The organism is Aminobacter sp. 01T433, from assembly GCF_056398585.1.
Window position 1 is genome coordinate 56,859 of sequence record NZ_JBFTPR010000018.1, and the last position, 57,224, is coordinate 114,082.

Annotated in this window: 50 protein-coding genes, 1 tRNA gene, 1 pseudogene and 1 riboswitch (2 of these 53 cut by a window edge); of the genes and pseudogenes, 21 read left to right on the top strand and 31 right to left on the bottom strand. The window is 62.1% G+C overall.

What is annotated here, in order from left to right:
* On the top strand, nt 1-748 hold the final stretch of the coding sequence (locus tag AC1DLV_RS24720) for a pilus assembly protein (RefSeq protein ID WP_476802692.1). 890 nt of this gene lie to the left of the window's left edge; only the last 748 of its 1,638 coding nucleotides appear in the window; its start codon lies off the left edge, out of view; its stop codon occupies nt 746-748.
* A gap of 188 nt (nt 749-936) precedes the next feature.
* Nucleotides 937-1,098, top strand: a pseudogene (locus AC1DLV_RS24725) (ABC transporter permease subunit); the annotation flags it as partial.
* Nucleotides 1,099-1,156: 58 nt separating this feature from the next.
* On the opposite strand, the gene AC1DLV_RS24730 reads toward AC1DLV_RS24725, so the two are convergent.
* Nucleotides 1,157-1,231, bottom strand: a tRNA-Val gene (locus tag AC1DLV_RS24730).
* A gap of 105 nt (nt 1,232-1,336) precedes the next feature.
* The gene (gene cpdR, locus AC1DLV_RS24735) at nt 1,337-1,699 is read right to left on the bottom strand and encodes a cell cycle two-component system response regulator CpdR (protein WP_018429348.1); all 363 of its coding nucleotides are present in this window, start codon (nt 1,697-1,699) and stop codon (nt 1,337-1,339) included.
* A 229-nt stretch (nt 1,700-1,928) separates the two neighbouring features.
* Here cpdR and AC1DLV_RS24740 point away from each other — a divergent pair, with 229 nt between their 5' ends.
* Complete coding sequence (locus tag AC1DLV_RS24740; protein WP_476802694.1) at nt 1,929-2,819, top strand: N-formylglutamate amidohydrolase; 891 nt, start codon at nt 1,929-1,931, stop codon at nt 2,817-2,819.
* A 229-nt stretch (nt 2,820-3,048) separates the two neighbouring features.
* Nucleotides 3,049-3,819 (top strand): histidinol-phosphatase, encoded by a 771-nt coding sequence (gene hisN / locus AC1DLV_RS24745; protein ID WP_476802695.1) that lies wholly within the window; start codon nt 3,049-3,051, stop codon nt 3,817-3,819.
* 7 nt (nt 3,820-3,826) lie between these two features.
* Here the strand turns inward: hisN and AC1DLV_RS24750 are convergent, their stop codons facing one another.
* Nucleotides 3,827-4,786, bottom strand: coding sequence for an alpha/beta fold hydrolase (locus AC1DLV_RS24750; protein WP_476802741.1), 960 nt, complete (start codon nt 4,784-4,786; stop codon nt 3,827-3,829).
* Nucleotides 4,787-5,230: 444 nt separating this feature from the next.
* Here AC1DLV_RS24750 and AC1DLV_RS24755 point away from each other — a divergent pair, with 444 nt between their 5' ends.
* Nucleotides 5,231-5,701 carry an Hsp20 family protein gene (locus tag AC1DLV_RS24755; protein ID WP_476802696.1) on the top strand — a complete coding sequence of 157 codons (471 nt, stop codon included), beginning with the start codon at nt 5,231-5,233 and terminating at the stop codon, nt 5,699-5,701.
* Between the two features lie 53 nt (nt 5,702-5,754).
* Here the strand turns inward: AC1DLV_RS24755 and AC1DLV_RS24760 are convergent, their stop codons facing one another.
* The gene (locus AC1DLV_RS24760) at nt 5,755-6,807 is read right to left on the bottom strand and encodes a threonine aldolase family protein (RefSeq protein WP_476802697.1); all 1,053 of its coding nucleotides are present in this window, start codon (nt 6,805-6,807) and stop codon (nt 5,755-5,757) included.
* 504 nt (nt 6,808-7,311) lie between these two features.
* Between AC1DLV_RS24760 and gltB the strand changes: the two genes are divergently transcribed.
* Together gltB and AC1DLV_RS24770 are read left to right on the top strand one after the other, a co-directional pair.
* Nucleotides 7,312-12,042, top strand: coding sequence for a glutamate synthase large subunit (gene gltB, locus AC1DLV_RS24765; RefSeq protein WP_476802698.1), 4,731 nt, complete (start codon nt 7,312-7,314; stop codon nt 12,040-12,042).
* A gap of 121 nt (nt 12,043-12,163) precedes the next feature.
* Nucleotides 12,164-13,618, top strand: a complete 1,455-nt coding sequence (locus AC1DLV_RS24770; protein WP_476802699.1) for a glutamate synthase subunit beta — start codon at nt 12,164-12,166, stop codon at nt 13,616-13,618.
* 67 nt (nt 13,619-13,685) lie between these two features.
* Here AC1DLV_RS24770 and AC1DLV_RS24775 read toward each other — a convergent pair whose 3' ends face one another.
* Together AC1DLV_RS24775 and AC1DLV_RS24780 are read right to left on the bottom strand one after the other, a co-directional pair.
* A complete protein-coding gene (locus AC1DLV_RS24775) occupies nt 13,686-14,927 on the bottom strand; it encodes an SGNH/GDSL hydrolase family protein (RefSeq protein WP_476802700.1) in 1,242 nt (413 codons plus the stop codon).
* Between the two features lie 16 nt (nt 14,928-14,943).
* Nucleotides 14,944-16,170: a lytic murein transglycosylase gene (locus AC1DLV_RS24780; RefSeq protein WP_476802701.1), complete on the bottom strand. Its 1,227-nt coding sequence runs from the start codon at nt 16,168-16,170 to the stop codon at nt 14,944-14,946.
* A 250-nt stretch (nt 16,171-16,420) separates the two neighbouring features.
* Between AC1DLV_RS24780 and galU the strand changes: the two genes are divergently transcribed.
* A complete protein-coding gene (gene galU / locus AC1DLV_RS24785) occupies nt 16,421-17,308 on the top strand; it encodes a UTP--glucose-1-phosphate uridylyltransferase GalU (protein ID WP_476802702.1) in 888 nt (295 codons plus the stop codon).
* A 68-nt stretch (nt 17,309-17,376) separates the two neighbouring features.
* A riboswitch (cobalamin riboswitch) is annotated at nt 17,377-17,561 on the top strand.
* Nucleotides 17,562-17,607: 46 nt separating this feature from the next.
* Nucleotides 17,608-18,330: a 5,6-dimethylbenzimidazole synthase gene (bluB, locus tag AC1DLV_RS24790; protein ID WP_476802703.1), complete on the top strand. Its 723-nt coding sequence runs from the start codon at nt 17,608-17,610 to the stop codon at nt 18,328-18,330.
* On the opposite strand, the gene AC1DLV_RS24795 is transcribed toward bluB, so the two are convergent.
* A complete protein-coding gene (locus AC1DLV_RS24795; protein WP_476802704.1) occupies nt 18,327-19,844 on the bottom strand; it encodes an outer membrane beta-barrel protein in 1,518 nt (505 codons plus the stop codon). The genes bluB and AC1DLV_RS24795 overlap by 4 nt on opposite strands.
* Nucleotides 19,845-20,144: 300 nt before the next feature.
* Here AC1DLV_RS24795 and AC1DLV_RS24800 point away from each other — a divergent pair, with 300 nt between their 5' ends.
* Nucleotides 20,145-21,143 carry a KpsF/GutQ family sugar-phosphate isomerase gene (locus AC1DLV_RS24800; protein ID WP_476802705.1) on the top strand — a complete coding sequence of 333 codons (999 nt, stop codon included), beginning with the start codon at nt 20,145-20,147 and terminating at the stop codon, nt 21,141-21,143.
* A gap of 107 nt (nt 21,144-21,250) precedes the next feature.
* On the opposite strand, the gene AC1DLV_RS24805 is transcribed toward AC1DLV_RS24800, so the two are convergent.
* From AC1DLV_RS24805 to AC1DLV_RS24855, 11 genes are all read right to left on the bottom strand, one after another.
* Nucleotides 21,251-21,715, bottom strand: coding sequence for an NfeD family protein (locus tag AC1DLV_RS24805; RefSeq protein ID WP_476802706.1), 465 nt, complete (start codon nt 21,713-21,715; stop codon nt 21,251-21,253).
* Between the two features lie 25 nt (nt 21,716-21,740).
* On the bottom strand, nt 21,741-22,691 hold the full coding sequence (locus AC1DLV_RS24810) for an SPFH domain-containing protein (RefSeq protein WP_476785357.1): 951 nt from the start codon (nt 22,689-22,691) through the stop codon (nt 21,741-21,743).
* Between the two features lie 117 nt (nt 22,692-22,808).
* Nucleotides 22,809-24,023 (bottom strand): NAD(P)/FAD-dependent oxidoreductase, encoded by a 1,215-nt coding sequence (locus AC1DLV_RS24815; protein WP_476802707.1) that lies wholly within the window; start codon nt 24,021-24,023, stop codon nt 22,809-22,811.
* Nucleotides 24,024-24,091: 68 nt separating this feature from the next.
* A complete protein-coding gene (gene hemH / locus AC1DLV_RS24820; RefSeq protein WP_476802708.1) occupies nt 24,092-25,156 on the bottom strand; it encodes a ferrochelatase in 1,065 nt (354 codons plus the stop codon).
* Between the two features lie 227 nt (nt 25,157-25,383).
* On the bottom strand, nt 25,384-27,285 hold the full coding sequence (locus tag AC1DLV_RS24825; protein ID WP_476802709.1) for a 5'-nucleotidase C-terminal domain-containing protein: 1,902 nt from the start codon (nt 27,283-27,285) through the stop codon (nt 25,384-25,386).
* 214 nt (nt 27,286-27,499) lie between these two features.
* Nucleotides 27,500-27,886 (bottom strand): outer membrane lipoprotein Omp10, encoded by a 387-nt coding sequence (gene omp10, locus AC1DLV_RS24830; RefSeq protein ID WP_476802710.1) that lies wholly within the window; start codon nt 27,884-27,886, stop codon nt 27,500-27,502.
* Nucleotides 27,887-28,041: 155 nt separating this feature from the next.
* On the bottom strand, nt 28,042-29,487 hold the full coding sequence (locus AC1DLV_RS24835) for a homospermidine synthase (protein WP_476802711.1): 1,446 nt from the start codon (nt 29,485-29,487) through the stop codon (nt 28,042-28,044).
* A 140-nt stretch (nt 29,488-29,627) separates the two neighbouring features.
* Nucleotides 29,628-30,551 carry a heme-dependent oxidative N-demethylase family protein gene (locus tag AC1DLV_RS24840; RefSeq protein ID WP_476802712.1) on the bottom strand — a complete coding sequence of 308 codons (924 nt, stop codon included), beginning with the start codon at nt 30,549-30,551 and terminating at the stop codon, nt 29,628-29,630.
* Between the two features lie 74 nt (nt 30,552-30,625).
* The gene (locus tag AC1DLV_RS24845) at nt 30,626-31,291 is read right to left on the bottom strand and encodes an aminotransferase class IV family protein (RefSeq protein WP_476802713.1); all 666 of its coding nucleotides are present in this window, start codon (nt 31,289-31,291) and stop codon (nt 30,626-30,628) included.
* The gene (locus tag AC1DLV_RS24850; protein ID WP_476802714.1) at nt 31,240-32,394 is read right to left on the bottom strand and encodes an aminodeoxychorismate synthase component I; all 1,155 of its coding nucleotides are present in this window, start codon (nt 32,392-32,394) and stop codon (nt 31,240-31,242) included. Before AC1DLV_RS24850 ends, AC1DLV_RS24845 begins: the two co-directional genes overlap by 52 nt.
* A 30-nt stretch (nt 32,395-32,424) precedes the next feature.
* Nucleotides 32,425-34,260, bottom strand: a complete 1,836-nt coding sequence (locus AC1DLV_RS24855) for a M3 family oligoendopeptidase (protein WP_476802715.1) — start codon at nt 34,258-34,260, stop codon at nt 32,425-32,427.
* Between the two features lie 142 nt (nt 34,261-34,402).
* On the opposite strand from AC1DLV_RS24855, the gene AC1DLV_RS24860 reads away from it, so the two are divergent.
* Entirely contained in the window at nt 34,403-35,911 is a 1,509-nt protein-coding gene (locus AC1DLV_RS24860) for a sigma-54-dependent transcriptional regulator (protein WP_476802716.1), read from the top strand.
* 291 nt (nt 35,912-36,202) lie between these two features.
* Nucleotides 36,203-37,987 (top strand): peptidoglycan L,D-endopeptidase MepK, encoded by a 1,785-nt coding sequence (gene mepK, locus AC1DLV_RS24865; protein WP_476802742.1) that lies wholly within the window; start codon nt 36,203-36,205, stop codon nt 37,985-37,987.
* A 105-nt stretch (nt 37,988-38,092) separates the two neighbouring features.
* Here mepK and AC1DLV_RS24870 read toward each other — a convergent pair whose 3' ends face one another.
* Both AC1DLV_RS24870 and AC1DLV_RS24875 read right to left on the bottom strand, forming a co-directional pair.
* Nucleotides 38,093-38,734: a 2-dehydro-3-deoxy-phosphogluconate aldolase gene (locus AC1DLV_RS24870; protein ID WP_476802717.1), complete on the bottom strand. Its 642-nt coding sequence runs from the start codon at nt 38,732-38,734 to the stop codon at nt 38,093-38,095.
* Nucleotides 38,735-38,848: 114 nt separating this feature from the next.
* Complete coding sequence (locus AC1DLV_RS24875) at nt 38,849-39,715, bottom strand: N-acetylmuramidase domain-containing protein (protein WP_476802718.1); 867 nt, start codon at nt 39,713-39,715, stop codon at nt 38,849-38,851.
* 174 nt (nt 39,716-39,889) lie between these two features.
* Here AC1DLV_RS24875 and trhO point away from each other — a divergent pair, with 174 nt between their 5' ends.
* The 3 genes from trhO to AC1DLV_RS24890 all read left to right on the top strand — a co-directional run bounded on the left by trhO (nt 39,890) and on the right by AC1DLV_RS24890 (nt 42,721).
* Nucleotides 39,890-40,819 carry an oxygen-dependent tRNA uridine(34) hydroxylase TrhO gene (trhO, locus tag AC1DLV_RS24880; RefSeq protein ID WP_476802719.1) on the top strand — a complete coding sequence of 310 codons (930 nt, stop codon included), beginning with the start codon at nt 39,890-39,892 and terminating at the stop codon, nt 40,817-40,819.
* 101 nt (nt 40,820-40,920) lie between these two features.
* Entirely contained in the window at nt 40,921-41,667 is a 747-nt protein-coding gene (locus AC1DLV_RS24885) for a tellurite resistance TerB family protein (protein ID WP_476802720.1), read from the top strand.
* Nucleotides 41,668-41,965: 298 nt separating this feature from the next.
* Nucleotides 41,966-42,721, top strand: a complete 756-nt coding sequence (locus tag AC1DLV_RS24890) for an SDR family oxidoreductase (RefSeq protein WP_476802721.1) — start codon at nt 41,966-41,968, stop codon at nt 42,719-42,721.
* Nucleotides 42,722-42,730: 9 nt separating this feature from the next.
* Here AC1DLV_RS24890 and AC1DLV_RS24895 read toward each other — a convergent pair whose 3' ends face one another.
* Entirely contained in the window at nt 42,731-43,915 is a 1,185-nt protein-coding gene (locus AC1DLV_RS24895; protein WP_476802722.1) for a pyridoxal phosphate-dependent aminotransferase, read from the bottom strand.
* Between the two features lie 83 nt (nt 43,916-43,998).
* On the opposite strand from AC1DLV_RS24895, the gene AC1DLV_RS24900 reads away from it, so the two are divergent.
* Both AC1DLV_RS24900 and AC1DLV_RS24905 read left to right on the top strand, forming a co-directional pair.
* Nucleotides 43,999-44,682: a GNAT family N-acetyltransferase gene (locus tag AC1DLV_RS24900; protein WP_476802723.1), complete on the top strand. Its 684-nt coding sequence runs from the start codon at nt 43,999-44,001 to the stop codon at nt 44,680-44,682.
* Nucleotides 44,683-44,827: 145 nt separating this feature from the next.
* On the top strand, nt 44,828-45,034 hold the full coding sequence (locus tag AC1DLV_RS24905) for a hypothetical protein (protein ID WP_476802724.1): 207 nt from the start codon (nt 44,828-44,830) through the stop codon (nt 45,032-45,034).
* Between the two features lie 2 nt (nt 45,035-45,036).
* Here AC1DLV_RS24905 and AC1DLV_RS24910 read toward each other — a convergent pair whose 3' ends face one another.
* Complete coding sequence (locus AC1DLV_RS24910) at nt 45,037-46,470, bottom strand: ATP-binding protein (protein ID WP_476802725.1); 1,434 nt, start codon at nt 46,468-46,470, stop codon at nt 45,037-45,039.
* Complete coding sequence (locus AC1DLV_RS24915) at nt 46,467-47,183, bottom strand: response regulator (protein WP_476802726.1); 717 nt, start codon at nt 47,181-47,183, stop codon at nt 46,467-46,469. The genes AC1DLV_RS24910 and AC1DLV_RS24915 overlap by 4 nt, the downstream gene beginning before the upstream one ends.
* Before the next feature lie 212 nt (nt 47,184-47,395).
* On the opposite strand from AC1DLV_RS24915, the gene AC1DLV_RS24920 reads away from it, so the two are divergent.
* The gene (locus AC1DLV_RS24920) at nt 47,396-47,689 is read left to right on the top strand and encodes a hypothetical protein (protein WP_476783191.1); all 294 of its coding nucleotides are present in this window, start codon (nt 47,396-47,398) and stop codon (nt 47,687-47,689) included.
* Nucleotides 47,690-47,732: 43 nt separating this feature from the next.
* Entirely contained in the window at nt 47,733-47,972 is a 240-nt protein-coding gene (locus tag AC1DLV_RS24925; protein ID WP_476802727.1) for a hypothetical protein, read from the top strand.
* A gap of 138 nt (nt 47,973-48,110) precedes the next feature.
* On the opposite strand, the gene AC1DLV_RS24930 is transcribed toward AC1DLV_RS24925, so the two are convergent.
* From AC1DLV_RS24930 to AC1DLV_RS24945, 4 genes are all read right to left on the bottom strand, one after another.
* A complete protein-coding gene (locus AC1DLV_RS24930; RefSeq protein ID WP_476802743.1) occupies nt 48,111-49,199 on the bottom strand; it encodes a nickel/cobalt transporter in 1,089 nt (362 codons plus the stop codon).
* 13 nt (nt 49,200-49,212) lie between these two features.
* Nucleotides 49,213-49,878, bottom strand: coding sequence for a DUF1007 family protein (locus AC1DLV_RS24935; RefSeq protein ID WP_476802728.1), 666 nt, complete (start codon nt 49,876-49,878; stop codon nt 49,213-49,215).
* A 75-nt stretch (nt 49,879-49,953) separates the two neighbouring features.
* Nucleotides 49,954-50,862: a LysR family transcriptional regulator gene (locus tag AC1DLV_RS24940; RefSeq protein ID WP_476802729.1), complete on the bottom strand. Its 909-nt coding sequence runs from the start codon at nt 50,860-50,862 to the stop codon at nt 49,954-49,956.
* Between the two features lie 215 nt (nt 50,863-51,077).
* A complete protein-coding gene (locus tag AC1DLV_RS24945) occupies nt 51,078-52,268 on the bottom strand; it encodes an amidase (RefSeq protein ID WP_476802730.1) in 1,191 nt (396 codons plus the stop codon).
* 548 nt (nt 52,269-52,816) lie between these two features.
* Here AC1DLV_RS24945 and odc2 point away from each other — a divergent pair.
* Complete coding sequence (odc2, locus tag AC1DLV_RS24950; protein ID WP_476802731.1) at nt 52,817-53,950, top strand: ornithine/lysine decarboxylase; 1,134 nt, start codon at nt 52,817-52,819, stop codon at nt 53,948-53,950.
* A 99-nt stretch (nt 53,951-54,049) separates the two neighbouring features.
* Nucleotides 54,050-54,619: a GNAT family N-acetyltransferase gene (locus tag AC1DLV_RS24955; RefSeq protein WP_476802732.1), complete on the top strand. Its 570-nt coding sequence runs from the start codon at nt 54,050-54,052 to the stop codon at nt 54,617-54,619.
* Between the two features lie 795 nt (nt 54,620-55,414).
* Here the strand turns inward: AC1DLV_RS24955 and AC1DLV_RS24960 are convergent.
* From AC1DLV_RS24960 to AC1DLV_RS24975, 4 genes are all read right to left on the bottom strand, one after another.
* The gene (locus AC1DLV_RS24960) at nt 55,415-55,753 is read right to left on the bottom strand and encodes an SCP2 sterol-binding domain-containing protein (protein ID WP_476802744.1); all 339 of its coding nucleotides are present in this window, start codon (nt 55,751-55,753) and stop codon (nt 55,415-55,417) included.
* Between the two features lie 122 nt (nt 55,754-55,875).
* Entirely contained in the window at nt 55,876-56,421 is a 546-nt protein-coding gene (locus tag AC1DLV_RS24965) for a hypothetical protein (protein ID WP_476802733.1), read from the bottom strand.
* Complete coding sequence (locus AC1DLV_RS24970) at nt 56,409-56,822, bottom strand: hypothetical protein (RefSeq protein ID WP_476802734.1); 414 nt, start codon at nt 56,820-56,822, stop codon at nt 56,409-56,411. The genes AC1DLV_RS24965 and AC1DLV_RS24970 overlap by 13 nt, the downstream gene beginning before the upstream one ends.
* Nucleotides 56,823-56,825: 3 nt before the next feature.
* Nucleotides 56,826-57,224 carry the 3' portion of a rod-binding protein gene (locus tag AC1DLV_RS24975; RefSeq protein WP_476802735.1) on the bottom strand. 156 nt of this gene lie beyond the right edge of the window, so only the last 399 of its 555 coding nucleotides appear in the window; its start codon lies beyond the right edge, outside the window; the stop codon is at nt 56,826-56,828.

The window sequence follows — 57,224 nt, forward strand, 5'->3', positions numbered from 1 at the left end:
GGCTGCCAATAGTGGGACCAACTACAACAATAGTTACCTAAATGATATCAACAAGGACCCGAGTGATCGTGTCCGACAGAAATCACTAGCGAAATACTCCGATCAGGGTGTCCGCGACAAAGCGATCATCAAAGATACGCCGAACTTGACGAGCGGTCCGAACTACGCCTGTCCGACACCGGTCGTTCCACTGACTGAAGATCTCATTTCACTGGTGGGCGAACCAGAAAAAAAACCTGCAGTCGTAGGCGAACTCGACAAGATGACATTCTGGAACGGCTCGGGAACCAATGTGTCGGAAGGCCTCGCCTGGGGTTATCGCGTGCTGTCGCCTGGCCAGCCCTTTAATCAGGGTGACCCCTTCAAGTCGCAGGACACTTCCAAGGTGGTGGTGGTCTTCACCGACGGCGAAAACAACGTCTTTGGTGCTCAGAGCGCAAAAATCAACAAGTCCGACTATGGTTCCTACGGCTTCCTGGATCAGGAACGGATGGAGTCGCAAAACCGTGCAACCGCTCTCACGAAGGTCAACTCCATGACGGAGGACGTATGCATACGGCTGAAGAATCAGGGGGTGATCATCTACACGGTGGTGTTGGACGCGAATATTTCCGTGGCCAACCGCAAGCTCTACAGTGAGTGCGCGACCACTCCGGCCAATTTTTTCCCGACCAAAAACACCGCCGAACTGAGGGCTGCGTTCCAAGCCATCGCGAACTCGATCTCGCCGCTGTACATAACCAACTGATCGAGGCCGTGTCGCGGCCGGCCCTGCGCTTCGGAGGTGTCGGCTGCCGATCTCGCTGGCGAGCCAGGCGCGCACGCTCGATCCGCCCATGCGCACGGCGTTGGGTTGCGCAGCATCGCTGGCAGGTATCGGCCAACGGCTGCTGAGGCCTCTTTGATTTTCGTCTGACACTAGACCGAGTTGATCGCGCCTGGATCAAGGTCGCCGTCTATATGATCTCAGCCCTCTCGGCGGACATCGCCGGCATCGCACAGACCTGCGGGCTCGGTGCCGTCACCCCCAATATCGAGTCAGGTATGGAACTTCAGGTGATAGCCGTCGCCGTCATCGGCGGCGCCATCGCGCTTGCGGTGCTGTTAGCAAAATCCGCATTTTTCGTCGCAGCGAGTAGGTAAGGTGGGGTTCGGATGGTGGGCGTGACAGGGATTGAACCTGTGACCCCTGCAATGTCAATGCAGTGCTCTCCCGCTGAGCTACACGCCCATCCGATGGAGGCGGATACACCATTTTTGATCCGGCGCGTCAATAGCGTGTTTGGCGGAAAATTGCGCCGGATCATCATTTCCCTTGGCGACGCAAGGGAAGCGCCTATGCGGCGTGCAGCATCTTTTCGACCTCGTTGACGAGATCGCGCAGATGGAAGGGCTTCGACAGCACTTTTGCGTCGCGTGGCGCCTTCGAATCAGGGTTCAGCGCCACCGCCGCGAAGCCGGTGATGAACATCACCTTGAGATCGGGATCGATCTCGGTGGCGCGGCGCGCCAGTTCGATGCCGTCCATTTCCGGCATGACGATGTCGGTCAAAAGCAGTGAGAAAGGTTCTTCGCGCAGCCGCTCGTAAGCGCTTGCGCCATTGTCGAAGTCGCTTACCTGGTAGCCGGCGCGCTCCAGCGCCTTGACCAGGAAGCGGCGCATATCGTCGTCGTCTTCTGCCAGAAGAATGCGTGCCATCAGTAATCCCGTCCGAATCAGCGGTCGAAGCCGCCCCCCAGCAGGGGCTTCGTTAACCATCTTGTATATGAGCGCCGGACGGTAAACATCAAGTGAATGCCGCGTCGGCGCAAAGACGCAAAGGCACGATCAGCGGCGGTTATCCACATTTCGAAGTGCTGGACACCGGCGGCGGCAGGTGGCACTTTCGAACGATGAGCAAGTGCATTTCGCAGGTCCATCAACAAAGATGACGCCAGCCGAAGATTTCTCGGTGTTGCCGCCGTTCGAAGTCCGGACGAGTGCCGAGCAGCGTGTGCCGTTCGTGTTCAATTCGCCGCATAGTGGGCGCTGCTATCCCGACCGATTCCTGGCGATGACCCGGCTCGATGCCACCTCGATCAGGCGCTCGGAGGATTGTTACGTCGATGAGCTGTTCGGTGCGGCGGTTGCCCTTGGCGCGCCGATGCTGGCCGCGCATTTTCCCCGCGCCTATCTCGATGTGAACCGCGAGCCTTGGGAGCTCGATCCCCGGATGTTCGCCGAGCCGGTGCCGTCATTTGCCAATATCCGTTCGGCGCGTGTTGCCGGCGGGCTCGGCACGGTGCCGAAGCTGGTCGGCGAGGGGCTCGACATCTATGCCGGCCGGCTGCCGCTGGCCGAAGCAATCGGGCGCATCGAATGCGTCTACAAGCCCTACCATGAGACGCTGAAGCGGCTGGTCACGCGCACGCACGCGCGTTTCGGCTATGCCGTGCTTGTCGATTGCCATTCGATGCCTGCGTCGATCCGCATCGGCGACAATGGGGTGCGGCCCGATTTCATCGTCGGCGACCGGTTCGGCACCTCTGCTGCATCTGCTCTGTCAGAATGTGCGATCGGCCTGCTTGCGGCGATGGGTTATACTGTGGCGCACAACAAGCCCTATGCGGGCGGCTTCATCACCGAGCATTATGGCCGGCCGTCGCGCAAGCTTCATGCGCTGCAGATCGAGATCAATCGCGGGCTGTACATGGACGAGCGCACCTTCAAGAAGTCGGCGGGCTTTTATGCGCTGGCGGACGATTTGGCCCGGTTTTCCGCAGATTTGATGGCGGTTCCGGATCATTATTTCCTCGACCTGCCGCTGGCGGCGGAATAGCCGGGGGCCAGGGAACGGCTAAAAAAAGACCGCCCCGAAGAGCGGTCCAAGTCTAGGGAGGAAACGCCCAAGGAGGGCATGGACAGGAGAACCTGTCCGAGGTCGAGATTATTGTGCGCTGCACAAAAGTCAAGGCGCGCCTTGGGACTTTTTAAATCATGGTGATGTGGTTATTGCCCGCTGGGGTTATGGCGTGTCATCCACGCAACAATTGAGATTGGGGTGAAGAATGGTCGACGCCGAGTTCATGCGACGAATCGCAAGCGCAGCTGCTGCCGAGACATTGCCGCGTTTTCGCCGGCAAGGCGCAGTGGCAAACAAGCTTGCCGGCGGCTTCGACCCGGTCACCGAGGCTGACCAGGAGGCCGAGCGCGCCATTCGCGCGCTGATCAATGCCGAGTTCCCCGATCACGGCATCCTCGGCGAGGAGCATGGCAGCGAAAACATCTCCAACAGCCATGTCTGGGTCATCGACCCGATCGACGGCACCCGCGCCTTCATTTCCGGCCTGCCGGTGTGGGGCACGCTGGTCGGGCTGACGGTCGATGGCGAAGCCGTTGCCGGTGTGATGTCGCAGCCTTTCACCGGCGAACTGTTCTTCGCCGACGGCAAGGGCTCGCATTACGAGGGCCCGGGCGGGCCGCGCAAGCTTGCCGTGCGCAAGACGACAGCACTTTCCGAAGCGACGATGTTCACCACCACGCCGGCTCTGTTCAAGGGCGAGATGCGCAAGCGCTACGACCAGCTGGAAAGCCAGGTGCAGCTCGCGCGCTACGGCACCGATTGCTACGCCTTCGCCATGGTTGCGGCGGGGCAGGTCGACATCGTCGTTGATCCGGGCCTCAAGCCCTATGACATCGTGGCATTGATCCCGATCATCGAGCAGGCCGGTGGCATCGTCACCACTTTCGAGGGCGGTCCGGCAGAAAATGGCGGCGACATTATTGCCGCGGCGACGCCCGAGCTGCATGCCGCGGCGATGGCGGTTCTCCGGGGCTAAGGGCCCGTCAATCCACCGTCGCGGGCGTTCCGGGCACGAAGGCCGAGAAGGCCGCGAGCAGTTGCTCGCGGTAGATGTCGACTTCCTGCAGGATCTCGTGGCGGGAACCGTCGATGGTCAACAGCGAGGCCACCCGGCAGCGGTTGGCATATTGCTCGACGTCGCGCGTCGACACCACCTCGTCGGCACCTGCGGTGACGATCAGCATCGGCACCTTGAGCGAGGCAATGAATGCCGGGTCGCGCACGGTTTCCGAGGCCTTGGCCGCGGCGCGCAGCCAGGCGATCGTAGGGCCTCCGACCGACAGCTCGGGATAGGTCTCGTAAAGCAGCATGTTGCGGCGATAGCGGCGTTCGTCGCTGGTCAGCTTGTTGACGGCGAACGGCGTTCCCTCGCGTGGGCGCGGGCCCCAGGCGGCATAAAGCCGGCCGAGGCCAAGCCAGCACATCGCGGTGGTGAGGCGCTTGATCGCCTTCATCGACAGCGGCGCGCCAATGACCGACAGGAACGGCGCCACCAGCACCATGCGCTGGACACGGTTGCTCATCAAAGGGGCTGCGAGCATGGCAATCAGCGCGCCGCTCGAATGGGCAAGGATGAAGAAGGGGCCACGGCAATCGGGCAGCACGATCTGCTCGAAGAAGGCCTCGAGATCTTTGACATAATGGTCGAAGCTTTTGACGTAGCCGCGATGACCGTCGCGCAATAGCCGTTCGGAGGCACCCTGGCCGCGCCAGTCGAAGGTGGCGACCGCATGGCCATGGGCGGAGAGGTTGCGAATGGTCTCGAAATACTTCTCGATGCACTCGTTGCGGCCCGGCAGCAGGATCACAGTGCCCTTGAAGGGGTGCGAGGTCGCCGGAAACAACCCATAGCGCAGCCGCTTGCCGTCATGTGCGGTGAAGTTGCCGCCCGTGGCCCTCTCCGGAACCGGATTGCCGGGGATTTCGTGGAACAGGTCCGTCATCAGGCGCTTCGGCTTGGAACTCGCTGCCATGGGATCGTCCAAGGGTGATAGAAAGGGCAGCGGCGAAAATCAAAGGAATTCCGTCACGAAGCCGAAACGAATGAGGCCGGAGGCAGCTTGCGGGTTGCCTCCGGCCTCTGTCGTTCCGGGAGGAAGGGACGTTACAACCCGGTTCGGCCTCATCGGCAGCGCTCTGTGGCGCCACCTGTTCGTGAACTTGGGTGCACTTTAGGCGCGGCGACCTGAATGGATACCGAAGGGCCGGTTCATCTGCGGTTCATCAGCGGCGCGAAAAGCTCTTTGACGAATGTCTTGAAATGGCTTGGGACGGCACCCAAATGTCTCCTGCGGCGCCCAATATCGGGCCGCTGATCACCGCCGGGACGCCAGGATGGGTTTCGGCACAGGTCATACGCAAACCTTGTTGCTCAATGGAGAACACCCATGCGTCACGTTGATTTTTCCTCGCTGCACCGCTCGACCGTCGGCTTTGACCGGCTGTTCAATATGCTCGACGGCCTTGGCCAGCCTGAAGGCGGGCAGACGACCTATCCGCCCTACAACATCGAGCGTACCGGCGAAGATGCCTATCGCATCAGCATGGCGGTTGCCGGCTTCTCGGAGACCGAGATTTCGATCGAAGCCCATCGCAATGTGCTGACGGTCAAGGGCGATCGCAGCAATGAAGCTGCTGGCGAAGGTTCGGAGCTGCTGTATCGCGGCATCGCCTCGCGTGCTTTCGAGCGCCGCTTCCAGCTTGCCGATCATGTCGAGGTTGTGGGTGCTGCCCTCAAGAACGGCCTGCTTCACATCGATCTCAAGCGCAACATTCCCGAAGAGCACAAGCCTCGCAAGATCGAGATTTCGGCTGCTCCGGCGAAGGCCAAGCAGATCGAAGCCAACACCGTGAACTAACCAAACACTCCTCCCAAGGAGAAAAGGCGGCGCTTTCGGGCGCCGCCTTTTTGTCATCTGGCGATGAAGTCGCCGAAACGACCGATCTCGTCTTCCGTCGTGGCGAAGCTGGTGACGAAGCGGTAGAGCGTTTCGTCCTCGGCGATCTGGCCGCCAAGGCTTGCCGGAGCATGCCAGTCGTAGAAGGCAGCACCCGCGTCTTGCGCCTTCCTTGCCGCTTCCGTCTTGATGACCGCAAAGACCTCGTTGGCCTCAGGCTGCCAGGCAAGGCGGGCGACCGTCGAGTTGGAGATGGTCGCGGCAAGTTTCGCTGTCATCGCATTGGCATGGCGCGCGGTATCCAGCCACAAGCCGCCGTCGAAATAAGCGTCGAACTGGGCGGAGATGAAGCGCGACTTGGAAAACAGCTGCGCTGCGCGCTTGCGCAGGAAGGCCATTTCCTTGGCGCGGTCGAGGTCGAACATGACAATGGCTTCGGCGCACCAGCAGCCATTCTTGGTGCCGCCGAACGAGACAATGTCGACGCCACGTTTCCAGGTCATTTCGGCGGGCGAGGTTTCAAGAGCCACCAAGGCATTGGCAAAACGCGCGCCATCCATGTGGAGCGGCAGGCTGTGGCGGCGGGCAAGGGCCGAGATCGTCGAGATGTCGTCGAGGCCATAGACAGTCCCGACCTCTGTCGACTGCGTGATCGAGATCGCTGCCGGGCGCCCGCCGTGAACGTTCTCCGAGGCGAAGCGGCCGACGGCGCGTTCCAGATTGCCGATGTCCATGCGTCCAAGCGGGCCATCGACTGGATGGAGCCGCGATCCGTGGGAAAAGTACTCCGGCGCGCCGCATTCGTCCTCGATAATGTGCGCTTCGCGGTGCGCGAAGGAAATGCCTCCCGGCTTGCCATAGGCGGCTAGCGCCAGCGAATTCGCCGCCGTCCCGGTCGCCACAAAGAACACAGCCACTTCGCGTTCGAAAATCTCGGAGAAGCGCTTGTAGACTGCCTTGTCGAGATCGCCGTCGCCATAGGCGCGGCTGAAGCCGCCTGCGCTGGCGTTAAGCCGTTCGGCGACTTTGGGATGTGCGCCGGCCCAATTGTCTGATGCAAAGAACATTTTGTGCGTCCGTAATGTGGCTGTCGGGGACTGCGTGGCAGGATGGGCCTGAGCTAGAGCGGATTTGGCGATTTTCGGCAAGTCCGACGGCCGGAATTCGATTGAGACAGAGCTGGATGCGCTTTTGACCGGTTGTTCAAAAATTACGCCGAATGCAGCTCCCGCGAAACTTTCTGTCTTCTTGAAGGCGGAAAATTCGTGAATCGGTCTTGTGCGTATTCAAGAATTCTGTCATATCAAATTTAGGACAGCAGTGCTGTCTTATTTATCTGCCCAAAGCGAACCGGATTTGGCGTATGATGACGCCCCGTCCGGCTTCCGCTGCGAGCGCGGGTGGAGCTTGAGGCGGGAAGCCTTCCGTCCTGTTCCCCCAGACCCGCGGTGAGTGCCGGTCGCCGGCACAAAGCCGCAGAATATCGATAGCAATATCGGCATAACAGGGACGGGCAACCCCTGCCGTCCCAACGTGGATTGCCCGAAAGGGCCATAATGGAGAACGAGACGATGACGGAGTTGACGCCATCTGTGACGACGGATTTTGTGCCGGCCGCGCAGACGAAAGCGGCCAACAAAAAAACCGATCATCTCCGAACCCCCACCGGCTATGCAGCGCATGGCCTCTATGATCCGCGCAACGAGCATGATGCCTGCGGCGTCGGTTTCATCGCCCAGATGAAGGGCGTGAAGTCGCATCAGATCGTCAAGGACGGTCTGTTCATGCTCAACAACCTGACGCATCGCGGCGCGGTTGGCGCTGATCCGCTGATGGGCGATGGTGCTGGCGTTCTGGTGCAGATCCCCGACAGGTTCTTCCGCGAAGAGATGGCCAAGCAGGACATCGAGCTGCCGGCGGCTGGCCAATACGGCGTCGGCCACTGGTTCATGCCCCAGGATCAGGCGCTTCGCGATCATATCGACGACATCATCCGCGAGTCGGCGCAGTCAGAGGGTTTGCCGCTGATCGGCTTCCGCGACGTCCCGGTCGACAACTCCTCGCTGTCCAAGGCGCCGGAGATCGTTGCCTCCGAGCCGTTCCATCGCCAGGTGTTCATCGGCCGCACGCCTGAAATCGACGACGACGAGGAATATGAGGCGCGGCTTTATCTGCTGCGCAAGGTGATTTCCGGCCGCATTTATGCCGAAAACAACAACAGGGACATCGGCGCCTATTGCGTGTCGCTGTCGGCGCGCACCATCGTCTACAAGGGCATGTTCCTCGCCTTCCAGGTTGGCGCCTATTACAAGGACCTTGCCGATCCGCGCTTCGAGACGGCGCTGATCCTGGTTCACCAGCGTTTCTCGACCAACACCTTCCCCTCGTGGAAGCTGGCGCACCCCTACCGCATGGTCGCGCACAATGGCGAGATCAACACGGTGCGCGGCAACAACAACTGGATGGCGGCGCGACAGGCCTCGGTCGACTCCGAGCTGTTCGGCAACAACATCTCCAAGCTGTGGCCGATTTCCTACGAAGGCCAGTCGGATACCGCTTGCTTCGACAATGCGCTCGAATTCCTGTTCCAGGGTGGCTACACCATGGCGCATGCCATGATGATGCTGATCCCGGAGGCCTGGGCCAGCAACAAGCTGATGGATGGCGACCGCAAGGCATTCTACGAATATCATGCAGCTCTGATGGAGCCGTGGGACGGTCCGGCGGCGGTGGCCTTCACCGACGGCCGCCAGATCGGTGCCACGCTCGACCGCAACGGACTGCGTCCGGCGCGCTACATCGTTACCGACGACGACCGGGTCATCCTGGCCTCCGAGGCCGGCGTGCTGCCGGTCGACGAGAAGAGCATCGTCAAGAAGTGGCGTTTGCAGCCAGGCAAGATGTTGCTGATCGACCTGGTCAAGGGCCGCATCATTTCGGACGAGGAGATCAAGTCCGAGATTGCAACCAAGCACCCTTACAAGACGTGGCTGTCCAACACGCAGATGATCCTCGAAGACCTCAAGCCGGTCGAGCCGCGGGCCCTGCGCAAGGACGTCTCTTTGCTCGATCGCCAACAGGCTTTCGGCTACACCCAGGAAGACACCAAGCTCTTGATGTCGCCGATGGCGACGACTGGCCAGGAAGCCGTGGGTTCGATGGGCACCGATACGCCGATCTCGGCGATGTCGGACAAGTCGAAGCTGCTCTACACCTACTTCAAGCAGAACTTCGCCCAGGTCACCAACCCGCCGATCGACCCGATCCGCGAGGAGCTGGTGATGAGCCTGGTGTCGTTCATCGGCCCGCGTCCGAACATCTTCGACCTCGTCGGTTCGTCGCGGCGCAAGCGTCTTGAAGTGCGCCAGCCTATCTTGACCAATGGCGATCTGGAGAAGATCCGCTCCATCGGTCACACCGAGGACCGCTTCGACACCAAGACCATCGACATCACCTATGGTGTGCAGGAAGGTGCTGCCGGCATGCCCGGCGCCATCGAGCGCCTGTGCGAGCGTGCCGAGGCTGCCGTTGCTGGCGGCTACAACATCATCATCCTGTCCGACCGTCAGATCGGCTCCGACCGCATCGCCATCCCGGTGCTGCTGGCGACCGCTGCCGTCCATCACCACCTGATCCGCAAGGGTCTGCGTACGTCGGTCGGTCTGGTCGTGGAATCGGGCGAACCGCGCGAGGTGCACCATTTCTGCTGCCTCGCCGGCTATGGTGCTGAAGCGATCAACCCCTATCTCGCCTTCGACACGCTGCTCGACATGCACAAGCGCGGCGAGCTGCCGGAAGAGGTCGACGCCTATGAGGTGGTCTCGCGCTACATCAAGTCAATCGGCAAGGGCATCCTCAAGGTGATGTCCAAGATGGGCATCTCGACCTATCAGTCCTATTGCGGCGCGCAGATCTTCGATGCGATCGGCCTCAAGACCGATTTCGTCGAGAAGTACTTCACTGGCACGGCGACCAACATCGAAGGCGTCGGGCTGGAAGAGGTGGCGACAGAAACCGTCAGCCGCCATGCTTCGGCATTCGGCGAAGACCCGGTGCTGCGCAATGCGCTCGAAGTCGGCGGCGAGTACATGTACCGCATGCGCGGCGAGGCCCACATCTGGTCACCGGATGCGGTTGCTTCGCTTCAGCACGCCGTCCGCTCGGGCTCGTGGTCGACCTTCAAGGAATTCTCGGCGCAGATCGACAGTGAAACGGCACGCGCCCAATCCATCCGCGGCCTGTTCCGCATCAAGATGGCCGAGGAGGGCGGGCGCAAGCCGGTTTCGCTCGACGAGGTCATGCCGGCCGCCGAGATCGTCAAGCGTTTCTCGACTGGTGCGATGTCCTTCGGCTCGATCAGCCGCGAGGCGCATTCGACGCTCGCCGTTGCCATGAACCGGATCGGCGGCAAGTCGAACACCGGCGAGGGTGGCGAGGAGCCGGATCGTTACCTGCCGCTGCCAGGCGGAGGGGTGAACCCCGAGCGTTCGGCGATCAAGCAGGTGGCTTCCGGCCGCTTCGGCGTGACGACGGAATATCTCGTCAACTCCGACATGATGCAGATCAAGGTGGCCCAGGGCGCCAAGCCCGGTGAGGGCGGCCAGTTGCCCGGCCACAAGGTCGATGCGACGATCGCCAAGACCCGCCACTCGACGCAAGGCGTTGGCCTGATCTCGCCGCCGCCGCATCACGACATCTATTCGATCGAAGATCTGGCGCAGCTGATCTACGACCTGAAGAACGTCAACCCGGCGGCCGACGTGTCGGTCAAGCTGGTGTCGGAAGTCGGTGTCGGAACGGTCGCGGCGGGTGTCGCCAAGGCGCGCGCCGACCACATCACCATCTCCGGCTATGACGGCGGCACCGGTGCATCGCCGCTCACTTCGCTCAAGCATGCCGGCAGCCCGTGGGAAATGGGCCTTGCCGAAACGCACCAGACGCTGGTGTTGAACGGCCTGCGCAGCCGCGTGGCGCTGCAGGTCGACGGTGGCCTGCGCACGGGTCGCGACGTCGTCATCGGCGCACTGCTGGGTGCCGACGAGTTCGGCTTCTCGACAGCACCGCTGATCGCCGTTGGCTGCATCATGATGCGCAAGTGCCATCTCAACACCTGCCCGGTTGGCGTCGCCACCCAGGATCCGGTGCTGCGCAAGCGCTTCAAGGGCACGCCCGAGCACGTCATCAACTACTTCTTCTACGTGGCCGAAGAGGTTCGCGAGCTGCTTGCCGCGATGGGCTATACCCATCTCGACCAGATCATCGGCGATGCCGACCTTCTGGAAAAGCGCGAGCTGATCACCCACTGGAAAGCGCGCGGGCTCGACTTCTCCAAGGTGTTCTTTAAGCCGGATGCGCCGCGCGAGGCGGTTCATTGGACCGAGCGTCAGAAGCATCCGATCGACGACGTGCTCGACCGCAGGCTGATCGCCGAGGCGAAGGCTGCCCTCGAATCCCGCCAGCCGGTGAAGATCGAGGCGACGATCCACAATGTCGACCGCTCAACCGGTGCGATGCTGTCGGGCGAGGTCGCCAAGCGCTTCAGGCACAAGGGCCTGCGTGATGACACCATCTCGGTCAAGCTGACCGGCACTGCCGGCCAGTCCTTCGGCGCCTTCCTGGCACGCGGCATCTCCTTCGAGCTTGTCGGCGACGGCAACGACTATGTCGGCAAGGGCTTGTCGGGTGGTCGCATCGTCATCCGTCCGCCAGAGGATTCCAAGATCCGCGCCGAGGAGTCGATCATCGTCGGCAATACCGTGCTTTACGGTGCGACAGAGGGCGAGTGCTACTTCCGCGGTGTGGCTGGCGAGCGTTTCGCGGTCCGCAACTCCGGTGCCGTCACCGTTGTCGAAGGTGTGGGCGACCATGGCTGTGAGTACATGACCGGCGGCGTCGTCGTTGTCATCGGCAAGACCGGGCGCAACTTCGCGGCAGGCATGTCGGGTGGCGTGGCCTATGTGCTCGACGAGGACGGCAACTTCGCCGAACGCTGCAACATGGCGATGGTCGAGCTCGAGCCTGTTCCCGAAGAGGACGACATGCTCGAAAAATTGCACCATCACGGCGGCGACATCGCCCATATGGGCCGTGTCGACGTGTCGGGCGACATGACCCGCCACGACGAGGAGCGCCTGGTGCAGCTCATCTCGAGCCACATGCACTACACCGGTTCGACGCGCGCCAAACAGATCCTCGACGACTGGGCGAGCTACCGTCCGAAATTCCGCAAGGTCATGCCGGTGGAGTACCGCCGCGCGCTGATCGAGATGGAGCGCATGAGGATGGGAGTCGCGGCGGAGTAGCCGCGACTTTACCTGCCGGCGTAGCGCCCAATTGGACGCACGCCATCGCATGCTTCATTGGAAGTGGTGGAACGATACGCCCGCGAGGTTCCCGCGAGGCTAGACTGACGAAAGTTAGACTATGGGCAAGGTTACAGGTTTTCTCGAAATCGACAGGCAGGTGCACAAGTACCAGCCGGCTTCCGACCGCATCAGGCATTTCCGCGAATTCACGCTGCCGATGTCGGACAAGGAAGTCGAAAAGCAGGCCGCGCGCTGCATGGATTGCGGCATTCCCTTCTGTCATGGCCCGACGGGCTGTCCGGTGCACAACCAGATCCCGGACTGGAATGATCTCGTCTATAATGGCGATTGGGACAACGCGATCCGCAACCTGCATTCGACCAACAACTTCCCCGAATTCACCGGCCGCATCTGCCCCGCACCTTGCGAGGAAGCCTGCACGCTGAACCTCGAGGACATTCCAGTCGCGATCAAGACCGTCGAGCAGGCGATCGCCGACAAGGCCTACGAGACCGGCTACATCAGGCCTTATCCGCCGGAGAAGAAGACCGGCAAGAAGGTCGCTGTCATCGGCTCGGGGCCTGCCGGCATGGCAGCCGCCCAACAGCTTGGCCGGGCTGGCCATGACGTGCATCTCTATGAGCGCGAGAGCCGCCCCGGCGGCCTGCTGCGCTTCGGCATCCCCGACTTCAAGATGGAGAAGCATTATATCGACCGTCGCGTCGAGCAGATGACGGGCGAGGGCGTGACCTTCCATTGCGGCGTCAATGTCGGCGTCGACAAGCCTGTTGCCGAGCTTCTCGCCGAACATGATGCCGTGCTTTATTGCGGCGGCTCCGAGACGCCGCGTCCTGCAGGCATTCCTGGCGACGACCTCGAAGGCGTGCACGACGCGATGCCTTATCTCGTCCAGCAGAACAAGCGCGTCGGCGGCGAGGATATCCAGTCGGTTGCCTGGCCGTCAGAGCCGATCGTCGCCAGCGGCCTGCATATCGTCGTTGTCGGCGGTGGCGACACCGCGTCCGACTGCGTCGGCACCGCATTCCGCCAGGGTGCTGTGCGCGTCACCCAGCTCGACATCCGACCGCAGCCGCCGGAGAAGGAAAACAAGCTCGCCGTGTGGCCCTATTGGGCGACCAAGATGCGCACCTCGTCCTCGCAGGCCGAGGGCGCGCAGCGCGAGTTCCAGGTGGCGACACTTGAGTTCATCGGAGAAGAAGGCCAGCTGACCGGCGTCAAGTGCTGCGAAGTCGACGACAAGCGCAAGCCGATCCCGGGTACCGAGTTCGTCATCCGCGCCGATCTCGCCTTCATCGCCATCGGCTTTGCCGGCCCGCTCGCCGGCGGCTTGGTCAAGGAACTGGAAGGCAAGCTCGACATCACTACCGACAACCGTCGCTCGACCAATGTCGCGGCCAACGACCAGGACTACAAGACCAATGTCGACAAGCTCTACGTCGCCGGCGACGTGCGCCGCGGCCAGTCGCTGGTGGTCTGGGCGATCCGCGAAGGCCGCCAGGCCGCGCATTCGATCGATGTGGCTCTGATGGGTTCAAGCGTGCTGCCGCGTTGAGGCGCGCGGTGGTTCGATAAACAAAAAAGGCGCCGCGAGGCGCCTTTTTCATTGGTGGATGCTGCTTCTACCGCCTGATCGCCGTCGTTGTTTCGGTGCTCTGGCCGGCTGCCAGCGGTTTGGGTGGCCACGAAAAATCGTCGGCGCGGCCGGCGGGCGCTGCTGGCGCTATGCCTTGCACGACAAGCTTTTCGCCCGGTGAGCGCGGGTCGCCCTTGGCAGCTGTTTGCGCGCCCAGCAATTCGCTGCCGCCGTCGAGCTCGGGGTCCGAAAGCGAGATGGGCACCGTCCGGTCGATATTGACGGGCACGTTGAGCTCACCCGGTGTTGCCTGTGGCAGGCTTGCCGGCAGCACTGCCTCGGTGCCTTGAGGGGTGATGCCGAGCAGCTTGTTCAGAGGCTTTTCTGCATAAAAGGCGAGCTTGCGCTTGCCTGCGCGGGTGACGTTGATGCCGTCGTCGGAGCGCAGGCGCACCGGCTGGCCGTTGATGTCGGGTCCGCTGGTGACGAAGGCGCCGCCTTCATCGACAAATCCGCCCCAGACATCGACGAATTCGCTACCTGCGGCTTCAGTTGCGGCACGATAGATGTCGTTGAAGACGAGCATGTCGGTGCTCGCCTTCGGCGACTTGAAGGCGGGCATGCCGACCCACAGGAACGGCACCTTCGTGGCGGAAATGGTCTTGGCCAGCGCTTCGGTGCGGGCCTTGTATTCCTTGGTCCAGGCCGCGTTCATCGGCGGCTCGCGGGTGTCGCCGACCGTCATCTGCTGGCGGTCGTTGGAGCCCATCATGACGATGATGGCGGCTGGCTTTTCCTGCTCGATCAGCGCCTTGGCCTTCTCGGGCCAGTTGTAATAGTCGTCGCGCACGAAGCCCGAAGAGCCGCTGGTCTTGTCGACCACGCGGACCTTGGCGTTTTCGGCGAAGACGGCGCTCAGTCCCTCGGCGATGCCGGCGCCCATGAAGTCGCCGATGACCAGAACGACCTTGGCATCGGGCAGTTTTTCAATCACCGGAACGGCCGGCTCGGCCGGCCTGCTGACTGCATCGACCGTCGACTTCGGCCTGCGCGGCGCCTTGCGGATCATGCGCTGCGGTGCCTGTGGCTGCTCGTAGATGTAGGGATCGACGCGAGGCTGGCGGAACGGGGTGAACAGGTCGCGCAGCGACCAGCGCCGCAATATGCCTTCCTGGGCTGCAGCCGGGGTTGGCATTACAGACGAGATGGCGGTCAAGGCGACCGCCACCGCAACCAGTGGCATCGTCAGGCGCAAGAGCAAAAACCTTGAACGTCGTGCCGATGCCAAATGCAGCCTCCGGTTGCTAATTGCGCCGCAGCGATTTGAGCACTTCCATGCTCGGGTGGCCGTCCGGCGTCAAGCCCAGCTGTGCCTGGAATGCCTTGATCGCCGAGCGCGAACCTTCGCCGATCTTGCCGTCGCTCTTGCCGTCGTAATAGCCATGCGCCGACAGGCGCTTCTGCAGCTCCTGCTTCTCTTCGAAGCTGAGCTTGGTGAACGGCCGCTTCCAGTCTTGCACCAGGCCACCATAGCCGGCGATCTCGTCGGCAAGAAGGCCGACGGCGAGCGCGTATTTGTCGGCGTTGTTGTAGCGCTTGATGACCGAAAAGTTCTTGGTCATCAGGAACGCCGGTCCACCGCGTCCGTCCGGCACCTTGAGGGTCGCAACATCCGAACCACGCCTGAAGGCCTTGCCGTTGGCGCGTTCGACGCCGAGTGCCGCCCATTTGTCGAGCGTCATCGATCCCGCAGGGAACTTCTGTCCCTGGGGCAAGACGACCTCGTAGCCCCAGGTCTTGCCGGCCTGCCAGCCATTTTTCTTCAAGAGATTGGCGGCCGTGGCGAGTGCGTCGGGCACGGAGTTCCAGATATCGCGCTTGCCATTGCCATCGGCGTCGACGGCATAGGCCTGGTAGCTGGTCGGGATGAACTGGGTGTGGCCCATCGCACCTGCCCACGAGCCGACCAGATGGCTCTCGTCGATGTCGCCGCTCTGCAGGATCTTGAGTGCTGCGATCAGCTGGGTGCGGGCGAATTTGGCCCGGCGCTGGTCGCCATAGGCAAGCGTTGCCAGCGAGCGCACCACGTTGCGCATCACCTTGTCGTTCTTGAGGATTTCGCCGTAGTTCGATTCCATCGACCAGATGGCGAGCAGGATGTAGCGGTCGACACCGTAGCTGGCCTCGATGCGGTCGAGCCACGGCTTCCACTTGCGTGCCATCTCGCGGCCGACGGCGATCGACTGGTCATGCACGCGGTTGTCGAAATAATCCCACACCGGTGCGGTGAATTCCGGCTGGAAGCGGGCTTTTTCGAGCACTTCGGGATCGGCGGCGGTCACGCCGCGAAAAGCTCGATCATAGGTCGAGCGGGAGATTCCGTTGTCGGCGGCTACCGAGCGGAAGCCCGCGACCCAGCGTTCGAAGCCGGCCTCGGCGGCCGCCGGGCCAGCAGGCAACAGCAGCGCGAGCGAAAGACCAGCGATCGCGGCAACGCCTGCGAGACTCTTGGCGGTTATGCGAAGGGGCATTCTTTCCTCCTTGGAGAGATCAGAAAGTCGATTCATCGCCGAAGCCGGTTAGCAATCAGTTTACCATGGGCATCCTGGGAACGAAAAACGCTGCTGGGGATTGTCTCCTGAAGCGCGCATGCAATCAAGATCGCGTGATCGATGGTCTTGCCCGCTATCCCCGAATATGTGAACGCGTTCAGTATTCCTCAATTCGGGCGTGACAATGTCACTCTTCGATACCCATAATCATCTATCGGACGACCAAACAATGAAGAGAGTTCGCAAGGCAGTTTTTCCAGTCGCCGGTTTGGGCACGCGTTTTTTGCCTGCCACCAAGTCGATCCCGAAGGAAATGCTGACGGTCGTCGATCGCCCGGTGATTCAATACGTGGTCGATGAGGCGCGCGAGGCCGGCATCGAGCATTTCATCTTCGTCACCGGCCGCAACAAGGCGGTCATCGAAGATCATTTCGACGTCCAGTTCGAACTCTACGACACGCTGGCCCAGCGTGGGAAAAGCGAGCAGCTTGAACGGCTACAGCGGCTGCAGCCCGGGCCGGGGCAGACCTCGTTCACCCGCCAGCAGGTGCCGCTTGGCCTTGGCCATGCGGTTTGGTGCGCGCGCGAACTGGTCGGCGACGAACCTTTCGCGCTGCTTTTGCCCGACATGATCATGCAGTCGGAAAAGAGCTGCATGCGCGAGATGGTTGAGCTTTATGCCGAAACCGGCAGCAACATCATCGCCGTGCAGGAGTGCGATCCCGCCGAGACGCACAAATACGGCATCGTCGGACAAGGCAAGGCCGTCCACACCGGCTTCGAGATCGAAGGCATGGTGGAAAAGCCGAAGCAGGGTACGGCACCCTCGAACCTTTTCATCAATGGCCGCTACATCCTGCAGCCTGAGATCTTCAACATCCTGGCAAGCCAGGAGCGTGGCGCCGGCGACGAGATCCAGCTCACCGACGCCATGCTGAAGCTTGAAAAGCAGCAGCGCTTCTACGGCTACCACTATCGCGGCCGCACCTTCGACTGCGGCTCGCCGGAAGGCTTCGTCGAAGCCAATGTCGCGTTCGCCCTGTCGCGTTCGGATCTCAGCAAAAGCATGGCCGGTGTCATCGAAGGCTTGCTGCACGAGATGAAGCCCGGCCGCTAAAGCGGCTGCAATGTCGCCCGCGCGTCAATTTTGGACGCGCGGAGCGATGGCCATCGACGCCCGCTCCAGATAGACATGTCCCGCCAGGTGCCCGCAGCGATGTGGGAGAATCGGGAACACGGTGCAAATCCGTGGCGTGCCCAACGCTGTAAGAGGGACCGTATCGGCAAAAGCCACTGTTCATCACGAACGGGAAGGTGCCGACAACGGGTTGAACTCGAGCCAGAAGACCGGCCCGGCAGAAATCGTCCTCCGCATGGTCAAGCGGGGGAAAACGATTGCTCGCAAGGGGACACGCGATGCCGGCTGACCATTTCAATTCCAATAGTTTCAACCAAGCTGCCCAAGATGCCGTCTACCGCGCCATCTTCACGCGCCGCGACGTGCGCAGCCATTTTCGGCCTGATCCGCTTGAAGACGAGCTGCTGGCGCGGCTGCTGATGGCGGCTCATCACGCGCCGTCGGTTGGCTTCATGCAGCCGTGGAATTTCATTGTCATCCGCGATGCAGAGCGCCGGCAGCAAGTGCGCGACCTGTTCTTCGCCGCACGCCAGCAGGAGCTGCCGCATATCGCCGAGGAGCGGCAGGCGCTCTACCGCAAGCTCAAGCTCGAAGGCATTTGCGAGACCCCGCTCAACCTTGTCGTCACCTGCGACCGCAGCCGCTCGGAAAATTCGCCGCTCGGACGCTGGCACAATCCGGAAATGGATCTCTACAGCACCGTTTGCGCCGTGCAGAATTTCTGGCTGGCGGCACGTGCCGAAGGTGTCGGTGTCGGCTGGGTCAGCATCCTCGACCGCGAGGCGCTGAAGCAGCTGCTCGGCATTCCAGATCATGTCGTGCCGGTGGCTTATCTCTGCGTTGGCCGGGTTTCCGAATTCGCGCAAGAGCCCGACCTTGAAAGGCATGGCTGGGGCAGTCGACTGCCGCTGGCCGATCTCATCATGAGCGAGGTGTTTTCCGGTGGAGGAGAAGAAGGGCTGAAGGCGATCGCCGCCGAGCTGGTTGCCCCTGGATCCTAGCGCTGGATTCTCATCCCGAGGAACACTGTGTTGGTCGTGCTGTCGCGGTTGGGCAGCGTGCTGGTGAACGTCTCATGGCGCAGCCTGCCGGTGAGGCCGGCATAGCGGTTGAGCCACCAGGTCATGCCTGCTTCGGCGGTCAGCGTCAGATCGTGGTCCTCGGAGTCGGCATAGTCGCGCCAACCGGCGCCGACGGCTGCCATGCCCGTGAGGTTCGCGCGCATTTCGCGCTCGACGCTGAGACGCCCGGCGTAGAGAATCGAGCCGCTTTCGCCCGGAGTAGTCGAGCCTTCCACGAAGGTCGCGCCGTTCAAGCCAACGATGGTGCCACGGATCGGCGACCATCTGAGGTCGGCGGCAAATGTCGGTTCGGAAATGGTCTTGAGGCGCTCGTCATCGAAGTTTTCGCTGATCCAGCCGGCCGAAAGCTCGCCGCCGAATTTCTCGCCCATGTCCAACTCGACACCGGCGCGCGCGCCGATCCTGTTCGACGAGCGTTCGAAGCCGGCGGTGTCGAAGCGGAGATCATAGACGCGGCGTCCGTATTCGACCTCGCCAAATGGCGTCAATGCAGGCGATATCTCGTACCCGGCGCGCAGCCGGCCAGTATAAAGCGTGGAATTCCTGTCTTCCTGGGACAGCGTGGCGCCGTCCGACAATTGAGCGTCGCTGTAGGTTTCCTTGGTCGCCTCGCCGGCCACGCCGAAGCGGAATTTGCCGACATCCTTCTCCAGCCCAAGCTCGCCATCGAGGATGTGGAGCGTCGGTCGCTCGGCGGTGCCGACGATGACGACGGGGGAGGTGGCCGATTCCGGGCGGAAATCATAGCCAAGACGCGCGATGGCCCGAAGGTCGTCGGCGAGGTCGAGCTGCAATCGACCATTGATGCCGCCGGCGAGGTCGTCGACCTCCTGCCCGGAGATGGATTTGCGAACGATGCCGTACGCATCGATGGTCGCCGAATGGGTTTCCCAGTCCGATGCGGCATTGAGCCGAAGGGCGGTATCCGACAGCACTGCCGACTTTCCGTCCGGGCTCGAATCGGCGTTCGAACTCGCCTCCAGTCCCTGCACCAGGCTGGGCCTGAGCACAAAACTGCCGACGCGGATGCCGGTGGGCGCGAAGGGAGTTGCGTCGATCAGGGGCGTGAGGCTCTCGATGGCGGCTTGCCGGGCGGATTCCGGGCCGTTCTCCACGCTGGTTTCTGAGTCGACGGTACCTTGGCGCACGGTGCCGGTTGTGATGTCGTCTTCCGCCGCTGGCGCAACGGGCCTGGCGGTGGGAGCTGTTGAGGGGGCGGCGCGTTGCCGTCGTGCCTCTTCGGCGCGTTGGCGGGCCGTCGTTGGCTGGCGAGCGGACGCCGCCCTGTCGGCGTTGGGCGGTTCGCTGAACAGGCTGTCGTCCGCGGCTGCGTCCGTTTGGTCGGGAAGGGCGCCGGGGCTGACAGGTTGATAGTCCGCGACCTGATCTTGGGGTTCGGGCGTTTGCGGCTGGTCTGGCGGTCTGCGCCTCACGTCAGCTTCACTGATTGCGCCGCGCAAGCCGGCTTCCTGAGCATGCAAAGGCATGGCGCAAAGCAGCGTCGCTACACTTGCTGTTGCCAGCAAGGTGCGCAGTCCTGCACTGCCCCACGGTCCTTTTTGCTCTGGCCTGATCTGCGCCATCTTTTCCACTGCTTCGCCGACGCATGGGCGCCGCAATTACCAACTGGTAAATGGCCATGGTTAACGGAGAGTTTCCCGCGACCCCGGGGACGCATCGTTCGGGCCGGATAATCATGGACAGGGACCGTTCGACGCGCTAACGCATGCGACATGCACGCTGGATCGCTGAAAAAAGAGCCGGACCGGCAGGCGTCGATCGCCTCCGCCCTCCGCACCGTCACCACTGAGCAGGCCGGAATGGCCGCGCTCGCTGCCGCGCTCGAAGGGGTATTGGCGGAGCCATTTGCCCAGGCGGTCTCGACCCTCGGGCGACTGAGCGGCCGGGTCATCGTCACGGGTGTCGGCAAGAGCGGCCATATCGGCTCCAAGGTCGCAGCGACCCTGGCCTCGACCGGAACGCCGGCCTATTTCGTGCACCCCTCCGAAGCCATCCACGGCGATCTCGGCATGATCACCAAGGAAGATGCGATCGTAGCACTGTCCTGGTCAGGCGAGACGGCCGAACTCAAGGGCATCGTTGCCTATTCCAGGCGCTTCTCGATTCCGCTGATTGCCATCACCGCCGGCGACGCTTCCGCATTGGCGCGTCAGGCTGATGTCGTTTTGTCATTGCCGCGTTCGCCAGAAGCTTGTCCGCATGGGCTCGCACCGACGACCTCGACACTGCTTCAGTTGGCGATCGGCGATGCGCTGGCAGTTGCCCTGCTTGAAGCACGCGGCTTCACCGCCGACCACTTCCGCACCTTCCATCCCGGCGGCCAGCTCGGCGCGAGCCTAACGCCGGTCGGCGATCTGATGCACACAGGCGATGAAATGCCGATCGTACCGGTTGGCACCAAGATGCCGGAAGCGGTCAAGACCTTGTCCAAGAAGCGCTTTGGTTGTGTCTGTATCGTCGATGCGGATGGCAAGCTCGCCGGTATCATCACCGACGGCGATCTTTCCCGCAATCTCGACAGGAACCTTGCAGAGGCCAATGTCGAAGAGATCATGACCCGACAGCCAAGAACGGTGCCACGTCAGATGCTGACCGGCACGGCGCTGGCCATGCTCAACGAGCACAACATCGGTGCGTTGATTGTGGTCGAAGACGACTGCCCGGTCGGCCTCGTCCATTTCCACGATCTGCTCAGGGTCGGTGCTGCCTAGAGCCTGTTCCATTCCGATTGAATCGGAATGGGGCTCTATTTTCTTGTTGGAGCATGATCTTTTCCGAAAACCGGTACCCACTTTTCGGGATCATGCTCTAGGCAGCGTCAGACCGGCTCCACCACCAGTTCAAGATCGGCGTCCGTAGCACTGACGACACGCACCTGCGTGCCGACAGGTAGGTCGGGACCGGAAACGCGCCATGTCGTGTCCCCGAGCTTGATCCGCCCCCGGCCTTCCTTGATCGGCTCGGTGAGCGTTGCGGTGCGCCCGATCATCTGGGCGCCGCGGCGGTTGAGCAGCGGCTGGTCGGAGACATCGCCACGCCCGCGTACGATCTGCTTGCCGATATAGGCCGAAGCAAGCGCCAGGACGAGGAAGAGCAGGACCTGAACCTGCCAACCCCAAAACGCGGCGTCCCACAAAAGCAGCGAGATCGAGCCGACGATAAGTGCGGCGATGCCGATCCACAACAAGAACACGCCAGGCGCGAAAATCTCCAGCGTCAGCAGGATGAAGCCGAGCAGCATCCAGTTCCAGGGGCCGAGTTCGGCAACGATGCGGGCGATCATATGCGGTTCCTCAATGCACCTGCGCTCAGCTCTGCTCCGGCGGGATGCGCGGGGGCCGCGATGCCTGGCGCTGGGCACCGTTGGTGCCTTCGCTGCGGAAGACTTCCTTGGCGATGGCGCCGATGCCGCCGAGCGAGCCGATCAGCGACGACGCCTCGAACGGCATCAGCACGATCTTGTTGTTGGGCGACGCGCCGATCTTGGCGAGTGCTTCGGTGTACTTCTGGGCAACGAAGTAGTTGATCGCCTGGACATCGCCCTTGGCGATGGCTTCCGACACCACCTGGGTGGCGCGGGCTTCGGCCTCGGCGGAGCGTTCGCGTGCTTCGGCGTCGCGGAAGGCGGCTTCCTTTCGGCCTTCGGCCTCGAGGATCTGCGACTGCTTGAGACCCTCAGCGGCCAGGATCTGCGCGCGCTTGTTGCGTTCGGCCATCATCTGGCGGCCCATCGATTCGACGAGATTGGCCGGCGGGTTGATATCCTTGATCTCGACGCGGGTGAGCTTGATGCCCCAGGGGTGTGCTGCTTCGTCGACGACGCGCAGCAGGCGCTCGTTGATGGCGTCGCGGTTCGACAGCAACTCGTCGAGGTCCATCGAGCCCATCACGGTACGGATGTTGGTCATGGTCAGGTTGAGGATGGCGTTCTGCAGGCCCGACACCTGATAGGCGGCCTGCGGCGCGTTGAGCACCTGGTAGAAGGCGATTCCGTCAACCGCGACGATGGCGTTGTCGCGGGTGATGATTTCCTGGGTCGGAACGTCGAGCACCTGCTCCATCATGTTCATCTTGGCGCCGATGCGGTCGATGAAGGGGATGATCAGGTTGAGGCCGGGCGTCAGCGTCTTGGTGTAACGACCGAAGCGCTCGACCGTGTAGTTGTAGCCCTGCGGAATGGTCTTGATGCCGGTGAACAGCACAAACAGCACCAGGACGACCAGTGCCGGAATGATAATGTCGAAACCGCTGATTTCCATTCGGCTGACCCCCTGAAATTGAGCGTGGCGGCAAGACAACCGCATCGCTTGATGCCGAAAGACTTAAGGGTCTTTCCAGGCTGTTACAATCATATGCTGGCGGATTGTCGGCTGTTCTCAACGGTCAAAGCCGAACAAATCGGCATCGGAGTCTTCGCCGCCTGAAATGGCCGCGCTGACGATCTCGGCTGCGATGCGCGAATAGGTGATGCCATTGCCGCCATAACCCATCACCGCATGGATGCGCGGGTGGCGAGGTAGTTTCCCGATTTGCGGCAGGCCTGTGGGCGTGGTGCCGAATGAACCTGCCCAGGCGAATTCTGGCGTCGTCTCGAGTTTCGGCAGAAGTGCCTTCAGCTTGCGCGAGATAAGCTCGGACTTTTCGGCGATCAGCATATCGCGCCGGGCTTCGTCGGTGAAATCCTCGTCCTCGCCGCCGCAGATGACACGACCGTCGGCGGTGGCGCGCAGATAGAGGTAAGGATCGGACGCTTCCCAGATGAAGGCGGCATCCGGCCACAGCGCCTGCTTCTGCGGTCGCGTGGCGATTGCCCATGTCGAGATGATCTTGTGGCCCGTCGCCGGCACGAGATCGGCGACGAGTTCGTATCCGGTTGCCAGTACGACGTGGCTGGCCGTAATCGTCGGGCCGCCGGCGGTTGTTATGACGACATCGTCGCGGCTGTCCTTGATGCCGGTTGCCTCAGCGGGTGCGTAAAAGCGCGCCTTGCGTTCGAGCGCCTTGCGGAAAAGCCCGGCGGTCAGCTTTCGCGGATCGACTGCCAGATTGCCATGGCTGAGGATGGCGCCATCACGCTTGATGCCGAATTTCTCGCGCAGTACCGATGGTGTCAGATAGGTCGCATGGATACCGGCAAGTTGCCGGGCTTCGGCTTCCTTACGCAGCGCGCTTGGGTCCAGCACATCGCCAGCCAGAAAGAGCGATTGCTTGATCTCGATGTTGCAATGGATGCCGAGTTCGGCGATGCGCGCCTGTAAGTTCATCACCGCGAGGCGCGACCGCCGCCAGGCGCGTTCGGCATGTTGCTTGCCGATCTGGCGCGACAAGCTTGAAAGCGGCTGGTCGATCTCGAACTGGACAAGGGCGGTGGTTGCCGACGTCGATCCCAGCAGCGGTCCCCGCCGGTCGATGCAAACGACCGCATGGCCAGCGTCGGTCAACGTCTCGGCCATCATTGCACTGCTGATGCCCATGCCGATGATGGCGACGTCGGTCTTGATATCGCGAACGAGCCCGCCGGTCGGAACAGAAGGTACGCGATAGGCGTACCAGACGGGCCGTCCGGTCCTGAGGTCGAGCTTGCGCGTCATCTGTGGCGAGGTCTCCGAGGTGCGCGCTCAACGCGCCGCCTCAAGAGAGGTTCCGCCTGGGGCGGGGCTCAGACCCAGCCGGACAGTTCGCGACGGGTGATCGTCTCGATGACCGCCATGCCCTCGGGACTGTCGTTGAGGCAGGGGATATGGGAGAAATTCTTGCCGCCGGCATGGTGGAAGATTTCGGCGTTTTCGCCGGCGATCTCCTCCAGCGTTTCGATGCAGTCAGCCGAAAAGCCGGGATTGACGATCGCGATCGATTTCACGCCTTCCTTGGCGAGCCGCTCGACAGTCTTGTCGGTGTAGGGCTGCAGCCATTCCTGCGCGCCGAAGCGCGACTGGAATGTGCTCATCAGCTTCTTGTCGCTCATCCCCAGCCGCTCGCGCAAAAGCCGCGTCGTCTTCACGCAATGGCAGTGATAGGGGTCGCCCTTTTCGAAATACGGTTTTGGGATGCCGTGATAGGAGGCGAGGATCACCTCCGGCTCGAAGTCGAGCTTGGCAAGATGCTGCTCGATGGAACGCGCAAGTGCTTCGATATAGACCGGCTCGTCATAATAGGCCGGCACGCTGCGGATGCTTGGCTGGGCGCGCAGCTTCATCAGCGCGCGGAACAGCTGGTCGTTGGCGGTTGCCGTCGTCGTTGCCGAATATTGCGGGTAGAGCGGAAACAGCACGATGCGGTCGCAGCCTTGTTCGACAAGCTTCTTGGTGACGCTTTCGGTAGAGGGATTGCCGTAGCGCATGGCCCAGTCGACGATCACGTCGGGCAGATCACGCAGCGCTTCGGCGAGTTTTTCGCCCTGGGCGCGGGTGTAGGTGCGCAAAGGCGACTCGTCGCGCTCGGTGTTCCAGATCTTCTTGTAGTTTGCGCCTGACTTCTTCGGCCGGGTGTTGAGCACGATGCCGTAGAGGATTGGATACCAGACGATGCGCGGCAATTCGATGACGCGCGGGTCCGACAGGAATTCGCGGAGATAGCGCCACATCGACTTTTGGTCGGTGCCGTCAGGCGTGCCGAGATTGACCAGGAGAACGCCGACCTTGCCCTTGCGCACCGCCGGATGCCCGTTGGGGAACGGGCCGAGCGCCTTGGCCGATTTTTCGTCGATCGTCGTGGTCAGGTTCATTCGGTGTCTCCGTTGAAGCATGATCCCGAAAAGTAGGTACGGGTTTTCGGCAAAGATCATGCTCAAACAAAAATGCTGGAGCCCTGTCCTACCCCGTCGGGGTGGAACAGGCTCTAGGCGGGATACCTAATTGAACGGCGCTGGCGTTCAATGTCGCGTCTGGCCGCACCCAAAAACAAAAAGCCCGCCCGGCATGCCGGGCGAGCTTGTTGGGCAGGACAGCCTTATCAGTTTACCGACGGGATCGAAAGCGTTCCGCCGATGTGCAGGGCCTTGGCCTTGGCGTCAGGATTGGCTTCGGCGATTGCCTTCCATTTGGTCGGATCGCCAAGATAGGTCTTGGCGAGATCCCAGAAGGTGTCGCCGGCAACCACCGTATGCGACTTGCCACCTGCTGCCGGTGCCGCCTCGGCGGGCTTGGCCGGATCGACGGTCGGCGGCGTGCTGGCGATTTCCGTCGAAGCGCTGGGCAGGGCAGGGGCTGCTTCGGCAGGCTTTGCCGGCTCGGCAGCCGCAGCTGCGGCGATCTCGGTGATGCGGCCATCGAGCTTGGGCGTGAACGGCCTGTTCTTGGCTAGATAGTCGGCGACCACCTGTTCGAGGCTCGGGCCGTAATCATAGGCGTTGGTGGCGTTCGAGGCGAACAGCTTGTAGCCATCGCCGCCCTGGCGGACGTAGTTGTTGGTCGCGACCGTATAGACCTTGGCTTCGTCGATCGGCTTCCAGGCACCGCCGTCCATCACTTCCACCGACTTGACGCGGCCGGCATTGGCGGCGACCGACTTGTCGAAGGAATATTTGAGGCCGGAGACCTGGGGGAATTTGCCCTTGCCTTCCTCGATCTCGCTGACGCCGGCCTCAAGCGAGGCAACGATGTCCTTGCCCGACAGCTGGAAGGTGGCGAGCGTGTTCTGGAACGGCAACACCGTCAGCACTTCGCCCATGGTGACGACGCCCTGGTCGATGGAGGCGCGAATGCCGCCACCGTTCTGGAAGACGATGGTCACGCCCTGGTCCTTGACCCGGTCCAAAATGGCGTCGGAGATCAAATTGCCCATCTCGCATTCGCGCGCGCGGCAGCTTTCGCGGCTGCCGTCGATGAGGGCCGTGGTCTCCGAGACCTCCTTGTTCTTCAGTTCCTCGATCGGTGCGCCGAGTTCCTTGATGCGGGCCAGCACGGCCTCGTCGGGCTTGATCGAATTGTCGAGATAGATCGGGTCGCCCTTGGCTTCCTTGACCACGCCATTGTCGTCGAAGGTCACGGTGAACTCGCCGAGATATTTCGAATAGGACGCCGCCTGAGTGACCGGCACCTTGTAGCCTTCGGGGTTGTCGATCATCGTCGGATAAGGCCCTTCGGCCTTGGCGTCGGTGTTCGACAAAAGCGAGTGCGAGTGGCCGCCGACGACAACGTCGACGCCCGGAATCTTGGCGATCATTTCCTTGTCGCGGGGATAGCCGACATGGGTGAGGGCGATGATCTTGTTGACGCCCGCAGCCTTCAGCTTTTCGACTTCGGCGGTGATGTTCTTGACGTCGTCCTCGATCGCAATATTGGGGCCGGGCGAGGCGACTTCGGGGGTGTCGTTGGTGACGGCACCGACGATGCCGATCTTCTGGCCGCCGACTTCGAGCACGAGCGAGGGCTTGATGCGGTCGCCGACCTTGGATTGTGCATTGGGATGCACGTTGGCCGAAAGCACCGGGAACTGGATCTTTTCCAGGAACGGCACCAGCGCTTCCTCGCCGTCGTCGAACTCGTGGTTGCCCACGGTCATGGCGTCAAACTTCATCTGGTTGAGGAATTCGGCTTCCACCGCGCCCTTGTAGGTGGTGTAAAACAGCGAGCCCTGGAAATTGTCGCCGCCATTGAGCAGCAGCACGTTCTGGCCTTCGAGCTTCTTGCGCTGGTCGGCAATCGCGGTCACCAGGCGTGCCGCGCCGCCAATGCACTCGCCCTTGCCTTCTTCCTCGGCCGAGCAGGTCGATTCGAACTTGTTGTTGCTCTCAATGCGGCTGTGCCAGTCATTGATGTGCATGATGGTCAAAGTGTAATCGGCGAATGACGGCGCGGCGGAATAGCCGAACGCCGAAGCTGACAAAGCCGCAATGGCAGCCAATCTCTTCATGATGAAATCTCCCGAATGACCCCCGCGAGACGTTTAGCGTCTTCGCTTGACCGGAATGTTACACATTCCTTGACGTCATGTTCACATCCAGATTTTGCGGATGCAAGGGAGAATCGGAAGCTGAAAGCCGGCTTGCTTGCCGGGCGGCATTTCCGGTCGCACCGGATGCCTAAAAAGGGAGTGTTGTGCCCGCCGTGGCGGGCACAAACTCAGGTCAGGCCGAACGCCTGGTCAGGGTAAACTGCTGGTTGGTTCCGCTGGTGCAGTTCAGCTGGTTGGCCGAGATCAACAGGCAGTTGAAGCTGATCGGCGACTGGCGGATCAGCGAGGTGCCGTTGATCTGCACCGCGTTGGCGCCGGTCAGGATGTAGGTGCCGTCAGAAAGCTTCTGGCCGGTGTCGGTCGCGACCGTCTGGAACGAGCCGCTCGTGAAGGTCGAAAGCCCGGTGCCCTTGGCATCGAGCCACGCGCCTTCCACACCCGACGGTGCCGATCCGGAACCACCGCCCGCAGAGCCGCCGCCGCTGGTCGAGCAGCCGGAAATGGCGGCCGCAAGCAGGGCAAATACTCCGGCCGAGACAATTTTGCGCGAAGTTGTCATGAAGTAATCCTCTCCTCAGTCCGCTTGCCTTCAATCGCCCGATTTGGCGGTGAAGGCAAGGGTAGGGCAATAGGGCAGTAGGGGAATATGGCAGCAGGTTCCTTGATGCCCTACTGCCTTACTCCCCTATTCCCTTACTCCCGTATTGCCTGGCCCTACCGGACCAGCACGTTACGGAACTGCCAGGGATCATCCCTGTCGAGGTCTTCCTCAAACAGGCCAGGGCGGCCTTCGAGAGGCGTCCAGTCGGTGTAGTAGCCCTTGACTGGTCCGAGATAGGGCAACTGCACTTCGAGGCAGCGCCTGTAGTCGGTTTCGTCGGTCTCGACGATGCCGGCCTCGGGGTTCTCCAGCGCCCAGACCATGCCGGCGAGCACGGCCGAGGTCACCTGCAGGCCGGTGGCGTTCTGGTAAGGTGCGAGCTTGCGTGCCTGTTCCAGCGACAATTGCGAGCCGAACCAGTAGGCGTTCTTCTCGTGGCCATAAAGCAGCACGCCGAGCTCGTCGACACCATCGACCAGCTCGTCTTCGTTGAGAACGTGCTGGACCGGCTGCGGCTTGCCGGCTGCGCCGAACATCTCATGCATCGACAGCACCGCGTCGTTGCAGGGATGGTAGGCATAGTGGCAGGTCGGCCGGTAGGTCACCTTGCCCTTCTTGGAGCGCACGGTGAAGAAGTCGGAGATCGAGATCGCCTCATTGTGCGTCACGAGGAACCCGTATTGCGGACCCGGCGTCGGGCACCAGGTGCGGACGCGGGTGTTGGCGCCAGGCTGTTCGAGATAGATCGCGCCCTTGTTGCCATGCTTGAACTTCTTGGCGTTCTTGGGTTTCCAGGTCTCGTGCGTACCCCAGCCGAGTTCGGCCGGCTGCAGTCCCTCTGAGATGAAACCTTCGACCGACCAGGTGTTCCAGAACACGTTCATCGGCTTGGGGTTCTTGGTGCGCTGGGTATCGCGCTCGGCGATGTGGATGCCCTTGACGCCAGCCTTCTTCATCAGCGCGGCCCAGCCTTCGCGGTCGTGCTGTGCGGGCTCTTCGAACTCGATGCCGAGGTCCTTGGACAGATTGACCAGCGCCTGCTTGACGAACCACGAGACCATGCCCGGATTGGCGCCGCAGGTGGAGACGGCAGTCGTGCCGCCTGGATGCTTGCGCCGTTCGGCCAGAAGCGTTTCGCGTAGCGCATAGTTGGTGCGCTCGTCATTGCCGGCGTTATTGTCGAAATAGAAGCCGAGCCAAGGCTCGATGACGGTGTCGACGTAGAGTGTGCCGAGCTTGCGGCAGAGATGCATCAGGTCCACCGAACCGGTGTCGACCGAGAGATTGACGCAGAAACCCTGGCCGCCGCCATTGGTCAGCAGGGGCGTCAAGAGCTCCTTGTAATTGTCCTTGGTTACCGCCTCCTGGATGAATTTGATGCCGCGCTCATCCGCGAGTTTACGGTTCTCGTCGCTGGGATCGATGATCACCATCCGCGACTTGTCGAAGTTGAAATGGCGTTCGATGAGGGGGAGCGTTCCGCGACCGATCGAGCCAAAGCCGATCATCACAACAGGGCCAGTAATCTCACCATAAACGGGCCATTTTTCATTCGCCATTTTTTATGGCACTCCTTCTCGCACTAAAAGAGCCGGGCCACGATTGACCCGACTTCAACGGCTAAACCATACAGGCTTGTTGCAATAAAGCGAATCCGCCGCCCCATATGCTGTATGAAGGGGACGTTATGCCGCTATAATTAGCCGGCGTTCGCCATGGCGCGCAAGAATTCGACGAGCCTCTCGCGGTCGGCGGCAAGGCCCTTGTAGTCGAGCTGATGCTGGTCGAGGCTCATCAATTGTTCGGCGAAGGATGCTGCCAATCGCTGGCGCTCGTCGCTCTGAGCAAGCACCGTCAGCGGGTCGAGATAGATGCGGATGGTGAACAGGATATCGCCCGACACCGGCAGCTTTCTCAAGGTCTGTCGCTCGACACGGATGAAGGCGTGGCCCGATACGTCGCTGCCGGGAAAACTCGATTGACCTTCGGCTGACCTTGCGATGCGCTGCCGATCCGACAACGGATGGTAGAGCGCGTCATCGGCCTGGATCGACCAGTTGAAACGTTCGACCAGCACGGCGAGCTTGTCGAACATGCGCGAGATCAGTTCGGCCATGCGCGTGCCGGGACCGAAATCGGGCACCGGACCGTGGATCTTGTCGATTGGCTGGCCGAACTTTTCCGTCAGCTTCCACGAGGACGGAAAGCACAGCGAGCCGGCCGCGAGCCGCCAGCCGTCTTCGCCGCGCCGCATCAGGATCAGGTCTTCCTGGATGAGCTTCGAGGCGGCGATGAGCGGGTTGTCGCCTGGGTTTGCGACGTCGATGGCGCGGTTCGTGCCGGCGACCATGCAACGGCCGCCGTCCATCCGATAGGTATCGGGAAAACGTTCGAGCAGATGCGCGACAAGCAGGTCCAGTACCTCCTGTTGCGCCGCGCGCGTCTCCGGTTCTGCGACGAAGACCTTGTCTGGGATTTCCCCATACAGCCGGTCTTTTTCGGCGAGATAAGCTTCGAGATGGCCGTCGAGTTCGATCCAGTCGCGCGGCTCGGCCTGCTTGAGGCCGATGGCGAAGGGTTTTGACGTACCGTCATAGGGCGTGTGGGTGGGGCTGTCGCTCATCGTAACTTGTCGGACTGAGTGGCTGGTCGTGACGTCGTGACTTAGCCCGCAGCGGGGATGTCGACAATGTCGGGTTATTGGACCAGCCTTGCCTCAATCAGTCCGCGTAGCGAGTTGCCGACCCAGATTTTCGCGGCGCCAAAAAGATTGACGGCGGTCAGCGCTGCCTCCACGGCCTCGCCATTCTCGACCATTTCCCCGCGCAGCACGCCGGCGAGCAGGCCGCAGGCAAGCGGTGGTGTTTTCAGCGGACCGCCATCGCCCATGTCGACAAAGATGCTGGTGATGCTGCCTTCGCAGACGTCTCCCGCCTCGTTGAGCAGGATGACCTCGTCGGCCTCGTTGCGCGAAAACTCGGCGCGGGCGCGCTCATAAACCTCGCGGCGCGTGGTCTTGTGGCCGAGCAGCGGATTTGAGGAATCGAGCCTAGCGTCGGCGATCCGCAGCGTCCAGATAGTATCAGGCGCGAGCGGCTTGAATGGCTGGGTAGTAACATCGGTCCTGCCATCGGGGGAGAGGGCGAGGCGGACCCGCAGGGCGGTGTCGCCGCCAACCGCATGCGGCAGAACCCGCTCGACAGATGCCGGGTCGAAGGCAAAACCAAGCGCTTTAGCCGACGCCTTGAGGCGGGCGAGATGCCGCGCGCCGAGCAGAAAGCCGGTCGCCGGCTCCCAGCGCATGGTTTCGATCAGCTCGAAGCCGGTACCGTGCCCGTGGCGAAGCGTGCTTTCAACAGACATTCCGCATACTCCGCTTCCGCAGTCGAATCGAAGACGACGCCGCCGCCGATATTGTAGATGGCCTCGCCATCCGGGTGCAGTGTGATGGTGCGGATCGCCACGCTGAAACGCATCGTACCACCTGGCGCAATCCAGCCGATCGCGCCGCAATAGACATCGCGTGGTGTGCCCTCCAACTCGCGCAGGATTTCCATGGCCCGGATTTTCGGTGCGCCAGTGATCGAGCCGCACGGAAAAAGGGCGGCAAAGACCTGCTCGATGGAAAGTCCTGGAAGCAGCTTGGCGCGCACGCGGCTGACCATCTGGTGCACGGTCGGATAGCTCTCGATGCGGAACAACTCGGGCACGTCGAGCGAGCCGACCTCGCTGATCAGCGAGATGTCGTTGCGCAGGAGATCGACGATCATGCGGTTTTCCGCCTGGTTCTTCTCGTCGTTGCGCAGGAAGTCGCGGAGCTCAGCATCTTCCTCAGGCGTCTTGCCGCGCGGGGCGGTGCCCTTCATGGGGTGCGTCTCGATCCAGCCCTCGCTGTTGATTTCGAAGAACAGTTCGGGCGAGCGCGACAGCACCACAGGACCGCCGAGCGAGACCAGCGCGCCATACTTCACCGGTTGGCGAGCGATCAGCGCATCGAAGGCGTCGAGTGCTTGGCCGGACCATTGCGCATGCACCGGGAAGGTCAAGTTCCCCTGGTAGCAGTCTCCCTGGCGCAAATGCTGGTGCAGGCGTTCGAACCGGCGCGCATAATCGGCTTGCGACCACGTCGCCCGCGCATCGAAGATCGGCCCGTTGGTGGCGGGCTCGCGTGACGGCGTACGGTCGCGGTCAGATGGCTGGTCGAATACGCCAAGGCAGATCAGCGGCGTGCGCCGCCCCTCGGGCAAAAGCGGCCGAAGCTTCGGCTCAAGCAAATAGCCGGCCTCATAGGAAAAATAGCCGGCCAGCCATTTGCCTTGTTCATGCGCCTTCTGGGCTGCTTGCAAGGCAGGAAAAAAGTCCGCCGCGTCATGCGCGACAATGACCTCGCGGGGTGCCTCGAACAGCACCTCGCGACCGGCGGGGTCGTCCCGAAACAGGACGAAAGGAGAAGCAAGATCAGTCATGATTTCAGCGTGCCTGGGATCGTGCCGGGCTCAGTCCAGCGCTTCCAGTTCGTCGATGAGGTTGCCGATGACGGCGAGACCCTTCTGCCAGAAGGCGGGGTCGGTGGCGTCGAGCCCGAATGGCTTCAGAAGCTCGGAGTGATGCTTGGTGCCACCGGCGCGCAGCATCTCGAAATACTTCTCCTGAAAGCCGCTCTCGGCGTTCTGGTAGACCGCATAAAGCGAGTTCACCAGGCAGTCGCCGAAGGCGTAGGCATAGACGTAGAAGGGCGAATGAATGAAGTGCGGGATGTAGGTCCAGAACACTTCATAGCCCTCGCGCAGCTTGATCGCAGGCCCCAGGCTCTCGGCCTGCACCTCGAGCCAGAACTGGCCGAGCTGGTCGGAGGTCAACTCGCCATTCTTGCGCTCCAGATGCACCTTGCGCTCAAACTCGTAGAAGGCGATCTGGCGCACGACCGTGTTGATCATGTCCTCGACCTTCTGGGCCAGCATCGCCTTGCGCTCACGCTTGTCGGTGGTGCGCTCGAGCAGCGAGCGGAAGGTCAGCATTTCGCCGAACACGCTTGCCGTCTCGGCCAGCGTCAGTGGTGTCGAGGCCATCAGCGCGCCCTGGCCCGCGGCCAGCACCTGGTGCACGCCATGGCCGAGCTCGTGGGCAAGGGTCATGACGTCGCGCGGCTTGCCCATGTAGTTGAGCAAAACGTAAGGGTGCGCCGAGGGCACGGTCGGATGCGCGAAGGCACCCGGCGCCTTGCCGGGGCGCACCGGCGCGTCGATCCAGCGGCGGTCGAAGAAGTCGCGCGCGATCTCGGCCATCTCGGGCGAGAAACTGCCGTAGGCCGTCAAGACCGTATCCTTGGCCTCGTCCCAGCCAATGACTGCCTGTGGGGTCTCGGGCAGCGGCGCGTTGCGATCCCAGTGGTTCATCACGTCGACGCCCAACCACTTGGCCTTCATCGCATAATAGCGGTGCGACAGGCGCGGATAGGCTTCGCGAACGGCGGCAGCGAGCGCATCGACGACTTCGCGCTCGACCCGGTTAGCGAGGTGGCGGGAGTCTGCGATGTCTTCGAAGCCGCGCCAGCGGTCGGAGATCTCCTTGTCCTTGGACAAGGTGTTGGTGATCAGCGTGAAGACGCGCAGGTTCTTGCGGAAGGTTGCCGCAAGCGCCTCGGATGCTGCCTTGCGGACTTCACCGTCCGGGTCCTGAAGCTTGTTCAGTGCCGGTTCAAGCGTCAGTTCCTCGCCGCCGATGTCGAAGCGCAAATCGGACATCGTCTCGTCGAACAGCCGGTTCCAGGCGCCGCGCCCGGTGATCGACTTCTCGTGGAACAGCTGCTCGACACGGTCCTCGAGCTGATAGGGCTTGTCCATGCGCAGGTCGAGCACCCAAGGGCGGTAGTGACCGAAGCCGGGATCGGCATCGAGCGCCTTGAAGATCAGTTCGTCGTCGACGAGGTTGAGTTCGAGCGCGAAGAACAAGAGATGCGCGCTGGCATCGGTCATCTTTTCCTGGACGTCGCCGTAAAGCTTGGCGCGCTTGGGGTCGGAGGTGTCGCCGGCATAGATCAGCCCGGCATATGAGACCACGCGCCCGACCAGTTCTTCCAGCGCCTCATAGGTCCGCATCGCTTCGCCAAGCTTGCCTGCGGCACCACGGCCGGCTTCGACCGCAAGCGTGCCTTTCCAACGGTTCTCGAAGGCGACCGCATCGACCGAGGCCTTTTCGAGGTCGCGGACAAGCTCAGGCGCGTCCATGCCTGAATAAAGGTCGGCCAGATTCCATTCGGGCAGTTCGCCAAGCCCTGTCACACTCCCGGGGGAGGCGGTGGCTGACATCTCTTGCCCGGAATTCCAACGCATTGCGTCTTCCTCTTCACTTACCTGCACCGGATCGTTCAAATCATAAGGGATTCGTTCACCGGCTTTCTTGAAACCTTATTTAGAACCCTGTGCCAGGATGATCCACATCCAAACAGCAGCTACGGGCACATTCCGGACATTCATGGCAGGTTCGATTCTCATAGTCGATGACGATCCCGTCCAGCGTCGCCTAGTCGACGCGGCGGTGACGAAATTCGGCCACACCTCTGTCGTGGCGGATGGCGGCGAGGCGGCGTTGCGCGTGCTCGACGGCCCGCTCGGCGGCGACATCGGTGTGATCATCCTCGACCTGTCCATGCCTGGTCTCGACGGTATCGGCGTGCTCAAGGCGATGCGCGAACGCGGCATGGTCATTCCGGTCATCGTCCAGACAGCGCAAGGCGGTATCGAGACCGTGGTCTCGGCGATGCGCAACGGCGCCTTCGATTTCGTGGTCAAGCCGGCCTCGCCGGACAAGCTCCAGGCCGCCATCGCCAATGCGCTCAAGGTCGAGGCGGTCGGGGGCGAGGTGCGGCGCACCGCGCGTCGCGGTAGCGGCTTGCTCACCTTCCGCGACATGATCACCCGAAGCCCGGCGATGGACCGGGTCATCCGGCTCGGCCAGAAGGCGTCGGCATCGAACATTCCGATCCTGATCGAGGGCGAATCCGGCGTCGGCAAGGAACTCGTGGCGCGCGCCATCCAGGGCTCCGGCGACAGGCGCTCGAAGCCCTTCGTCACGGTCAATTGCGGTGCGATCCCCGACAATCTGGTCGAAAGCATCCTGTTTGGCCATGAGAAGGGCTCGTTCACCGGCGCGACCGACAAGCACCCGGGCAAGTTTGTCGAAGCCAACAAGGGAACCTTGTTCCTCGACGAAATCGGCGACCTGCCGCTCGACGTGCAGGTCAAGCTGTTGCGCGCCGTGCAGGAAGGGGAGGTCGATCCCGTTGGCGGCCGCTCAACGGTCAAGGTCGACATCCGGCTGATCTCGGCGACGCACCGCAACCTTCTGCAGCAGGTCAAGGACGGCAAGTTCCGCGAGGACCTGTTTTACCGCCTTAACGTCTATCCGATCTTCGTGCCGCCGCTGCGCGAGCGCCGCGACGACATTCCGCTGCTTGTCAGCCATTTCATTTCCCGCGTCGCCCCGGCAAGCCCGCATGGCAGAATCCCGATGATCTCGGAAAATGCGCTGGCCCTGCTTCAGGCCTATGACTGGCCGGGCAATATCCGGCAGTTGGAAAACGCCATATTCCGTGCCTGCGTGCTGTCTGAGGGCGATTTGCTCACCGAAGACGAGTTCCCGCAGATCCGCGCCCAGGTCGAAGGCGTGGTCGACCTTGGTGGCAACGCTGCGCCGGCCGTCGCCGACACCGTTGCCGAAAGAGTTTCTGTCCCCACCCCAGTGCTGTCGCAGGCGCCTGAACGAACCCGGCCGGGCATGCTGCGGGCGCTCGACGAACGTGGCAATGTACGCCTGCTCGCCGATGTCGAACTCGAAATGATCCGGCTCGCCATCGATCACTACAATGGCCAGATGAGCGAGGTTGCGCGACGGTTGGGAATCGGTCGCTCGACGCTGTACCGCAAGCTCAAGGAATACGGAATCGATCCTGAGACCGGACGCAGCGTGCGACTCGCGTCCTGACGCTTTTCTTCAGCGGAACTGAATTAAAGCTTGCGTGTCGCTTGCGGGCCGCATGAATCTGCGGTGGCGCAGATATTTGTTAATCGCTATTTTTGTGGTTTAAACCAGCGGTTTACCATAAAAATCGGGGCTTCCGTTTTGCGGGGATATCGCCATGGTGTTACCGCATTTCGGCTTCAATAATCAGTGATTAACCATTAGGATCGATATTCGGACGCGAATTCGTAAGCGTGTCCGGGCTCAAATCCGGGGACAGATGGCAGCCTAACAGGGCCTTTTGATTTGAACAGGATCGAGAACACCGAAGGGCGTCGCTCGAAGTTAAACGTTTGGCAGAAGTGGCTTACGGCCGCTGCGCTGGCTTTTGGTTTCGTGACAGCTTCTCAGGCCACCGCCTCCGCCGAGACGCGGACGCTCAAGCTTTTCTATACCCACACGGGCGAGAAGGCTGAGATCACGTTCAAGCGCAACGGCAGATACGATGCTGCCGGACTGAAGAAACTCAACCAGTTCCTGCGCGATTGGCGCCGCAACGAGCCGACCAAGATGGACCCCCGTCTGTTCGACGTCGTCTGGGAATCCTATCGCTCGGTCGGGGCCACCGGCTATATCAGCGTCGTTTCCGCCTATCGTTCGCCGGCGACCAATTCGCTGCTGCGCAGCCGCTCGAACGGCGTTGCCGAAAAAAGCCAGCACATGCTCGGCAAGGCGATGGACTTCTACATTCCAGGTGTTCCGCTCAAGAAGCTGCGTGATGCGGGCCTGCGCGTCCAGGCCGGCGGCGTCGGTTATTATCCGCGTTCTGGTTCGCCCTTCGTCCACATGGACGTCGGTAATGTGCGCCATTGGCCGCGCATGAGCCGCCAGGAACTGGTCGCGGTGTTCCCGTCGGGCAAGACGCTGCATGTGCCGAGCGACGGCAAGCCGTTGCCTGGCTTCGAGCAGGCGCTCGCTTCCTATCAGGCTCGCAAGAGCAGCGGCGATCTGGTCATGGCCAGCGCTTCGCCTGCCAAGCGTGGCGGCCTGTTTGCTGCGCTGTTTGGCGGTGGCGGTGCCGACGAGGAAGAAGATACCGGCGAGAGCACGATTGCGGCGGTTGCCCCCAAGAAGGCGCCGACCCAGGTCGTGGCATCCGCGCCGGTTGCCAGGGCCCAGCCGGGCATCCAGATCGTTTCGCCTGAGAATGCCCAGCGCGCCGAGCTGCCGCAGGTTGCCGACCAGGCACCGGCCGAGCAGGCGCCTGAGACCATCATCGCAGCCCTTCCCGCACGCAGCGTTCCGCTGCCGGGTGTCGCGCCGCGGCCGCAGGCCGAGGTCGTCTCGGCGACCGCCGAGAACGTGCCGTTCGGTGCAGCATCGGCTCCGCTCGCCGAAAGCGAGCGGCCCACTCCGGTCGAACAGCAGATTGCCGCTAACGTGCCGCTGCCGAGCTGGCGTCCGAACTACACGCCGCCTGTAGAACTCAAGCCTGAGAACGAGAGCGTTCTGATGGCGCTTGCATCGACCGACGATGCACCGGCGATTGCTACCAATGTCAGGGCTCCGCTGCCTTCGGCGCGTCCGCAGGACATGACCGTTGAAGCCGCCTTGGCTGCTGCCAACGACATTCCGACTGAAGACGAGGGCAGCCAGGCAGAACTCGAAGTTGCTGCCCTCGCACCTCGGCCGGAGCAGCGTTCAGTGTTCGATCAGCCTGAAGCGGTGGCCGTTGCCACGCCCAAGAGCGCGATCGCTACAGCCTCGGCCGGTACCGATCCTGCGGTTGCCATCGGTGGTAACGTCAAGACCACGCGCAAGTCGGCACGTCCTCTCGCCCAGGAAGCCAAGCCTGAGCCCAAGGCTGTCGTCGTCGCCGCAGCACCCGATTCCGCACGCTGGGCATTGCGCAGCGGCGCTCAGGTCATCACGGTCACGACCAACACCAAGGCTCCGGGCTTTGCTTACAACATGGTGCGTACCGCGCCGAAGGAAGTCTACACGGCCGGCTTCCAGCAGGGCAATCAAGCTACCGAAGCTCACCGCTTCTCGGGCAGTGCCGTCAAGTTCCTCTCGGTCGCTCGCTTCGCGACGAACTGATCGACAAACCGAACAACAAAAAAGCCGCGCTGGGCAACCAGCGCGGCTTTTTTGATTTTTCGGGCACTTTTCTTCTCCCCCAAGGGGGAGGGGGAAAATCGCGCCTCAGTTCTTGCGCAGCTTGTTTGCCTCGGCGGCGAGCGCCTCGATGCCGGCCCAGTCGCCCGCCTTGACCATGTCGTCGGGCGCGACCCACGAGCCACCGACGCACACGACATTCGGCAGGCTGAGATAATCCTTGGCGTTCTTCGCCGAGATGCCGCCGGTCGGGCAGAACTTTACCCCGGCGAAGGGCGAAGCCAAGGCCTTGAGGAAAGGCGCGCCACCAGCCTGTTCGGCCGGGAAGAATTTCACGAAGTCGAGGCCGGCTTCTAGCGCGGCCATGATCTCGCCAGGCGTGATCATGCCGGGAAGCAGCGGGACGTCGCTGGGGGCGGCGTGGGCCATCAGTTCGCGTGTCGCGCCGGGGCTGACGATGAATTTCGAGCCTGCGGCAGCCGCCTCGTCGAATTGGCGGGCATTCAGGACGGTGCCGGCGCCGACGATGCAGTCCTCGACCTCGGCGGCGACGCGGCGGATGCATTCCAGCGCTCCGTCGGTCCTGAGCGTGATTTCGATTGCCTTGAGGCCGCCCCGTGCAAGCGCGCGGGCAAGCGGCACGGCATCGGCGGCGCGCTCGATCTTCAGCACCGGAATGACTGGCTGGCCATCCAGCAGCGCAAGCAGTTTCTGGGTTTTGCTGGTCATGGCATTCGCTCCATTGTCAATTTTCAACCGATTTAACAGACCGCGCATTTCAAGTCCACGAAGCCAGCAGCGACATGGTGTTGCGGGCTACCCAGCAGCGGGACACACGGTGCCCTACGATCCGCCGAAAAGCTTCGCCAGCCAAGTTTTCAATGTCTGCCAAAATCCGCCTGCCGGCTGCAGCGCCTTCTTGAGAGTGGCCTGGGTACGTTCGCCGGCGATGCCATCGGCGGCCAGGCCATGGTCCTTTTGGAACTTCTTGACCGCAGCTGCCGTGCCAGGGCCGAAGATACCGTCGGTGTCGACCGAATAGCCCAATGCGACAAGCGCTTCCTGAAGCTCGGTGACGAGCTCGCCGCGCGAGCCGACCGTCATCAGCAAGTCGCCGGGGGCAGGGCCGCTGATTTGTCTGTCGTACGCCTTCGCCAACTTGAGGTGGTATGCGTTCTTTCGAAAACCGGGGCCATTGTAGCCGTGGCCCACCGCCTCCCAGTCATGCGCGTTGAGCGCGTCGGTGAGGCCTGCTTTTTGAATGTAGCGTGCCATCAGCCGGGCCTGGCCGGCGGCTCCGGCGCGTGCCTCGTTGACCAGGGCGTCGACATTGTCGAAGCCGAGCCATAGCCAGTGCGCGCCCATCACCTGGCCGAGGCCCCACGAGGTCGACTCATAGGCGGCCTGGTGGTCGATTTCAGCCGCCTGGTCGAGCATCTGCCAGCGTGCCGCCTGGGCGCGTGGGTTGGCGACCACGCCAGCAGTCGGCGAGGCGAGACCTGCGCCTCGCGCCCTGTCTTGTTTGTCGCCGGAAAGCCTGCGGTCGAAATAATGGCCCTCGAAGCGGATCAGAGGCTCGTTTCGGCCATCGATCTTGGCAAACACCTGGCCGGCACTCTCGATCTCGGCGATGGCAAGCAATGCCGCCGGTTCGAGCCCGAATTCCTTGGCCGCCTTTTCGATTTCCGTCGCCGTCTGCCTGCTGAACATGCGCCTCACACTCCCTTTCGTCAGTGCAATTGTCGCCCGACTTTGGCAGGCGTGGATAAATATATTTGCATCTGGCCTGAAGCCGTCGTCACGACAATTCGGCAACGATCTGTAATCATTGGCTTTTCCGCGCCGCATTGAAAATTGCGAGCCAAGGCGCTAGGGGCTCTCGCCATGAATCTCTCCACGCCTGCACCCCATTTCCGTGTTGCCGCCCTCTACCGCTTCTGCCGGCTTGAGGGTTTCGAGGCTTTGCGCGCGCCGATCGCCGCCTTCTGCTGCGCCCGCGGCATCAAAGGCACGCTGCTGCTCGCCCGTGAGGGCATCAACGGCACCGTCGCCGGCACCGAGCAGGCGATTGCCGAACTCATCGCCTATCTCGAAGCCATGCCGGAGTTCACCGGGCTCGAGGTGAAATACAGTGCCGCCGAAGACATGCCGTTCCACCGCATGAAGGTGCGGCTCAAGAGCGAGATCGTCACCATGGGCGTCGAGGGCATCGACCCGCTCGCCAGCGTCGGCGCTTATGTCGAGGCGGATGCGTGGAACGCGCTCATCTCCGATCCCGACACCATCCTTGTCGACACCCGCAACGACTATGAGGTGTCGATCGGCACGTTCTCCGGTGCCGTCGACCCGCAGACCAAGAGTTTCCGCGAGTTTCCGGCCTGGGTCGAGAACCACCGCGCCGAACTCGAAGGCCGCAAGGTGGCGATGTTTTGCACCGGCGGCATTCGCTGCGAAAAGGCAACCGCCTATGTGAAGTCGCTCGGCATCGACGACGTCTTCCACCTCAAGGGCGGCATCCTCAAATATCTCGAAGCGGTGCCGGCCGAAGAGAGCCTGTGGCAGGGCGAGTGCTTCGTTTTTGACGAGCGTGTGTCGGTTTCCCATGGCTTGGCCGTTGGCGAAGCCGAGCTGTGCCGCGCCTGCCGGCACCCGCTGATGCCGGAAGAGCTTTTGTCGCCGAAATTTGTACCAGGCGTTTCGTGCCCGCATTGCCATGATGCCCGCACAGAAGAGGACCGCGCCCGCTACGCCGAACGCCACAAGCAGGTCGAACTCGCCGAAAAACGCGGCATAGCACCCCACATCGGAAGTTGACGTTCAGTCTCCGACGGCCTCGCCAAATTGGCTGATGTCATTGTAATGTCGCCTTCGTCCGCCTACCTCACGGCGACCGACATTCCAAACCGGAGGCACCCATGTTCGATCCCAAGAAGCTGCTCAACGATCTCCTCGGCTCCACGATCCCAGGCACCGGTTCCACTGTGCGCGACAAGGCTGGGCAGGCGACGCAGCTCGCCAAGGACAATCCGCTGGCCGCAGGCGCGCTGGTTGCCGTGCTGCTTGGCACCGGCACCGGCCGCCAGGTCACCGGCACCGCGCTGAAGGTCGGCGGTCTCGCCGCCATCGGTGGCCTCGCCTACAAGGCCTACCAGAACTACAAGGCCGGCAACGCGCCAGACGCCACCGCCAGCACCAATCCTGATACGCAGCTTCTGCCGCCACCGGCCGACAATTCCTTCCATCCGGCCCAGGCGCCGCAGGGCGAGACCGAGTTCGCCCTGACGCTGATCCGCGCCATGATCGCCGCCGCCAAGGCCGACGGCCATATCGACGACGAGGAACGCAAGAAGATCGGCGACAGGCTCAGCCTGTCGGGCATCGATTCCGAGGCTGCGCAGTTTCTGAACGCCGAACTCGACGCGCCGCTGGATCTCGACGCGCTCGTGGCCGCAGCCCAGACCGACGCGCAGAAGGTCGAGCTCTACACCGCCTCGCGCCTTGCGATCGATCCTGACACCCGCGCCGAGCGCGGCTATCTCGATCTGCTCGCGGGCCGTCTGAAGCTGCCGGACGCGCTTATCGACCACGTCGAGGCAACCATTTCGAGCGTCAAGGTGCCGGTAGAAGCCTCCGCCAATCCGCACGTCAATCCGCGCTGGTGAGGCGGCCTGCGGCGAGGGGGCCTGTCAGCCGCTAAAAGGCTGCTTTTCGCGTTAAGGATTTGTTAACCGACCAGGCGCATCCTTTCCTCATTCGGATCGGCTCTCCTCCTCCCAAGCACGGTTCGATTTAAAACTGGGCGGTCGCCAATGACCGCCCTTTTTGTCTGACTTTCCCGACATCTCCGAATGGACCATCAAGCAAAACCACGCTGGTTTTGCTTGAGCTGGCGCTCTAAAATTGACACCGCTACGAAAGATCGCCCGCCGGCGGTTGGCCATGCGCGGGGAGGGCTTCATCATGTCGAGCAACAGGGTTGCGGTGGTCACAGGTGCTGGCAAGGGCATCGGCAAGGCGGTGGCGACCGCATTGCTCCACGATGGCTGGAACACGGTTTTCTGCGGCCGCAGCAAGCATACGCTGGACGAGGCGATCCGCGATGCGGGCAAGACAGACGCCAAGGCGCTGGCCGTCGTCTGCGATGTCACCAAGCCTGAGCAGGTCGACGACATGTTCGAGACGATCACCGAGGCTTTTGGCCGTGTCGACCTGCTCTTCAACAATGCCGGCATGGGCTACAAGGCGTCCACCATCGACGAAATCCCGGTCGAAGCCTGGAACGAGGTCGTCGCTGTCAATCTGACAGGCTCATTCTTATGCTCGCGCGCAGCTTTCGCTGCGATGCGCAGGCAAGAGCCGATGGGCGGCCGTATCATCAACAACGGTTCCGTCTCGGCCCATGCACCGCGCCCCGGCTCGGTGCCCTATACCACCACCAAGCACGCCATCACCGGCCTCACCAAGACGCTGGCGCTCGATGGCCGGCCCTTCGACATCGCCTGCGGCCAGATCGACATCGGCAATGCGCTGACCGAGATGGCGTTGCCGATGACCATTGGCGTCCAGCAGGCCGACGGCTCGATCGCAGCAGAGGCTGTGATGGACGTCGCCCGTGTCGCCGAGGCCGTCGTCTACATGGCCGGCCTACCGCTCGACGCCAACGTGCTGTTCATGACCGTGATGGCGACAAAGATGCCTTATGTCGGGCGCGGTTGAAGCGCCCGGTCACTTCGCCAAAAACGCCTCGATGCGCTCCAGCGCGCGCAGGATGTTTTCTTCGGAGTTGGCGTAGGACAGCCTTATATAGCCCTCGCCAAGTATGCCGAAATCCGGGCCCCCGATCAGCGCGACACCGGCTTCCTCCAGCAACGCAGAGGCGAGCTGCTTGGCCTTCCAGCCGGTCTTTTCGACGTTCGGGAAGGCATAGAAAGCGCCCTTTGGCGTGATGCAGGAAATGCCGGGGATGGCGTTTAGACCCTCGACGACGATCTTTCGCCTGTTGTCGAAGGCACGCATCATACGCTCGACGTCGTCCTGCGGGCCGTCGATCGCGGCGATGCCGGCATATTGGCTCGGCGCGTTGACGCATGACCAGCAATTGACCGCGAGCTTGCGCACCTTGTCGTAGAGATGGCCGCCTTGTGGTCCGTTCGGCCAGATCGACCAGCCCATGCGCCAGCCGGTCATCGCCCAGGTCTTCGACCAGCCGTTGAGGATGATCAGCCGGTCGCGGATTTCAGGAAAACTCAGCAGCGAGCTGTGTTGCTCGCCGTCATACGTCATGACGTCGTAGATCTCGTCGGACATGACAGCGACATGGGGATGGGCTTCCAGCCCTTTCACCAGCTTGGCGATCTCCGTGCGAGGCGTCACTCCGCCGGTCGGGTTGGCCGGCGAATTCAGGATCAGGAGCCGCGTCTTGGGCGTGATCAGCGCAAGCGTTTCCTCCGCCGAAAAGGCAAAGCCGTTGGCCTCTCGCATCGGCACCGGTACCGGTACCGCTCCGGTGAACTCGATCATCGAGCGATAGATCGGGAAACCGGGGTCAGGGTAAAGGATTTCCGTACCCGGTTCGCCGAACATCAGGATCGCGGCGAACATCGTCGGCTTGCCACCAGGCATGATCATCACGCTTTCCGGCGACACTTCCACGCCTGTCGTCGTCAGCGTTCGCCGCACCACCGCTTCGCGTGTCGCCAAAAGACCGTTGGCGGGCGTGTAGCCGTGATGGCCGTCGCGCAGCGCCTTGATCGCTGCTTCCACAATATGCTCGGGCGTGCGGAAATCCGGCTGGCCGATGCCGAGATTGACGATGTCGCGCCCCTGGTGGAGAAGTGCCGTGGCGCGCGCCAGGACGGCAAATGCGTTTTCTTCACCAAGGCGGTCGAAGGCGGCAATCGTTTGGAGCATTGCGGGTATCCGTCTGGTTCTTTCGGTGGCTGTTGATTTTTGCGAGAGTCCGAACGGCCATGTCAAACGAATTGGAGAGATCGTTGACCGACAACCTGCAGGACTGGAAGCCGCGCCCGCGCCCCGAGCGCGTCGTGCTCGATGGTCGCTATGTCAGCCTTGAACCGCTCGATGCGGCAAAACACGGCGAACGCCTCTACGAGATGGCCACAGCCCAGGATGCCGAGGGCCGCTTCCGCTGGCTTTTCGATACCAAGCCGCAGACGCGTGCCGAGTTCCAACCCTGGCTCGAAAAGTCGGCGGCGAGCGAGGACCCGCTGTTTTTTGTCGTCATCGTCAAGGCGAGCGGCAAGATGGCCGGGCGCCAGACGCTGATGCGCATCGATCCCGCGCACGGCGTCATCGAGATCGGCAACATCTACTGGAGCGATGTCATCTCCCGCAAGCCGGCGGCGACCGAGGCGCAATTCCTGTTTGCGCGCTACATCTTCGATCTCGGCTACCGTCGCTACGAATGGAAATGCAATAACCGCAACGAGCCGTCAAAACGTGCCGCCGAACGTTTCGGCTTCAAGTTCGAGGGCATCTTCCGCCAGCACATGGTCGCCAAGGGCGAAAACCGCGACACCGCCTGGTATTCGATCCTCGACAAGGAATGGCCGGCATTGAAGCAAGCGTATGAAGCCTGGCTTGCCCCGGCAAATTTCGATGCCGCGGGCCAGCAGAAGCGCAAGCTTGAGGATTTCCGAGCCGAATTCGGTGCCTGACAGGCAGCAGTCGACGCGTTACTGGGGCTGCTCGAATCGCGCATGCGACAAAGGAACCGGCATTGACGCGTTGGCTGATGGGCCAGCGAGCGCTATGACGTTCAGCTTCGCCGGGCCTTGAACCCGCAACATCAGGAATTTGCCGATGGACACCAACAACCGCCAAGCCGCCGTCGCTGCTGCCTGCATCATGATCATTTTCGGCGTTGCCGCGTTCTTCCTGCCGAAGATCATGCTGGCGGTCGGCAATTATTCGACGGTCGCCGCCGGCATCGTTGGGGTGTTCTTCGTGCTCGGCTTCTTCGGCGTGTTCTGGCTGCGCGGCCGCAGCCAGCGCAGAAACGGCAACTGATCCTATTTGGCTGGCATCGGCTGTGCCGCCTGGGCCAGCGGGATCGTCAGCTCTGCGCGCAAGCCGCCACCATCGGCTCTGTTCTTCAGCGTCACGTCGCCGCCAAAGCGGCGCGCGATATTGCGGGCGATCGTCAGGCCTAGCCCAAAACCGCCGGTCTGGCGGTTGCGAGAGGCTTCAAGACGGGTAAACGGCCGGAAGATCGCCTCCATCTGGGCCTCGGGTATGCCCGGTCCGGAATCGTCGATGGTCAGCAGGATGCGGTCCGCATCGCGCGACAAGGCAAGACGCGCCTTGCCACCATATTTCACGGCATTGTCGACGAGATTCGACACGCATCGGCGCAAAGCGATGGCTTGGCCGTAGCAGGTAAGCCCGCGGGCATGGCTGCGGGCGCCATCGAAGACGACATGCGGGTTGCCGTCGGCGATCGAATCGACAAGCGACCAGAAATCGATCCGCTCGGATGTCTCGCCCTTGGCTTCGAAGGTTGCGAAGTCGAGGACCGAAGCCGAGATCGCCTCGATGTCGGCCAGATTGTTCATCAGTGCGGTGCGCAACGGAGAATTGCGCAGCAATTCCAGGCGCAAGCGGATGCGCGTAAGTGGTGTCCTCAGATCATGCGCAAGTGCCGCAGCGAGCAGTTCGCGGTCCTCGACATATTCGCGTAATCGCGCCTGCATGGTGTTCACCGCGCGGGCCGCCGATTTGTATTCGCTGCTGCCCCATTCCGGCAGCGGCGGGCTTTTGAGGTCCATGCCGATACGCCGGACGGCACTTTCGAGCGCACGGTATGGCGCAGTCAGACGGCGCAGAGACCAGATCGAAAGCGCCACCACAAGGGCTGCCACCGATCCGTAGAGCGGCAGGCTATCGGCATTGAGAATGGGGCTGAGCGGTGTGGCCTGCATGGTGAAGTTGAGCCACTGCCCGTCCTTGAATTCGATCGAGGCGATCAGCGTGTCGGAGTTGGTGAAGTCGGAAGACAGGTCGACCAGTTCCTTCTCGACACTGCCCATGCTCTCGTCTGGCTGTGTCGCGTTCTGGCTCGGCCGCGCTTGTGCCGTCTCGCGCCGCACCCGCGCTTCCTCGACGCCGTATTTCGACAGCCGGCCAACGATGATGTCTTCGAGTTCTGCCATGTCGTCGTCGGCTGGGATCGACGAGGTGATCGCCGGCTCATCCGATGTGCTCAGCACATGCGGCGGTACCGACAGACCGGCGGCGATGCGGGTGCGATCGGCCGGTTCTTCGGCATACATCAGCTTGGTGAGCGACAGCGCCCTGTCGTTGAGCCGGAGCAGGTCGAGCACATTGTTTGAGGCGACGCGTTCGCGCGAAACGATGGACAGCGTCGAAACCATGATGGCCAGCAGCCCGGCAATGACGATCAGCAGGACCCAGGCCGGCAGCGACCGCGGCAGGAGCCATTTCATTCGGCAACAACCTCTGGCACGAATTGATAGCCGCCGCCGCGCACTGTCAGCACCAGCTTGGGTGAACGCGGATCGTCTTCCATCTTGCGCCGCAGGCGGCTCACCAGGATGTCGACGCTGCGGTCGTAGCTGTAGTCGCCGTTCTGGTTGGACAGTTCCACCAGTTGCTCGCGGCTCAATACGCGCTGCGCGCTTCTTACCAGTGTGTGGAGCAGGTTGAATTCGGCGGTGGTCAGCTCGACCCGCACCTCGTCGGGCCTGAGCAGCCTGCGCCGCGAGGCATCAAGCGTCCAGCCGGCGAATTTGTAGATCTGCGGCATCGGGCGGTGGGCGGCACCCGCAGCGCTAGGCCGACGCAGCACGGCGCGCGCGCGGGCCAGCAGTTCGCGGGGGTCGAAGGGTTTCGGCACGTAATCGTCAGCGCCCATCTCCAGTCCGACGACGCGGTCGATCGTCTCGGTGACCGCCGTCAGCATGATGATCGGTATCTTGGAATGGGTGCGCAGGTCGCGGCAGATGTCGAGGCCGCTTTTGCCCGGCAGCATGACGTCGAGGATGATCAGGTCGACGGGTGCGCGGCGAAGTGCTGCCTGCATCTCGTCGTCGTCGCGGGCTATCGACACGCGCATGCCATGCTTTTGGAAAAATTCCTGAAGCAGGTCGCGGATTTCCTTGTCGTCGTCGACGATCAGAATGTGGGCGTCGGCTTTCAATTCATTTGCTTCCACTGTTGTGCTGAGTGGGGATCGGCCCGGACCTTGGCAAAATAAGGTCCGCGCCCCGATTTGACCAGCGAACCAGGCGCGCTGATGCACCGAATTCGGCAGTTACAATCCAGAAACAAAACTCTGCAAACGGGAAAACTAGCCGACAAGTCGGTCAGCGATAACAGCCGTGTTGCTTAACCACGGGTGCCGAAAACGACATGCGAAAGCTTGCGACCAGTTCGACGATCGTTCTGCTTGCAGCCCTTTCGCTAGGCGCGGCCAGCACCCAGCCGCAACCGAAGGGGACAATCAGCAGAACCGAACGTTGTGACAGGCTGCAACAGCAGTTCGCTCAAGAAATCACCGAACACGCAGAGGCAAAACGGGCCGCCGAAGCGAAAGCTCTTCAGAAAAAGGCGATGAAATTCTGTGCCGGCAAACAGCAGGCCCAGGGCATCCGCGCCTATGCGATAGCACTGAAGATGCTTGGAGTGCAGCCGATCGAACCCTGATCGGCCAACTCAAACCAGGCCCTTGTGCAAAAGGAAACTGATTATGAACATCAACAAGCCCCTCCTGACCGCCCTCGGCCTGGCCGTTGCTGTCGCCTTCTCCGCTCCCGTTCTGACCGCAAGCTCGGCAAGCGCTGCCGGCTACACCGCCCCGGCTGCCGGCGCGACGACCGCGAAGCCACCGGTGAAGAAGGTTTCCCAGAAGAAGCCGACTCACAAGACCACCAAGAAGCACAAGAAGCACAGCACGGCGACTGCTGCGCCCAAGAAGTCCACGATGTAACATTCGACGCCACGCAGGACGTGGTTCGAACAAATCCGCCCTGGTAGCCGCAACTCCAGGGCGGATTTCTTTTGCGCCGAGATTGGCGAGTGGTTGCAGGCGAGTGCCTGCATCATTTCCGGGTAATTTGAACGCGCCCTAAGCGCTCAGGCTGGCAGCCAGCAATGCCAGGCCAAGCAGCAAGACGAGCGCTGCGCCGCCGATCTCGATGACATTGTAGACACGGTTGCCGACCCGGCCGTCGCCGGCAATCGCCACGGCCCAGTTCTTGGCGGTCACGGCAAGTACGGCAAGCGTTGACACGGTGATCGCCGTTCCCAAAGCCATGGCGAAGACCGACAGGATACCGCCGGCCCACAGGCCGTTGAGGAAGGCGAAGCTGAGCACGATCAGCGCGCCCGAGCAGGGGCGGATTCCGACGGCTGCGACCGCCGACCAGGCCGTGCGCCAGTCGAAATGTTTGCCTTCGAGCATCCTGGGGTCCGGCGCATGCGAATGGCCACAGGTCGAGCAGACGTAGCCCGCTGCGTGATTGTGGTCGTGCTGATCATGATGATGATGCGCGTGGTCATGATGGAGGTCGTGTGAATGATCATGCCCGCATTTGGCGTGGTCATGATCATGCCCATGCGCATGTGTATGCGCGGCCGACAGGCTGTGCACCGGGGCGGCACCGGCAAAGCCGAATGCCATCGGCCGGAGCTTCTTCCACAAAAGCCAGGCGCCGAAGGCGGCGATCAACGCATAGCTCACTGTTTCCAGGAACCAGGTCGCCTTGGTCATCGACACCGACGTCCCGCGCAAGACGAGGAACACCAGCGTCATCAAAACGATAGCTGTGGCGCCCTGAAGAAAGGCCGAGACGAAGGAAAGCATGACGCCGCGGCGCAGCGCCACTTCGTTGGCGAGCATGTAAGACGAGATCACCGCCTTGCCGTGGCCGGGGCCGGCGGCATGGAAAATGCCATAGGCGAAGGATAGGCCGACCAGCAGCCAGATGCCGCCGCTCTGGCCGTCGCGCATCGCCTTCAGCGAACCTGTCAGCGAGCGGTAGAATTGCTGCTGATGCACGTTGATCCAGTTGAGCACACCGGAAAACAGTCCAGTCGAAGGCACCACCGCTTCGTTGGTGCCGATGCCGAGCGAGCTCTGGGCATGGGCCTGGAGGGCAAAATGGCTGAGCACGTAGCTGAGCGCCAAAAGTGCGAACACCAGGCGGATCGTCATCTTCTTCACTGCATCACCCCTTGGCTGGGCAGTTCAATTCCAGGCGCGTGGCAAAAATCTTGCTCATGTCGGTGCCCGATGGATCGTTGAAGAACGCCTCGGTCAGCTTGGACTGGTTCTGCGCAAGAGCTTCATCCGGGTCGGGGCGAATGACCTGCTTCGTACAGATCGAAGGCAGATTGGCGACGCTTAGGTTGGAGTCGTCGGTGAAATCGATCGCCGTATAGAAGGTCGGATCATAGACGCCGAAATCGATCTTACCGGCGAGCTTCAGCGGCTCTTTCGGCTCGGTCTCAAACAGGATGATCAGCTGCTGGTCTTCGAAGTTGGCGATCAGACTGGCCGGCGGCTTCATCGCGACATCCTTGCCGTCGACAGTCACGACCTGGAAGTAATTATACTCGCCGATGGATTCGAACACCGTCTTGCCCACCTCCGCCAGCTCCGTGTCGTCGAGCTTGAGGTCGGAATTCTTGTCGAACTCCATCAAGACCGTGCTCGAAAACAGGTCGTCGAAACGCCAGAGGTGGCGCAGCGACTTCACGCTGTTGTCGGGATTGAGCACGACGTCGAGCCGGGCCTCTGCAAAGACGTGCGGATGAACGCTTGCCGGCACGGTCATGGCCAGCAAAGCCGCTGCGGCTGTCGCCAGCATCGCCGTTGACGTTTTCAGAATCATTACACTGACGGTCCCGCGCTTTGGGTGTTGCCGACAATTATCAGAAACCGGGCAAAAGTGGGACGCGTTCGACTGTTATGTCGAATGATCGCAAGGATTGATCTTGAACCACTGGACCAGGAAATCGACGAAGACGCGGATTTTCGCCGGCAGATAGCGGCGATGCGGATAGACGGCGAAGATGCCGGCGCCGCTGAGCAGGCGATCGTCGAGCACCGGCACCAGCCGGCCGGCCTCGATATCGGGAGCGGCGATGAAGTCCGGCAACATAGCAAAGCCTAGCCCCGCGACTGCCGCTGCGCGCGCCGCCATCGGGCTGTTGACCTCCATCGGTCCGGACACCGAGACGGTCATGGTGTCGCCGGTGTCGCTGGTGAATGGCCAGTTGGAGAGGTAGCGCCCGTTGGTGTCGATGATGCAGGGCAAGCCGCCGAGGTCGGCAGGGCGCTTCGGGATGCCGTGCTTTTCGATCAGTTCCGGCGAAGCGCAGACCCTGATCCCGAACGGGGCCAGCCGGCGCGCGATCAAGGACGAGTTCTCCAGTCGTGAAATGCGGATGGCGAGGTCGAATCCCTCCTCGACCAGATCGACGAAACGATCATCGAGATGGATTTCGAGCACGATGTCGGGGTGCGCCTTGGCGAAGTCGATCAGCGACTGGCCGATCGGCGCATCGGCGAAGGTGCGCGGCGCCGATAGCTTGACGCGGCCGCGCACGTCGCCAGAGGATTCGCGCACCGCATCAGCTAGGCTGTCGACCTCGCGGATGATCTCGGAAGCGCGCCTGTAGTAAGTGTGGCCGGCCTCGGTCAGCGAAAACTGCCTGGTCGTGCGGTTGAGCAGCAGCGCGCCGAGCTCGTCTTCCAGCTCGCGCACATATTTGGACAAAAGCGCCTTCGAACGGCCGATCTTGCGCGCGGCGGCCGAAAAGCCCTCGGCTTCGACCACGTCGATGAAGGCGCGCATCCGGGTGAGTGTGTCCATGGTGCCTGCGGTCTCGTTCGAAAATTGACGACGACGACGCTAGGATTGTTCACACCAACGGGTCAAGGGCCATGGCGCGACACATGTCGTGTCTGGTGCGCCGGCTTGGATGGGCGCGCAAGCTAGCGGACAGGCCCTAAGCAATTGTCACCAACTTGAGGTTGTGGCGCCAGCTATCGACCGTGTAGGTAGCCCACCTGCGCCGATCCGTTGCTTCAGCGCTTCGTTTGCAGGACTTGCCGTCCCAACCGGATCAGCGCAAGGTCGCTGCTGGCCGGGCCGAGCAGCGACAGGCCGAAGGGCGCGCCGTCGACATTGCCGATGGGCAAGGTGATCTGCGGGAATCCCGACAGGCCAGACAGGCAAAGCAGCATCAGCGCGCGCTCGCGATAGGCAAGAAGCTCCTCATGCGAACCGTTGGCCAAGGGGGCTGCTCCCGGCACTGTCGGCATGACCAGAAAGCCGTCACCGCCCAGCAATGTGCCCAGCTCGTCGCGGACGGCATCGCGCTTGGCGATTTCTGCCTGATAGGCAGCCGCCTCGATGGTCGAACCGAATTCGAAGCGATCCTTGACGCCGGGGGTAAGGCCGCGATCGCCTGACGAGATCCAGGCGCCGTGTTGCTGCCAGGCCTCGTAGGCCTGGATCCTGCGGAAGCACCAGTAGAGTTCGTCGGGCGAGAAGGTGAGGGGCGCCGCATCGGCAATCGTGCCAAGGGCGCTTTCGGCTTGCCCGCGCATCCGCTTGTACTCGGCGGCTTCGGCAGGCCCGGTCGGCAATTGGTCGAGCCAGTCGAGCGCCAGGGGACGGTCGAGCGCGCCACCATAGGCGTCCGTGCCGATCAAAAGCTTCGCCACCTTCTCATAGGTGTCGATGTCCTTGGCGAACCAGCCGAAGGTGTCGAGACTGGGCGAGAGCTTCATGGCGCCGTCGAGAGAAATCAGGCGATGTGTCGTGCGCAGGCCGATCAGTCCGCAAAAGCTGGCCGGTGCCCGGATCGAGCCGCCAGTGTCGGAACCGATAGCAATGTCGGCAAGCTTGCCGGCCACCGCCGCCGCCGAACCCGACGACGAGCCCCCGGTCACGCGGTCGGGTGCGGCCGGATTGATCGGGTGGGGAAAATGCCCGTTTTGCCCCATCAGCGAGAAGGCGAGTTCGTCGGTCTGGGTCTTGCCGACGAATCGCGCGCCTGCATCGAGAGGCACTTGAATCGAGCCGGCCGTTTTAGGGGCCGGATGAGCGCTCGCGGCCTTTTGCGGGTTACCGCAGCCGGTGACGTAGCCGGCGACATCATAGATGTCCTTGACCGCTAGGGTCAGCCCCGCCAAAGCGCCGGATTCCGCATTTGGAACAGGCACTTGCGGCAGATCGAGAAACGCATTGAAGGGGCCGGACGTACCAGTCATTGTTCGAAGCCCGTTTACGATATCCGCAGCATTGTTCGACGTATGAATTTTTTCAACCCATCATGAGATTTTAATTGATTGTGACGGTCGCGGTGCATATATCCCCGCTTGCCCAAAGTCGCACGTGCCTGTGGGTGTCCGCCGATCCCTCGAATGGCGAGGAAATCGGTAAGGTAACTGGAGCTAACCCCTCCAGTCGATTTAGCGGCCAACCGCAAAATCGAGGACACCTTGAAGCAACGACGGTGCGGGCCTTTCTGGTTCTCTTCCGGCTGTCCAAAAGCCGGGGTTACTGAAGAGGCACACCTTCATTGCCGGCAGTGCGGAACGGGGTCTCCCATTTCCAAGCCAAGGCAGACAAAGCGAACCGAAGCCGGGCTGGCCTAGGTTCATCGCCGCGTGAAGCGCATTTATGGTTCCAGGGTCTCCACAGGCTGGTTCCATCAAATAGCGGTCATGTCTTTGTCCACCGTGGGATACCGCGGCCGGGAACGGCCGTCCCACAGCTTGATGATTTTGCGCGGCAGGACCGCGCGATGGAGAGACCTATGGCCACTCAGCGCATCCTCGACTTCCTCGCAACCCGACGCCCATCCGGCCCTTGCCTCGTCCTTGACCTCGATGTCGTGCGCGACAATTTCCACGCCTTCGAAAAGGCCATGCCGGAATCCAAGATCTATTATGCGGTGAAGGCAAACCCGGCGCCCGAGATTCTGCGCCTGCTCGCTGGCATGGGCTCGTCCTTCGACACCGCTTCGGTCGCCGAAGTCGAGATGGCCATGGATGCCGGCGCGCCGGCCGAGCGCATCTCCTTTGGCAACACCATCAAGAAGGAGCGCGACATCGCGCGCGCCTACGAACTCGGCATCCGGCTGTTTGCTGTCGATAGCGTCGAAGAGGTCGAAAAGATCGCGCGTGCCGCTCCCGGCGCACGCGTTTTCTGCCGCATTTTGGCCGATGGCGAAGGTGCCGAATGGCCGCTTTCGCGCAAGTTCGGCTGCGTGCCGGCTATGGCCGTCGACGTGCTGCGCCATGCCAAGTCGCTCGGGCTCGATGCCTGCGGCGTGTCGTTCCACGTCGGCTCGCAGCAGGTCAATCTCTCGGCCTGGGACCGCGCGCTGGCTGACGCCAAGCAGGTGTTTGCAGCTCTGGCCGAGGAGGGCATTGCTCTCAGCATGGTCAATATGGGCGGCGGCTTCCCGACGCGTTATCTGCGCGACGTGCCGGCGGCTCAGGCCTATGGCCAGGCCATCTTCGAGTCGCTGTCGAAGCACTTCGGCAACAACATTCCCGAGACGATCATCGAGCCGGGTCGTGGCATGGTCGGCAATGCGGGCGTCATCAAGTCCGAGGTCGTTTTGATTTCGAAGAAGGCCGACAACGACAATGTGCGTTGGGTGTTCCTCGACATCGGCAAGTTCAGCGGCCTCGCCGAGACGATGGACGAAGCTATCCGCTACCCGATCGTGACGGCGCGTGATGAAGACGAGAAGTCGCCTTGCGTGCTCGCCGGCCCGACCTGTGACTCGGCCGACGTCATGTACGAAAAGACGCCGTACCCGCTGCCCTTGTCGCTGACCATTGGCGACGAGGTGCTGATCGAGGGAACCGGCGCCTACACGACGACTTACTCGTCAGTCGCCTTCAACGGCTTCGAGCCTCTCCGATCCTACGTGATCTGACGGCTCGCAAGAGCCGATCAGATCATCCCGGCGCGGGCGCATCGGCGCCCGCACGGGTTCGCTTGTGGACCAGTTCTCCGCTCGTGAAGGATCACGGACATGCATATCGAAAAAGAAATCACCAACACCTCGACCGACATCTCCATCGTTGCCGAAACCTTTGCCGACATGCCGGCGCGTGAGGCTTTGCTCGACCGTGTCATGGGCCTGAAGCGGCGCAAGAAGTCGTCGGAGAAGTTGCGGCGCGGCCGTCGCCCCTCCGAGGGCCTGGCGCTGATCGCGCGCAATGCCGAGGGCTCGGTCGTCGGCACGGTCCGGCTGTGGGACGTGCGCCTGGGTGAGGGCGGTCCGGCAGCACTGCTGCTTGGCCCTCTCGCAGTCGATCCGTCGATGAAAAGCGGCGGCATCGGTTCTGCGTTGATGCGTCAGGCGATCGCTGAAGCCGGTCGTCTTGGCCACGGCGCCATCTTGCTGGTCGGCGACGCGCCTTACTACGCGCGCTTTGGCTTTTCGGCTCAAAAGACGGGCTCACTTTCGATGCCCGGGCCTTACGAGCGCGACCGTTTCCTGGCACTCGAACTTGTGCCGGGCGCCCTCGATGGCACCAAAGGCGTGTTGAGGGCTGCCGGCCGCAAGCTCAAGACAGAGCGCGCCCGCATGGCTGCCTGATCGGGCGCCGGGAGCTATCCCGGCGCCGTGGCATCACCAGCGGCTGATCTGCGCCTTGGGAGCGGGTGGAAAACAGATTGGCGACGGCGCCATGGCAGTTTTTGCCGCGCAATCGATCATTGGCTGTGCTCGTGGCAGGCGCGGGGTTCGCGGTGGGTCCGAGTCGTCTGCGGTACCGAACAGGTCGTTGGCGCAGCCGGTGAGAGATACTACGCACAGCATCGCCGTCACCACTGCTGCGAAGCGGTTTCGTTTCACCTTCAACTCCAGATCGGCTTTGGGAGATTGCTGCAAAACGCCGTGCCCATATGAGGGCACGGCGCTCAGGCATCATTGCTCGTTTATGTAATACCGGTCATCGCCATGGCGTGGCCGCCGCCTGTCGTAGCAGTCGGGGTGCCGATACCGGTCCGGTCCGCGTGAGCAGTCGATCGGTTCGGCGAAGGGTGGGCGTGGTGCGCGGGGCAGCCGCGGTGGCATTGGCGGCATTGGCGGACGCGGGTGATAGCGCGGATAGTCCCCGCCATGGCGCGGCGGATAGCGCGTGTCGTCCCAGCGCGGCGGGCCATAACGATCGTCCACGCAGCCCGCGAGAGCCGCCGCACACAAGGTCGCAGCCAAGGCAATCATTCGATTTCGATTCACATGATACTCCAGTCGCATTCAGTGACCGGAGCGCTGTGGGCGCCAATGATTACAGCGGCATTACGCGGAAGCGCCTATGTAATTTGGCATGCAAAAAGGCCCGGCTGTGACACCGGGCCTTTTTCGATGGGATGATTTCAGGTTGCTCGATCAGAGCAGCTGGCTCAGGCTCATGGCGACAGACATGTCGCCCTCAACCTTGATCTTGCCGGTCATGAACGCCATCGTCGGGTTGAGATCGCCTGCGATCAGCGACTCGAGATCGTCGAGCGACAGCTTGATGGTGCAATCGGCCGGTGCGTCGGTTGTCGAAAGCGTTGCGCCGTCGATGACGATGACGCCGTCGCTGCCGGTGTCGAACTTGATCGAGCGGTCGAAGCCGGAGCTCTCTACCTTCGCTTTGATCTTGTCTGCGACTGCCTGAATGCTCATGGCTCTCTCCTGGTCTCTTCCTGAAAGGCGCTGCGCGCCCGGCCTCCCCGGACCAATCCGGACAAAGCCGGCCCGCGTCACAGGTCTGTATTGCCTATAGCGGTCAGTTGACGTTTACGTCAACGTTGAATTGACTAGCGAACTGGCAACGACGACGCCCGAATGGGCTGCTAGCCGGTTCAGTGGGCTGTAGCAAGGGATGCCTCAGGCTTGGCGGATTCTGTAGCAGCGGCGTCCGCGGCTGAGGAGCGCTTGCGAACCGCGTTGTCGCGGACGTCGTCGGGGGTCAGGAAATCGATCTGCTCGACCATCACTTCATGCACCAGCTTGGAACCGATGCGTGCATTGATGCTGTCACGGATGCCGTTGCGAAAGGCATCGAGGTCGAGCTTATCGTATTGGGTGAAGTCGATCTGCGGGTTGCCGTAGAGATAAGAATAGACTTGATCGACAAGCAGAGCGTCCATCGGCACCGACATCTTGGCGACTTCCTTGGGCTCGACGGTGTAGACGAGGCGCGTGAGGAAATAGCCATGCACGCGCTCGCCACCGAGCAGCGGCACCGAGATCACGTCGGTCTTGACGTAATCGAGGCCGCCGAGCATCGGTTGCTTAGTACCATCTGCCGGCAGGTTGGCGGCGGCCTGGAACGAATAGAAGACCGCGCCGAGGGTCACGACGACAATCCACAGCGCCGCCGCGATAAACTTGATCACCGGGCCCATCCGAATTCGTTGGCCGAATAGGTGCCGTCCGCTTCGGAGCGCTGGATGGCGTCGCGGAGCAGGGCTGCGACTTCGCTGACCGCGCTGAGATGGGCGAGGATGGCGCGCTCATTGGCGACCAGCTTGTCGCGCAGGCGCTCGACGCCGACCTTGAGCTCGCTTGGGAACTCGCCTTCGACCAGGCCCTTGGTGGCGCGGGTCAGCTCATAGAGATAGCGGCTCTTGCGCGCGTTCGACGCCTTGATGTCAAAGTGGACGTCGGTGCGGATCGCGGCGGTTTCTTCCTCGACCGCATCTTCGATGCGGCTGATGATGGTCGCGACATTGCCTGGCCGGGCTGTGGTATCGGCGAGATCGGCAGTTGCCGGAAGGTTAGCCCTGTATTCGGAGAGATCCGACATATCTTATCCTCTACGATTGGTGTCAGTGACGGAGGCGGCTTTGTCGCTTCCAAGCGACTGGACCATCTTCCGCTGCAGTTCCTGGATGAGCGCAGTTGCCTGGCTCGTTTGTTCGTTGAGCGCGGCCTGATCGGGGCCGCCGGAGACGCCGCTTACCGGCACCGCCTTTTCGTTCTGGATGTAGTGGTCGCGCATCACGGCTTTGGCGATACCGATGCCGCCGGCCTCGGCCGTCTGGTTGGCGAGGTGCTCGGCCATCATCGACTTCCACATGTCGCCGGCCATACCCTTGCCGTACACGCTCTCGGTGTTCTTCGGCATCATGTTCTCGATGAAGGTCTGCAGCACCATCGCCTCGAAGCGCTTCATGGAAGCGTCCGGCGATGTCTTGTCGGGCTGGCG

Coding starts and splice junctions, on each gene's coding strand:
- cpdR (WP_018429348.1), bottom strand. CDS start 1,699: ATGGCACGCATTCTTCTGGCAGAAGACGACGACGATATGCGCCGCTTC.
- AC1DLV_RS24740 (WP_476802694.1), top strand. CDS start 1,929: ATGACGCCAGCCGAAGATTTCTCGGTGTTGCCGCCGTTCGAAGTCCGG.
- hisN (WP_476802695.1), top strand. CDS start 3,049: ATGGTCGACGCCGAGTTCATGCGACGAATCGCAAGCGCAGCTGCTGCC.
- AC1DLV_RS24750 (WP_476802741.1), bottom strand. CDS start 4,786: ATGACGGACCTGTTCCACGAAATCCCCGGCAATCCGGTTCCGGAGAGG.
- AC1DLV_RS24755 (WP_476802696.1), top strand. CDS start 5,231: ATGCGTCACGTTGATTTTTCCTCGCTGCACCGCTCGACCGTCGGCTTT.
- AC1DLV_RS24760 (WP_476802697.1), bottom strand. CDS start 6,807: ATGTTCTTTGCATCAGACAATTGGGCCGGCGCACATCCCAAAGTCGCC.
- gltB (WP_476802698.1), top strand. CDS start 7,312: ATGACGGAGTTGACGCCATCTGTGACGACGGATTTTGTGCCGGCCGCG.
- AC1DLV_RS24770 (WP_476802699.1), top strand. CDS start 12,164: ATGGGCAAGGTTACAGGTTTTCTCGAAATCGACAGGCAGGTGCACAAG.
- AC1DLV_RS24780 (WP_476802701.1), bottom strand. CDS start 16,170: ATGCCCCTTCGCATAACCGCCAAGAGTCTCGCAGGCGTTGCCGCGATC.
- galU (WP_476802702.1), top strand. CDS start 16,421: ATGAAGAGAGTTCGCAAGGCAGTTTTTCCAGTCGCCGGTTTGGGCACG.
- bluB (WP_476802703.1), top strand. CDS start 17,608: ATGCCGGCTGACCATTTCAATTCCAATAGTTTCAACCAAGCTGCCCAA.
- AC1DLV_RS24800 (WP_476802705.1), top strand. CDS start 20,145: ATGCACGCTGGATCGCTGAAAAAAGAGCCGGACCGGCAGGCGTCGATC.
- AC1DLV_RS24805 (WP_476802706.1), bottom strand. CDS start 21,715: ATGATCGCCCGCATCGTTGCCGAACTCGGCCCCTGGAACTGGATGCTG.
- AC1DLV_RS24810 (WP_476785357.1), bottom strand. CDS start 22,691: ATGGAAATCAGCGGTTTCGACATTATCATTCCGGCACTGGTCGTCCTG.
- AC1DLV_RS24815 (WP_476802707.1), bottom strand. CDS start 24,023: ATGACGCGCAAGCTCGACCTCAGGACCGGACGGCCCGTCTGGTACGCC.
- hemH (WP_476802708.1), bottom strand. CDS start 25,156: ATGAACCTGACCACGACGATCGACGAAAAATCGGCCAAGGCGCTCGGC.
- AC1DLV_RS24825 (WP_476802709.1), bottom strand. CDS start 27,285: ATGAAGAGATTGGCTGCCATTGCGGCTTTGTCAGCTTCGGCGTTCGGC.
- omp10 (WP_476802710.1), bottom strand. CDS start 27,886: ATGACAACTTCGCGCAAAATTGTCTCGGCCGGAGTATTTGCCCTGCTT.
- AC1DLV_RS24835 (WP_476802711.1), bottom strand. CDS start 29,487: ATGGCGAATGAAAAATGGCCCGTTTATGGTGAGATTACTGGCCCTGTT.
- AC1DLV_RS24840 (WP_476802712.1), bottom strand. CDS start 30,551: ATGAGCGACAGCCCCACCCACACGCCCTATGACGGTACGTCAAAACCC.
- AC1DLV_RS24845 (WP_476802713.1), bottom strand. CDS start 31,291: ATGTCTGTTGAAAGCACGCTTCGCCACGGGCACGGTACCGGCTTCGAG.
- AC1DLV_RS24850 (WP_476802714.1), bottom strand. CDS start 32,394: ATGACTGATCTTGCTTCTCCTTTCGTCCTGTTTCGGGACGACCCCGCC.
- AC1DLV_RS24855 (WP_476802715.1), bottom strand. CDS start 34,260: ATGCGTTGGAATTCCGGGCAAGAGATGTCAGCCACCGCCTCCCCCGGG.
- AC1DLV_RS24860 (WP_476802716.1), top strand. CDS start 34,403: ATGGCAGGTTCGATTCTCATAGTCGATGACGATCCCGTCCAGCGTCGC.
- AC1DLV_RS24870 (WP_476802717.1), bottom strand. CDS start 38,734: ATGACCAGCAAAACCCAGAAACTGCTTGCGCTGCTGGATGGCCAGCCA.
- AC1DLV_RS24875 (WP_476802718.1), bottom strand. CDS start 39,715: ATGTTCAGCAGGCAGACGGCGACGGAAATCGAAAAGGCGGCCAAGGAA.
- trhO (WP_476802719.1), top strand. CDS start 39,890: ATGAATCTCTCCACGCCTGCACCCCATTTCCGTGTTGCCGCCCTCTAC.
- AC1DLV_RS24885 (WP_476802720.1), top strand. CDS start 40,921: ATGTTCGATCCCAAGAAGCTGCTCAACGATCTCCTCGGCTCCACGATC.
- AC1DLV_RS24890 (WP_476802721.1), top strand. CDS start 41,966: ATGTCGAGCAACAGGGTTGCGGTGGTCACAGGTGCTGGCAAGGGCATC.
- AC1DLV_RS24895 (WP_476802722.1), bottom strand. CDS start 43,915: ATGCTCCAAACGATTGCCGCCTTCGACCGCCTTGGTGAAGAAAACGCA.
- AC1DLV_RS24905 (WP_476802724.1), top strand. CDS start 44,828: ATGGACACCAACAACCGCCAAGCCGCCGTCGCTGCTGCCTGCATCATG.
- AC1DLV_RS24910 (WP_476802725.1), bottom strand. CDS start 46,470: ATGAAATGGCTCCTGCCGCGGTCGCTGCCGGCCTGGGTCCTGCTGATC.
- AC1DLV_RS24920 (WP_476783191.1), top strand. CDS start 47,396: ATGCGAAAGCTTGCGACCAGTTCGACGATCGTTCTGCTTGCAGCCCTT.
- AC1DLV_RS24925 (WP_476802727.1), top strand. CDS start 47,733: ATGAACATCAACAAGCCCCTCCTGACCGCCCTCGGCCTGGCCGTTGCT.
- AC1DLV_RS24930 (WP_476802743.1), bottom strand. CDS start 49,199: ATGACGATCCGCCTGGTGTTCGCACTTTTGGCGCTCAGCTACGTGCTC.
- AC1DLV_RS24935 (WP_476802728.1), bottom strand. CDS start 49,878: ATGATTCTGAAAACGTCAACGGCGATGCTGGCGACAGCCGCAGCGGCT.
- AC1DLV_RS24940 (WP_476802729.1), bottom strand. CDS start 50,862: ATGGACACACTCACCCGGATGCGCGCCTTCATCGACGTGGTCGAAGCC.
- AC1DLV_RS24945 (WP_476802730.1), bottom strand. CDS start 52,268: ATGACTGGTACGTCCGGCCCCTTCAATGCGTTTCTCGATCTGCCGCAA.
- odc2 (WP_476802731.1), top strand. CDS start 52,817: ATGGCCACTCAGCGCATCCTCGACTTCCTCGCAACCCGACGCCCATCC.
- AC1DLV_RS24955 (WP_476802732.1), top strand. CDS start 54,050: ATGCATATCGAAAAAGAAATCACCAACACCTCGACCGACATCTCCATC.
- AC1DLV_RS24965 (WP_476802733.1), bottom strand. CDS start 56,421: ATGGGCCCGGTGATCAAGTTTATCGCGGCGGCGCTGTGGATTGTCGTC.
- AC1DLV_RS24970 (WP_476802734.1), bottom strand. CDS start 56,822: ATGTCGGATCTCTCCGAATACAGGGCTAACCTTCCGGCAACTGCCGAT.